Source organism: Vibrio sp. 2017_1457_13, assembly GCF_030851525.1.
In the GTDB taxonomy this organism is placed as follows: Bacteria; Pseudomonadota; Gammaproteobacteria; order Enterobacterales; family Vibrionaceae; genus Vibrio; species Vibrio metschnikovii.
Window position 1 is genome coordinate 1 of record NZ_VHTA01000002.1, and the last position, 57,671, is coordinate 57,671.

Sequence of the window (57,671 nt, forward strand, 5' to 3'; positions counted from 1 at the left end):
ACTTCAATCGAACTATCAGATAGAGAACTTTAGTTGCAGCTAAAGTCTGGGTCTCACTTTACCCTGATTCGTTAGTTATTATCCATACAAACGCTTCAAGAGGGACTTCCAACGCGTGGCATTTTTACTGTGCGTTGATTTTGGTGGTTTCAGTGTTATGCGGAAACTTGGTAGTAGCGTTGTCAGCCCCTTAAGCGGGCGTTATGTACTCAGGAGAAAAAATGTACTCATTTAAAGCTGATTCAGGCTGGAATTTTGAGACTGAACTAAGATGCTTAATCATTTATAAAACACTCGCAGAACTTGAGTTTCCGAGAGGACTACAAAGTGATTTATGTTCTGTTCTTTCTGAATCTACAGGTCTTAAATTTGAATCGGTAAAAGCAAAAGTCGGTAACTATAAGTCTGAGTTCTGTGTTACGAACCCATCAAATTCGTCTGAAGCAACTAAATATTTAGTAAAAAATTTTGGCCATATGAGTCTTCAAGAATTGGATGCATTATTGACTGGTTATCTTTTGGGTAAAGGTGAAGAACGTACATAACAAGGCGTTAAAGAGGGATTCGCAACGCGCGGCATTTTCGTTATGCATTGATTTTATTAGTTTTTAGTGCAATGCGGTGAGTTGGCAGTTGCGTTACTCACCCCTTAACGCGGCGTTATGCTTTATTGAACCTCAGCAAAATCAATATATAAATTTTAATGGGAAAATTCAGTCTAATTTAGAAGCTTTCCTATTCTAATTTATTGATATTATGAGTTTATTATTCTTTTTGGTGGCTATTGAAAGTTGAACGATGCTTGTACTTTTTCAGCCAACTCTGCTCTGATAAATTGTGTGTGCAAAAGGTTCGATTGTCGCTGAAAAGTCTCTTTCTTTGGTGTTGTTGGTTCATTGATTCCACAGGCCATTTCGCTTCAGCATGCTTGGGATCTCATCGGTTTCTTACTTGCTGACAGTGTTTGGTTAGCGCAAGTTTATCTACAGGGAAAAATCATGAACATGCCCGTATTTAAAGGGGGTGTGGTCTAGATAGCTCACGGTTTTCTTGTTCCGATGGATAACGTTATCACACAATAAACAATTAACCGATGATCAATTTGACGATCATTTTCAATGTTTTCTAATACCTCCATAGACAAATTGGAGGTCAAATAATGAGTAACCAGCACCCATTTATGCATTTCGATGTCATCCCAGATTACCGCCAACAAGGTAAAGTCGAACACAAGTTAACGGATATCATTTTGTTAACAATCTGTGCGGTACTTTCCGGTCAGGATGATTGGAAAGCCATTCATCTTTACGGCACAAGGTGGTTAGATTTTCTCAAACGCTTTGGTGATTTTAGTCATGGCGTTCCCTCTGCCATTACCATAGCTAGAGTGATGGGGATGATTAATGCGACACGCTTACAAAAGTGTTTTATCGAATGGATGAAATCATGCTGTGAACTCACTGACGGTGAAGTGATAGCGATAGACGGTAAAACCGTTCGAGGCTCTTCTGATGATTCCCGTGGTTTTGGTGCGATTCATATGGTTAATGCGTTTGCTACAGAGAATGGCGTGTGCCTCGGACAACATAAAGTATACGAGAAATCCAATGAGATAACCGCTATTCCTGAATTGCTGCAACTACTTGATATATCTGGTTGTTTAGTGACGATTGATGCGATGGGTTGCCAAAAGAAAATCGCGCAAAAAATCCTTGAAAAGAACGCAGATTACTTGTTGGCGGTGAAAGGAAACCAAGGCCGACTTGAGCAAGCTTTTAACAATTATTTTAATATGAGCATGCTGCAAAAACATGACGGTGATTCTTACAGTACTCAAGAAAAATCGCGAGGCCGACAAGAAACACGATTGGCCTTAGTGAATGAAGATTTAAGTGTTTTGGGCGATCTTGAATTTGATTGGCCAGGGCTCAAAACGATGGGAATTGTGGTATCGATTCGTCAAGAATCAGCAGCGGCTCAAGAGTCAGATGTAACGGTTCGATATTATATTAGTTCGAAAGTGCTCAGTGCTAAAGAATTGTTAAATGCTTCACGGTCGCACTGGTTAGTGGAGTCGATGCATTGGATGTTGGATACAGAATTTGGTGAAGATGCTTGCCGTAAACGAGCGGAAGAACGAGCAGAGAATTTCGCAAGGATCAGACAGATGTGCTTAAACATGCTAAAAAGTGAAACGACACTAAAAGCGAGTATTAAACACAAAAGAGCGATGTGCGCGATGGATCCAGAGTACCTTTTGAAGGTATTGGGAAGCCTTTATTTACGGGAATGTTCATGATTTTTCCGTGCACTTTACCCTGATTCGTTAGTTATTATCCATACAAACGCTTCAAGAGGGACTTCCAACGCGTGGCATTTTTATTATGCGTTGGTTTTTGTGGTTACGGTGTTATGTGGAAACTTGGTAGTCGCGTTATCAGCCCTATAAGAAAACCGTCAGAAGACGGTTTTTAATCTAACTGTCTATATTTTAAGCGCAGCACTTTTTGTACTTTTTTCCGCTTCCGCAAATACACGATTCATTACGGTTTGGTGTTTTGTCATAGGTAATAGTTTTAGGTTTGTTTAGTAGCGTATCAAGTTCAATAGTGTTCTCTGGCTGCTTTGAGTCTATAACAATATGAGCCACAATCGAGTGCTCAGAAAGTAAAGTCTCTATCTCAGCTTTACGAGCCTCGGTTGAGACGACAATATTAATTGGAGCTTCCTCAGTGCCTGTTTTTATATCACGCTTTACGTTGTAGCCTGACATAACGTGGTTTTGTCTAGCATCGATTCGACCTTTGAAAAATAGTTTGGACATTTGCAGCTCACTGATAGATTGGTGTGGTGTAGTTTGGTCGCGATTATACGGCACAATGGCAATTGATAAAGAAGTTCCTACAATAGGCGGTATATAAAGTTGGGCATTTTCATTGTGTGTAAAGTTACTAGCAGTATCGTTAGTTCAACGTTGCTATACGTTCACTTGCTTATTGCGATACATTTCTCGGTCAGCTCTATTAAGCAATTCTGAAGCGGTATTTCCATCATTAGGGAAGTTAGCTACTCCGAGGCTAGCATGAATCGATAATGTTTTTTCTTTTAAAACAAAAGGTATTTGAAAGGTATGTTCGATTTTTCGTACCACATCATTGATATGTTCGCTTGGTAAATGAGGCAATAAAATGACAAATTCATCACCCCCGATACGAGCTAAAGTATCCGATGCTCTAATACTCTCAGTCAGACGTTGTGAGATCGCCTGCAAAAGTTCATCGCCCACTTGATGTCCCCAGTAGTCATTGACAGGTTTAAATTTGTCCAAATCAATAAAGATAACGGCAAACTGAATAGGATTACGTTTAGCTTGTAAAATTAACTGTTCCATTCTTTCCATAAGTAGCCTGCGATTCGCCAGTCCAGTTAACGTATCATGATTAGCGAGATGGGTAATTTCACGTTCCGCTTGTTTTCTATCCGTAATGTCACTGATAAAGTTTAAAGAAGCGGGTTCACCATACCAGTCAACCATAACGCCACTGACTTCAATATCAATGATATGTCCATTAGCATGAATTAGCTGTGCTTGATAGCGTTGCGGCGGTGTTGCTTCTTTACTTAGCCGCTGATGATGGGCTTTTAACACAGCAGGTTGGTATTCTGGACTCACTAGGTCGAGGAATGAAGAAAGCTTAAGAAGTTGCTCAATATTGAGACCAACGATTTGCGCTAAATAGTGATTAGCGTATACAAAACGTTGATTCTGAATAACGCCAATCCCTTCATGAGCAGTATCAACCAATGAGCGATAAAAGCGTTCACTTTCTCGAAGTCGTAATTCAATGTTATCTTTTTCCACTAACGTGGTTTCTAATTGAGATTTTAGTGCTAATAAACGTCGATGAGAGCGGTACTGTAGTAACCCAGCAAATAATAATGCACAGATAATGATCATAGAAATCATGATGATTTTTACGATCATTATCCAGTCGTAACGATAACTCACAGAAATAGGTACGTGTCGATTAATAGCTTGATTGATATCTTCGACAGTCAATGTGGCAATGGCCTGATCTAATTGTTCTAGCAATAATGGGTGCTGGTGACGTACACCGATTCGTAACAAATTCTTATAGTCACCGATTTCACCTGCGATTTTAAGATTAAACCAGCCTTCGTTTCTAATAGTATACGCTGCGACTAATAATGAACGTAATGTTGCATCGGCTAGCCCTCTATCCACTAAATCGAAAGCCTCTCGTTCGGTATCAACAGGGATTAAATTGATGTTTGGATAGTCACGTTTAAGAAATTCATACACAGAGGTACCGATAGGCAGAACAATACTACTATCGGTACTGGCGAGATCGTTTAAGTTATCTACATAGTGATGCTCGTGTCGAGTAATTAAGACGTTAGGATTAACAAGATACGGCCGAGTGAAATTAAGCCATTGGCTGCGTTGTTCGGTTTTATTGAGTAACGCCAGAATATCACATTCCCCAGCTTGGGATTTGACTAAGCTTTCGTTCCAATCCACTGTTGGTATTACGACAAACTCCAACTTGGCTCGCTGAAAAATCACTCGTAATAAATCTGCTGCAATGCCAACAAACTGACCATCAGGGTTGATTTTCTCTAAAGGTTCCCAATCAGGATCGACACACATCCGTACAGCTTGCTGTGACCAATCCCGGTCAGCCCATGCGATAGCGGGAAAGGCTAATGTCATTAGGCATAGCATTTTAATAAGATATTTATTAATGACGTTAAAAACAATGGTCAATGCATCGATTCTCTATACAGTGCGGTTAAAAAATTAATCACAAGAAAACATTAGCATACTTTTATTTGATAAGTTGCGATGGGTGATAACAATTGTTACTTACTTAATGACTTTTATGCAATTTCGCCCAGCTTTTTTAGCGTTATACAAAGCTTGATCGGCTAAGGTTAATGCAGATTTTGGGGTGGGCTCTACGTGACTATCACAAATGCCGATACTAATAGTAATAGTAACGGATGTCGCTTTATGACGTTTACGTTTTTTTGAACCTTCTTGATGATTAGCGGGGCGAGTGTCTGTATCTCGAATCACTAAATCGTAATGTTCGATATCGTGACGTAACCACTCTAAATGTGGTTTTGCTTGTTCTGCCGTTTTGCCTTTAAAAAGCAAAGTAAATTCTTCACCACCATAACGATAAGCTCGTCCATTACCGGGAACGAGCCGTAAGCGACTGGCAACAAGTTTTAGCACATCGTCACCAGTTTCATGGCCATAGGTATCATTGAATGCCTTAAAGTGATCGACATCAACCATTGCAATCGTGAAGTTTTTCCCTAAACGCTGCAGGTCAAGATCCAAAGCATGTCGGGCAGGCAGTTGAGTTAATCGGTCATTGAAAGCCAATGCATGACCTGCTGCGATCAAATACAAGATCAATAAGACACCAGCGAGTGAAAAAAGAATGCTGGATATAAAGGAAACGTGGAAAAAAATAAAGGTAGTGCTGGTTAACAATAAAGCGCTGTAAATAGTGGCATCGATCATACGATTTCTGGTTAATACTAAAATCGCACAGACACCGACTAAAGCGAAAAGATAAAGTACTAGAATAAAGGGTAATCGAGAAATTTGCGGAACGCTGTAAAGTAGACCTTCATGTAAATCAATAACAGAGCCATCATAAAAGTGAGTAACACTCAACATCCCCCACAGTAACAACATCAGTAACAGCCCGATGAATTTGGCAAAACTGCGTGTAGCGAGCCCTTGATTATAAAAAGCATAGCTAATGAGACAAGCCACGGGAAGTAGCGTTGCCAAGAGAGACAATTCAAGTAATGTTGAACCATCGGATAGGGGGGATTGCAGTCGGTATTGAACAATCAGGTAACTTACCAGCAACACACTGGCGATCATGGCTATCCGACTTTGCTTAAATAAATGAGCGATAGCAATAGCGCTGACAAAAAGCACGTAAGGTAAATTTTGCGCAAAGCCAATATTGCTTTGCACGACCATAACGAGGTTATCGATTCCGATCCAGACTGTAATAAGTAACAGGATAGGGAAGGCAAAACGAAACCAAGATGAAGAAGCAAAATCTGTCGACATAGATTATTCATGCGCCATTTGAATCAATGCAGTCCCTTATTGGTGAAAAGTTTCGCAAATGGTTTAAGTCCCTTTGGTTATAAGAATACGTTGATTTCAATAATTGCCAAGTTTTTTGCTACACTGAACAGGTGTTAATCTGATGCTTTCACATTTTTACTCAGATATACCCAAACGACTTGAAGTTGTAGGTAGCCAACACCGCTGCAGTTTTAAGTAGGAAGGGTATAGCTCATTTTAGTATCATTGGTCGAAACATAGGCTTAAGGATAAGTTCGCATGATTCAGGAGAAAACGGATGCAGTTAAATGTTGATGTACATAACTATATGGAAACGTTAGTAGGACAAGTATTGATTCAGCGTCAATATAGTGAGAAATACAATCATGACCAATTAGCGGATCTGGCCTGTCTTGCATTGAGTCAAATGCGCCCGGTTTATATCCGACATGATGTCGACTTCCTTTCAGCCCTTCCTGAAGAGCGGTTGGTGATTTTAAAACAACAAGCTCTCGCTGCCATTCAAGCGGCGGAACCCATGATCATTGAAGATCGTCGTACTATGAGAGATAAAGATATTCCCGTTATTTTATCTCAAGCTCGGTTTGATCACGATAATCCGTTAGAATGGTATGAAGAGCCAATTCTTAAGAACAACAAGAAACATAAGGAGTAGTTGTGGGATTATTTGCTCGCTGGTTTGGGGGAAGAGAGAAAAAGCAACAAGAATCAATTCAGCCTGTTGAATATAAAGGTATGCTCATTTATCAAGAATCGATCGCGGAAAACGGCCAATACCGAGTCGCTGGCCGAATTACTCAAGAGATTAATGGTGAGTTACAGACCCATCGTTTTATTCGTTCTGATATTTTGTCGAATAAACAAGAGGCTGATCAGTTAATGTTAAAAAAAGCTCAGCTTTTCATTGATCAGATGAGTGGTCAGATCTTTAACTAATTTCTCCAGTCGTTGACAGAAGTCATGAATAAAAGAACGCTAAGTCGCTATGCTTAGCGTTCTTTTATTTTTTGTCCCAAAATCAAGGAAATGATATGCGAATTGGTGTGCCAAAAGAGAGGCTAGCGGGGGAAACGCGAGTTGCAGCCTCACCTTCATCAGTAGAGCAACTGATAAAACTCGGCTTTGAGGTTGTGGTTGAATCTCAAGCCGGTTCATTAGCGAGTTTTGAAGACAGTGCATTCCAAGCGGCTGGTGCGATGGTTGAACCCTCCGAGGTAGTATGGAATTGCGATATTGTCTTAAAAGTGAATGCGCCAATTTACAATGAGCAAATCGATGAAGTCTCGTTATTAAAAGAGCACGCGACATTAATCTGTTTTATTTGGCCAGCTCAACATCCTCAGTTGCTAGAAAAACTGGCAATGAAAAGCATTAATGTATTAGCGATGGATTGCGTGCCGCGCATCTCTCGAGCTCAAGCCTTAGACGCATTATCATCAATGGCGAATATCGCTGGCTATCGAGCGGTCGTAGAAGCGGCCCATCAGTTTGGCCGTTTCTTTACTGGGCAGATCACCGCTGCTGGTAAAGTCCCTCCCGCGAATGTCTTTATCGCTGGTGCCGGGGTAGCTGGCCTTGCTGCTATAGGTGCAGCAGGAAGCCTTGGCGCAATTGTTAGAGCGTTCGATGTTCGTCCTGAAGTTAAAGAGCAAGTGCAATCAATGGGCGCTGAGTTTCTGGAAATTGATCATCTGCCGACGGTTGCTTCGAGTGATGGGTACGCTCGAGAAATGTCGGATGATTTCAATCAAAAAGCAGCAGAGCTTTACGCAGAGCAAGCAAAAAAAGCCGATATTATTATCACTACCGCACTGATCCCTGGTAAACCAGCACCGACACTCATCACCAAATCGATGGTAGATAGCATGAAACCGGGGAGTGTGATTGTTGATCTGGCGGCTGCAAATGGGGGGAACTGTGAGTATACGGTCAAAGATCAACTGATCACGACTGATAATGGCGTAAAAATCATTGGCTATACCGATATGGTAGGTCGCCTTCCCACTCAAGCTTCTCAGCTTTATGCAACGAATTTGGTCAATTTATTGAAACTGCTTTGTAAAGAGAAGAACGGCGTAATTAACATCGATTTTGACGATGTTGTATTGCGTGGCGTCACTGTCATTAAGCAAGGTGAGATCACCTGGCCTGCACCGCCTATCCCAGTCTCAGTGCAGCAGCCTGCCCAAAGTAAACCGATGGTAGAGAAACCACCCAAACAACCTGCATCACCTTGGAAAAAATTGGTTGGCTTAGCGGCTGGTGTCGGTGTCTTTGCCTGGATAGCATCGGTAGCTCCAGCCGCTTTTCTCGGTCATTTTACGGTTTTTGTGTTAGCTTGTGTGGTTGGTTATTACGTAGTATGGAATGTAACTCATGCATTACATACCCCTTTAATGTCAGTAACTAACGCTATCTCTGGAATTATTATCGTCGGTGCTTTAGTACAAATCGGCCAAGGCAATGGGATAGTAACCTTTTTGGCATTTATTGCCGTTTTGATTGCAAGCATCAATATTTTTGGCGGCTTTACGGTCACGAAACGTATGCTTGACATGTTCCGTAAAGACTAAGGGAGAACAATAATGTCTGCAGGATTAGTACACGCGGCTTATATTATTGCTGCCTTATGTTTTATTTTGAGTCTAGCGGGATTATCGAAACAAGAATCAGCGCGTACCGGTAACTATTACGGTATGGCCGGTATGACGATCGCGCTGCTAGCCACCATCTTCAGTCCTGAGGCACAAGGGCTGAGCTGGATTATTTTAGCCATGATCATCGGGGCCGTCATTGGGATCCGTTTCGCCAATAAAGTAGAGATGACACAGATGCCAGAGCTCGTTGCGATGTTGCACAGCTTTGTTGGTATGGCTGCCGTATTGGTCGGTTATAATAGTTTGCTCGATGCTCCTTTGGTCGATACTCATGCGGAACATGTAATTCATTTGGTCGAAGTTTTTATCGGAGTATTCATCGGTGCCGTAACGTTTACTGGGTCGATCGTCGCGTTTGGTAAATTGAGCGGTTCAATTAGCTCTTCGCCTCTAAATTTGCCACACAAGCATAAGTTAAATCTCGCGGCGTTAGTGATATCGGTTCTGTTACTCATGCAATTTTTAAAGATGGATGGCGGCTTATTGCCGTTGATCATCATGACCATGATTGCTTTAGCCTTTGGCTACCATCTGGTTGCTTCAATCGGTGGCGCTGATATGCCGGTTGTAGTTTCAATGCTCAACTCTTATTCGGGATGGGCCGCGGCCGCCGCTGGCTTTATGCTCGCCAATGATTTGCTGATTGTGACCGGCGCTTTAGTCGGATCGTCTGGGGCGATTCTGTCTTATATTATGTGTAAGGCGATGAACCGTTCATTCATCAGTGTAATTGCTGGTGGTTTTGGTCAAGAAGTAGTGATCAGCAGTGATGAACAGCAAGGTGAATACCGAGAAATGAACGCTGAAGAGGTGGCTGAACTTCTCAAGAACTCTCGTTCTGTCGTGATTACCCCGGGGTACGGTATGGCCGTCGCGCAAGCACAGTATCCTGTTTACGAGATCACCGAGAAGTTACGAGCATTAGGCATTGATGTCCGTTTTGGGATTCATCCTGTGGCCGGTCGGTTACCGGGTCACATGAATGTGCTATTAGCAGAAGCTAAAGTACCTTACGATATTGTATTAGAAATGGATGAAATTAACGATGACCTATCCAAAACCGATACCGTCTTAGTGATTGGAGCGAATGATACGGTCAATCCAGCGGCGTTAGATGATCCTCATAGCCCAATTGCAGGCATGCCAGTATTAGAAGTATGGCACGCGAAACAAGTGATTGTGTTTAAACGTTCAATGAATACGGGTTATGCAGGAGTGCAAAATCCGTTGTTCTTCAAAGACAATACCTTCATGTTATTTGGGGATGCGAAAGAGAGTGTAGACGCCATCTCCAAAGCATTGTAATCTGATGACATCAAAGCATGAAGCCAGCAATTTGCTGGCTTCATGCTTTCTGGTATACGAACAAAGCTTAAGAGGGAAGGGAAAATGTCCCGAACCAATAAGAGCGATACTTTGGTATATTATTGACAGTGATATAACAAGCGTTGTTTCTATTTATAGATAATACATCATCACTTTATGGTTTTATGATCAAACGATTATTTACATTGACAAGAACACTCATCCGCAGCTTAGTGCTTGCCGCTTGTACTTTTACTGTTTCAGCTTTTGCCGATTCCCTACCAGAGCGGATTGAACTGTTTGTATCGCTGTTTGATGAGCAGGCAGCTATGGTCACTTATGATATTCGAACGATTCAAAAAGAGTATCCTACTCGATTATTAACACCAGACAGCATGTTGCCACAAACTGCGTCCTATCCATTAAAAGATATTCAGCTTTTGTACCAGTTAGCACAAAATTGCTCGGGTAATTTACCATTGAACCCTTTAGTAACAGAACCTTTAGTCTTTACTCGAGCGTTGTGTAAAGGAAGTCAATTACCCGTGCGTTGGTTTGCCAGAAGCTCATTGATTCATCCTGGTGGTGGTACTTATGCTGCACGCTACGCAGAAGTTTATCCTGATCAATATGCACAACTTGAACCTTTTATGCATATTCAAGAGCGAGCGCAAGCACCTAGCCAATCTTTATTGGGCCGTTTGCAGAGAATGAACGAAGAGGCGATGAATGCATTGATCGCGGGTGCGATTATGTTTGGTGATAAGGATGAACTTTGGTTAAGAAAAGGCGATGAGTACTACTTATTCGATGATAGCATTTGGCAGCTAAATGCTAGTCAAGCGGGACTGGCATTTAGTTTTGTAGAAAGTGATAGCACATGTTTTGTTCAACGAGGCAATTTATGCTGGAACGTACAAGATCATACGGATTTACTTCGTATCAGTATGTTTGTATTGGTGTTGGCAAATATTTTTTTGGTGATCAGTTGGTCAATTTATCGTTGGAACTCTAAACGACAAGAAATGAAAAGTAGGATGCTAATCTTACAAATTCTAACTCATGAATTGAGAACGCCCATCGCTAGTTTATCATTAACAGTTGAAGGGTTTCGCCGAGAATTTGAACATTTACCCGAAACTGTATACGATGAGTTTCGTCGCCTTTGTGAGGATTCTCGCCGTTTAAGACAGCTTGCCGAAGCCAGTAAAGATTATCTACAGTCGGATAATAAACCGCTCGCGACCGCTTGGGTTCCATCGGTTGAAGAATGGTTGCAATACAAAGTAGAAGAAGAGTTTACTCAACCTATAGAGTTAATTGTTGAACAAGATATAGCGGCAAAGCTCAACGTATATTGGCTTGGGACCTGTATCGATAATTTAATTCGCAATGCCGTAAAATACGGTGTTGCTCCTGTAACCTTAGAAGTCACGTCAACAATTGATTCAGTTACCATCAAGGTGACTGATCAAGGAACGCTGACCCATAAAGATTGGCGTCATTTACGTAAGCCTTTTGTAAGTAAAAGTGGCTTAGGACTTGGCTTAACGATTGTTGAATCGATGGTTGGTAGAATGGGAGGTCGTTTGACCTTAATCGGACCACCAACCACGTTTATTTTGGAGATACCTTGTGAAACAGACATTGCTTCTCGTTGAAGATGATAAAAACCTTGCTGACGGTTTACTGGTAAGTTTAGAGCAAGCGGGATATGACTGTTTACATGCAGAAACTATCGCCGCAGTGGATCAATACTGGGAAAAAGCGGATTTAGTCATTTTAGATAGACAATTACCTGATGGTGATTCAATTTCTCATCTCGCGGAGTGGAAAGCTTTAAAAGAGATCCCTGTCATCTTATTGACCGCTTTAGTGACCGTTAAAGATAAAGTGACAGGCTTAGATGCGGGAGGAAATGACTATCTCACCAAACCGTTTGCTGAAGCTGAGTTATTTGCGCGGATCAGAGCGCAGCTTCGTTCACCGGATGGTGAAGATAATGACGACAGCAAAGTGATCACACCAAACTTGGTGATCGATAAAGCCACTCGAGAAGTATTTTTTAACCAACAGTGTATTACCTTAACGCGAACTGAGTTTGATTTATTGCTTTTTCTCGCCAGCAATTTAGGGCGAGTATTTACTCGCGATGAATTATTGGATCATGTGTGGGGTTACAATCATTTTCCAACGACACGAACGGTGGATACACACGTATTGCAATTGCGTCAGAAACTACCTGGATTAGAAATAGAAACACTCCGTGGCGTTGGGTACAAGATGAAAGCCTAAATCATGCACAGTAAACTATGTCTTATTGGCACGCTAGTGTGCGTGCCTTTTTATGCACAAAGTGTTGAATGGTTTGAGAGTAGTAGTCCATTAACTCAAGTGCATCAGCATCTACTTAACAATGATCTTGATCGAATGTTTCATTCGCTGGTTGAAGTTTGGCAACTGAATCAAACGAAGAATACCAAAACACACCTAAACGATGTATTGATCCAATCGTTATCGGTAGACTGTGGTAAGGGGCTAACCAGCAAAAACTTTCCGGTATGGCTAAATAGTATCGTCATTCGTAAGATAGATATTCAAAGCCCTGGTCGTGACGCATATCAAGTCATATTAGAAGCACAAAGCGATAAGGCACTCAATAATATAACGTTAACTCAATGGGTCGAGAGGCCTATTTCTACCGACAGCAGCTTCACCCGCTCAGGTGACAGCGTCACTGAAGGCGGAGTAACCTTTCGTAAACATTATAATCTGAATTCCAAGTTATCGATGGGGTTGTACCGAATCGATATCACGGCTGAAGATCAAGATTCGTGGAGCACTTGGGTTATCTTTGGCGAACCTAAAGCGAAGCAAACGGTTCGTTGGTCGAGTAAAGATCAATGGACGGTTGATAAAAATGCATTATTGAATCGCCATTGTCCATTGCCTCGCTTAGATGTGTCGGTGTACGATTATTTTGATGGTGAGTATAAAGAAATTTGGCAACAAAGTTATGAATCAAATTATCCGACTCAGCTTGAGTTAACCGATCTAACATCGGATCGCTACATCTTAGCGGTTTCAATGACTCATAAACGCTGGCAAGGGCCAATAATCATAGAGCAAGCTCAAGTTATCAGTAAAACCTATAATGTTTCTCTAGAGGAATGATTAAAGTTGATAGACAATAAGCCGTTATAACAACAAAGTAACCAACGGTTTATTGGATATGAACAGTAAAAAACATATTTGGCTTTTAACGCTTCCCGCACTGCTGGTTGCCACAGAGACTCTTGCCGCGAATTATGCAATTGAAGCACGCGGAGATGCCATGGGCGGCGTTGGCGTGGTCTCTGCAAACTATCTTACTGCTCCATTTTATAATCCTGCTCTAGTGGCTATTTATCGTCGTAATGATGATGCTGGGATGATTTTACCTAGCGTTGGATTTACCTATAACGATCCTGATAAATTAGTAAAAAGCATCGATAACATCGCTGATCTGATTAACAGCAATGACCCAAGTAAGGCCCCTGAATTACAAGCGGCTCTTAATGATATTGATGGTAATACACTCAATGCTAATCTTGGTGGGGTTATCGCTTTTGGTATACCAAACCGCTATATATCTGCCAATATATTTGGCAAAGCGTACACTGAAGTGTATGCCGCTCCCAGCATCGCATCAGATTGCCCTGTAAGTGGTGCTAATCCTAGCAGCCCTGAATGTATTCTTGAGCAGGCACAAAATAGCGGTATTAATGCTGTGTCTATTGCCGTTACTGAAGTTGGTATCTCGTTAGCCAAATATCAAACCTTCCTCGGTCAACATATGGCTTTTGGTATCACTCCGAAATTACAACGCATTTATACTTATCTTTATCAAGCCAGCTTTAACAACTATGAATTCAAAGATTTGTTAGATAACGGTACGGGAGAAACCACATTTAACATTGATGCTGGTGCGGTATGGTTTTATGGGCCTTATCGTTTAGGAGCGGCTGCCACCAATTTGATCAGTCGAGATATTTCAACGCAAACGGTAAACTCTGTTCAGTATGATTATCAAATTCGTCCACAAATCACGCTCGGTGCTGGCATCGTTGCTGATTATGCGACCTTGAGTGTGGATTATGATTTGAATACCGATCGTCGATTTAATAACTTTGCCGATGATACGCAAATGATCCGTATTGGTGGTGAAGTGGATATCATGCGTCAATTAAAATTGAGAGTAGGGTATAACAAAAATCTTGCCTACAGTGGTCGAGACGGTACCATCACTGCTGGAATTGGATTATCACCATTGAATATCATTCAGCTCGATATCGGAGCGAGCTATACCAATGAAAATGCTATGGGTGCATATATAAACTTCCTTGCTAGTTACTGATAGTCTCTTTATAGTGAGGCTCCCCAATAGGAGCCTATTTATGTTTGACGATATACCGACTTTAACTCACAGTGAACAGCAAGCCGCTGTCGAAAAAATTCAGCAAATGATGGCAGAAGGGATCAGTACCGCACAGGCTATTCAAATTGTATCTCAAGAAATTCGTCGTCAGTATGCTGAGGATCAGCAGAATAAAGCAGAATAATTGTCTATTTAAGAGGAGCACACATGTGCTCTTTTTCTTTGATTTTCTATGTCAATAACGCCTTCATTGTACCAAACAAAAGCGTATTTTATATTCATGAATGTACAACAGAATCATTGACTACGTTGGATCTGGCAAGAGGGCTTGATGTAATAAAATATTTATCAGTTGGCTGATAATAGAGTTGAGTACCCTTTATCTTAACGCACTATAACTTACGTTGCGTTGTAACATAAACCAGAAAATGAAGTTTTAATTTTTTAACCCCCATAGAAATAATAAATATAAAATAGCTTAATAGAGAGGAGCTTCAGGATTCTTCTTCCTGATCATGGCCACAGGGATCCCATCAAGGCCATGATTCAGATATCAGAATAAGATTTACACGGTAGCTTGTAACGCTTGTTCAAGATCAGCAAGCAAATCATCAATATGCTCTATGCCTATTGATAACCTAACCATATCAGCTGAAACGCCTGCAGCTTGTAATTCTTGATCATTGAGCTGGCGATGAGTCGTCGATGCAGGAATCGCGGCGCAACTTTTTGCATCACCAATATTTACTAAACGAAGAATTAGATTTAATGCATCATAAAAACGCGCCCCAGCTTCTCGGCCACCGACAATACCGAAACTTAGGATGCCAGAGGCTTTTCCCTGCATATATTTTTGGGCAAGTGAGTGATCTTTGTGAGTGCTTAAACCCGCGTAATTTACCCAATTCACTTGTGGATGTTGGCTAAGCCATTGAGCTACAGCAAAAGTATTTTGATTAATTCGCTCAATCCGCAAAGCTAATGTCTCTAATCCTTGTAATAGATTCCAAGCCGCCTGAGCACTCAGCGCCGCTCCCATATTTCTCAAAGGGACAACACGCGCTCTAGCGATAAAAGCCGCAGCACCAATATCTTGAGCATAGTTAACTCCATGATATGAAATATCCGGCTCATTTAATAATGGAAAGCGCTGCGGATAAGCATGCCATGGGAACTTACCTGAATCGACAATCAGACCGCCAATCGTGGTTCCGTGACCGCCAATATACTTTGTAGCAGAGTGAACCACAATGTCAGCACCATGTTCAAAAGGTCGCCACAAAAAGGGCGTAGCCACCGTATTATCAACAATTAACGGTAAACCATGTTGATGGGCTAGGTTAGCTATCATTTCAATATCAACGATACTGCCGGATGGATTGCCGATACTTTCACAAAAAACCGCTCGAGTATTATCATCAATCATTTGAGCTAACTGAGTAAAATTGTCTTTATCTACAAATCGAACCTCAATACCTTGTCTAGGCAAAGTATGAGCAAATAAATTATAAGTTCCACCATATAACTCACTGATTGAAATAATGTTATCACCAGCTTGAGCAATAGTTTGAATAGCATAAGTAATCGCGGCCATCCCAGAAGCGACCGCCAGTGCGCCAATACCACCTTCAAGTGCTGAGATACGTTGCTCAAGCACATCACAGGTCGGATTCATAATTCTAGAATAAATATTACCTTGGACTTTTAAATCAAAAAGATCTGCAGCATGTTGTGCATCATTAAAACTGAATGAGGTGGTTTGATGAATGGGTACCGCAACGGAGTTTTGATTATCAGCTTGATAACCATGGTGTAAAGCGATCGTTTCACGTTTCATTACATATCCTTATAGTGATAAACGTAAGGCATGTATAGAACCATGAGCATGATATTGATGTCAATATTAATGGCACACCTTAGTGCGCATTATCTGCGCTTATGTTAAGTCTTGCATATCAACAACTTAAAAATGAAGCTTCTATATTTAGAGGCTTCATGAATGAAATACTACGAAATGACAAAAAATTATGTTTTTCGTGAATTAGAATGCGGATTAAGCATAAAAGATACTGCCGAACTTTGTTTTAAAAGTGTGAGGACTGTCAAAGAGTGGGACAAAGGAAAAGAGATACCACCGGAGTGCAAAAGACTAATGCGGATGCAAAGGAAGCACGAGCTAAGCAAATCCGAACAGTGGAAAGGGTTTAAAATCGTTAATGATCAACTTGAATTGCCAAGTGGCCAAAAACTCGAACCTCAACAAATAATCATGGGAGCAGCGCTTGTCGAAATCGCATCAAGTGACGACATTAGAACAAGATCAAGATTACTGAAATATGCCAGAGCAATTTCAAAACTGATGAAGTAAAAAAAGGGGCTTAGGCCCCTTTAATCTTGTGGCTGATTAGCTTCAGCATAAGTAATCAAGTTTTTTATTTGGTCGAGTATTTCTTGCTTATCTAATTTGTCGAGTCGTTTATAAAGTTCTTTAAGTGTGGTGAGTTCATCGGCCAAAGACTCAGGAACGCGGACGAGCTTTGTTGACTCTTCCTTTTTACGACCAGCGCCAGACCTTTTACCGCCATGCTTCTTTTCGGATGCTTTAAGCAAAACATTACACTCGTTAAAAATAGTCAAAGGGGTATAAGGCCCCTCAAGAAAGTAAAAATCAGGGTGTGAATCAAAATAAGACTTACAAAGAGCAATTGTAACATGCAGGTTGCTCTTATAATCGTAAAAATCGTCAAATAAACGGGCGTCAGAATGGAATTGTTCAAGAGCTAGCTGTAATTCAGCGCCAATTGATGCTTTACATTGAAGAGACATAATTAATTCCTGTTACAGATTTCAAGATTATGATTGATGTTACAACATTCAAAATCTTGATTAAAGTTACAATATTCAAAATCTTGATTGATGTAACAGTTTTCTAAATTTTGATTGATATTACATCATTCAAAACCTTGATTTACGTTACAGAAAACAAGGACAACGCAAGCAAAGCATAATTTTAAAGATGAGACTTTCTCCAGTATTGGCTAGAAGCCCACTAAGGCTTGGTCATACGTGGAAAGTACCCCCGTAGTACATGACGGGGGCGCTGCGCGCGGCCTCTCCTGCTAGTCCCGCGATATCACCCGCGCGCAGAGCCCGAAAAAGAAAAAAGAAAAAAGAAACTCAAAGTATCACTGGCAAATGCTGAACGTCCCTTTTTATCGTCAGGCATTTTTTAGGCTTAGCAAGGCGGAGGCATATTTATTTTGACGCTGAGAATATCAACACCAACAAACAGGAGAGAGCGCCCGAAATTAGTCGCGAACTGCATCGAGTGCTTGATGTAATGTGACTATGCCGTAGCGCTAATTCAGAGTTCGTTGAACCTAACGTTACGGCCCCCGCTTCGCTCCTCCCTGCGGGGCTTTGTTCAGAGTTAAAATTGAATTATGAGAACACAATCACATAATAAAGAGCGACCCACTAATCATAAATAAAATGTCAATACTTGACATTGTTATTATGTGAATCAAATCACAAACTAAATATACTCACTGACTGAGCAAGATTATCGACGTCTTTTGCTCTAGCGTCAGCATAGCTCGAGTCCTTGTATGACTCGTAAGGCGGGCAAGTAAGCAAGTGATTAACTTTTTCAGATATGACGTAAACAAAGCAATCATCTAACCGTATGAATTCATAGCCAAATGACTGCAAAACAGAAGAGTTCAGATAATAAGTCGAATCCGTCTTATCAATACGAAAAAGAAACTCATTGTAAACATGGCCATCGGAAAAAATACTTGTGTTAATGCCAGTCAGATAGATAGACGTAAGATCATTAAACATGGGGAAGTATTCATAGAACGGGTTTAAAACATCAATAGAATGATTTTTGATATCACTTTGAACAGAACCACGGCTATTAGCCACGCTCCCAGAACTTTGAGAACTGGCTTTAGAAGACGAAGAACCGGAGAGATGATCATCATTAGAAGAAATCGAAGATGCTTGAACAACCGGAGGTTGAGAAGCTTCCGCGAACACTGTTTGATTCTCATCCAAAGAACTATTAAATAGTAAGTCATAAATACCCCACAAAAAATAACCAGCCGAAGCAAACATAAGAAGCATTACAAGAATAAAACGAGGCGATTTGAAAATACTTATATCAGATTTGGACTCATTAAATGCGCCTGTCGCAGTAGATTTATATAGCACAAACACATCAATCGGTATTTGCTTCGATGTAACATAAAGCTCATCCTTTTTTGTCGATGGGTCTGTTTTAGTGGACTTAGGAGAGTGATTAAAAATTCTAGGCTTACGCTTCCTAAAAAAAGTATCTGTCGAACGATGTGAATAAGCTTCCTGAGCGCAACCACGCAACCAAGTAGGAATTGAGGTCCAATCGGGAGTAAGCATAATAATATCCCATTGGTATTTTCTATGACGCATAAAAGCGCCGTAGAAGTTATAAGGGTAAATAATTCGCCCATATTCATCATATTCGGTACGGCCAGTATCATCAACATCACCCTCTTTTATTTGCTCAGGTGGAGTAGGCAACCATCGAGAATTAAATACATCATTAAAATCATCGGGTAAATAATTAATAAAGTCAGATAAGGGACGATAAAGAGCTTTTTCACGCTTAAATCCAACGTCAGGAGAAAATAAATCCTGACACTCATCAATAACAACGAGAGCACCGATAGGCATCCAACAAAACCAATTTTGCCAGAGCATAACGCCTTCTTCTGAGCGAGTAAAAATCCTTATCAGTTGAGCAGTGGGAGGAAACTTTTCACCCAATAAAGATTCAATCTCTTTCAGCGGCTTTAAACCTTCTATGTTTGTAACAACAAGACGACCCTCACGCAAAGCGGGAACAACTTCGTACCAAACTGCATAAGCAGATTTATAAGAACCATTGGAACCGTGACGGAAATAGACAGCCATTATTTACCACCCCATAACACGCAGAACAAAGGCAGCGCCAAGCGCATCAATTAAAACACGAATAGCATCAACAATACCAAGCTGATAGGAAGCATAACGCAGATTATCCGGCATCATATTAAAAGCATGGTTTAATAACTCATAAACTTGATAGTCATTTAAAACTAATCGTACTGTTTTATATGCAAGCTCGACAGCTAAATTACCAATGAAAAGATATATTTTAATAATGAAGTACCAACAATAAGAAAATATATCTATCAAAAGAGTAGGGATATACATCAAAAAATCATATATATATCCAAGTACGCCAGAGAAAAAAGCAAAAGCATCATAAATATAAGTCATAGCATTACCTCGTGCGACCAGACGATAAAATAATAAATGCGGCGGCTATAAATGCCAGAAACATTATAACAGTCCGTATTAATTCAACATTAGAAGGGCCAAGAGCCTCAAATAAATCAAAGGTCACTTTATTACCCCTTAATTCGAAGTGAGTCGGGGAATAAGAACCATGATTAAACCCCATTTGGCCCAAGTGGATTGGAGGGTTAGAAAGTAAGTTTTCTAACTTAGTTTGAAGCTCAACAATATCATCCTGCAACTCACGACCCGCAGATTTAAAAAAAGTAAAGTCGGGTATTCTTGAATCTGGATTACGAAAAGTATGACCATCGCCCTTTAAGATGCCGCCTAGTTCAGATAAACCCTCATTTACAGATTCAAAACCAGAATTAACCGATGAAACCAATTTAGAATCATCGTAAACAGGTATATTAGAAATCGAGTTATTAACCGAGTTAATAGCCGAAATTATAGACGATGGGTCAAAGGGAGCTGGATTAGAACCAGAGCCGCCACCGGAACCACCGCCAGAGCCATCACCGCCATCGGGTGGATTTGGGTTAGGGTCTGGATTAGGATTAGGTTCAGGGTCTGGATTCGGCTCAGGGTCTGGATTTGGCTCAGGGTCTGGATTTGGCTCAGGGTCTGGATTTGGCTCAGGGTCTGGATTCGGCTCAGGGTCTGGATTTGGCTCAGGGTCTGGATTCGGCTCAGGGTCTGGATTTGGCTCAGGGTCTGGATTCGGCTCAGGAGCGCCAACAACACAAGTAAATGAATAATTTGATTTATCAATACAGTTATCGTAAACAGTAGTAAAAAAACCGGGATTAGCAATAGCACAAGAATTTATCTCATCAGCTAAAAGACCCATATACTCGGAGGAACCGCAAAAAGCATCCTCTTCAGGAGGAACTTCACATCTATTTGTGTCTGGATTGATTTCAGTACCAGATTCGCATTGATGAGGAGTGGTACGGTAAAAAGCGTTTCGCCACTCCCTGCGATATGAAACCCAAGCGTTAGGAGACTTACACATTAAACTGCCATTTCTGATTTCACAATTATATACCATGCCACCAGAATCATATTCAGTTCGATGAGTAGTTGACGTTATAAAATTAATTAAACTAGTAGAATCAGCAAAAACAGGATGAGGATTGAGAACTATACCACAGTTTCCACTACCACAATCAACACTCAAAAATGTTAATTTAATAGACGAAAAAGACAGTGACGAATAAAAAAGTAAAGCAAAAAATAAATAATAACGTTTCATGTGAATAACCAATAAAAAAGGGAGCCGAAGCCCCCGATTTAATCAACCGCTTATCACCCCTGTATATACACCATACAAGAATGACAGCGTCATTAATGAAGCAAGGGCAATAGTCGTTATCATAGTATTAACGACGTAGCCAAGAAACAACCATACCAAGACCGAAGCCGAGAGCAGCTAGAGCAATAACGCCGGAAGTAGTCAAAGAAACCATGTTTTGACCAGAAGTAACAGCCGCTTCAATAGCTTCGACATTGTTTGCAAATGCAGAAGATGAAGCAAGAGCAGTACCAGCAACCAAAGTTAATTTAACCGTTTTACCCTTTAAAGTCTGAGCAGTTGACTTGATTTTATTTAACATAGTATCACCTATTAATTTAAACTAACGTTTACCAAGATATTTAATAACACGGCCAAGTGTATGACCAAGTATAAAAGTGACAAGAGCTTGACCGATAACAAACTGATATAAACTCTTATCAAATTGCAGCAGAGACCAATCGAACTGACCATCTACTAATTGTGTGACGTCAGATTTAGACATGAGAATATAATCACAAACACCCGTTTGTGAAATAGTCACAACGCCATCAACCAACGCCACGCAAACCGACATGATTACCCCTTATTTACTAAAGAAGCAAAAGACGCTTCGAAATGTTTTTTAATTTCAGGGTCAACCGGAATTAGCTTTTTAATAACAGGCCCACTCAGTGGATTGTTCATATCTAAAGATAAATCAAACTCATACTCACGGCGCGGAACTAATGCACCGCATTTTTCAAGTTGCAAAGCGTAATCATAATCAATGATTAGCGGCTGGTCGTATTTAGAAACTTCACCGGACTCACCAATTGTGCGACGCTTCATTTTGAATGTATCTGTATCAATTTCAAGCTCACCAAGCGGACGGGATATATTTAATTGAGCATAGTTCCCTTTGTATTCATTCCAAATAATAGAAACGCCAAGTACAAATAATGTATCTTTCATTTTAATCACTCCAAGCTATTAATTAACTTTTGATGCATTGATGGAAATTTAAGTAATGTATCGTCACGTAATAAAGTAGTTACTACTTTTTGATGGTCATTTTCATACAAATCTAATAATGAATTAACTAAGCGACCGTATTGACGCTTAGCCCAAAACACAGTCGATAAAACATCACAGGCCGCACGTTTACGACCCTTTAAAGAGCGAGTAGGGACGGGAGCAAAAGCGGCCGATTTAGATGAAACTAAGCTCGCTGCATATTCATTAAGCGCAATGAAACCGCCTACGATATTTAATAAAATATCAACGTCCCATTTTTTTAATTCAACTTCGGAACGTGTCCACGTAAAATTATCAGCAACAATTTTACGTTCGAGTTTTTTATCATAAACGCGCCAATAAACGTTAGATTGACGAGAACCGAAAGTACGCTCCTTGCGGCTGTAAACTTTTTTACCATCGGAATTAATTTCATACTCATCATTTAAGCCGATTTTAGGAGCAAAGCCGCGCGAACGTTTAAATGCACCTTTCCATGCCGCTTTTTCAGCAGCTTCACAAGTATGCAAATCGTCATAACAGTCATACGCTAAATCAACACGAGATAACGACTTGCAACACAAAACTGTTGAAATCCAATGATGAAGAAAAGCACAAGTGCGTTGGCTAAATAAATGCTTGCAGCCATGGCCCGTGATTTGAAAATGTATTGTGTCGTTATTACCGCCAAAGCCAACTTGACCGCAGTAGTCATCACCATATTCTGAAGTCAAAACAAAAGAGTCATTGTAAAACTGAAAGCCTTTACCGCGCGGTGCACCGTAATTAAAGCCGAGAACGTATTGAATAAAACGTCTCACACATTCTTGTAAATAATCGGTGTAAGACTCTTTGAAGAACCTTTGATAAGCCTCTAAATCAGAAAACTTTTTAGCGATAAAGTTATCGTATTGAGGTTCATCCGGAAAATGAAAGCCAGAGTAGGGCGACTCTTTTTTGCAATGACGAAAATCAGAGATTTTCACGGTAAAACAAAGGTAATCAACCGTGATTTCCGATTGCTCATAGTCTTCTAAATCCGTGTAAAACTCAGGACCATATTGAACAAAATCAAAATCTAGGCCGGACTTTTTAGGGCGTGATAAGTAGTTAGACGGCACTTTATGAGTCGATGATTTCTTTTTGAAAACCTCAACCGTATTCATTTTGAGTTGATTCAAAATGCCAGAACCACACTCAGGACAAACGCAAGTAACGGGAGATTCGTAATTAGTACCGCAATCCATGCATGCCATTTTCATGAGTCAATCCCCATGATTTTCATACGTTCGTCATACGTTGTATCTGTGATATCAACCAGCTTGTAATAAACACCCTCAGAATTCAGGTAGCTGATTAAACCATTGTAAGAGCTGAAAAAATCCCATTCGCCGAACATGTAAACGGATACGGAGTTATCAGGCATTAAGTCATAGTAAATTTTTTCAGCAGCCATGATTAAAGACCTCGCTTTGTTTTTTGAAGCTCAAAGACTTCAAGGCGCAATTTATTGCGACGAACAAGCAAGCGCTTGTACTCATAAGGAAAAATCAAACGCTCAAGAGCATTGAGAAGAAAAAGGATAAAGCGTGATGATATGAAGCCAGCGCAAGCAACGAAAAAACCAAGAACCACAAAGCTAGACACTATGGTTTCTATGTTTTCTGGTGTAAGAGCGATAATTTCAGTAGTCATGATTAAGCCTCAGCCAACACAAAACCGACAACACAACCAGAACCGGAATGCTCAAGCCGATTGCACTTATAAACAGGGCTAAAATCAAAACCGTCAGTAAACTGGATTTGCTGACCGAGTTCAGGGGATTGTGATATGTGAAGAATTTTCGTATTTAGCTTGCGAGCGCAAATCAAATCAAAATATTTATCTGATACTTGGATTGTGAGAATGTTCATGTAACCCCCTAAAGCTACTTTTTTGAAGAGGCCGCCCCAGAAGCTAGGGAGCGACCAGAACGGCCAATACAGTGATTTCTGAACTAGTAAACACATAATTTTATGTATCGTCAATAAAGCATTTTATGTGTTAAAAGACTAAAATGACTTTAGACAGACAAATGAGGAAGCAGCGAAATGTACACAAACAAGCTGATAGACGCCTATAAAGAGCAAATGAACTATGTTCAATACAAACAAGTAGCTCACGACCTAGGCGTAAGCCCGCAAATGATTACAGAGGTCAGAAAAGGAAGAACATACCTTAATGAAAATCAGGTACTTATGATGGCGGAAGCCGTTGGTGAGGACAAAGAAAAAGCAATAATAGGCTTAGCGATGGATAAGGCGAAAAGCTACGAAGCGCGACAGGCTTGGGCGAACATTGCAAAAAAGTTTAACGGGTTAGGATTAACAACAATAACAATGGCTTACGTGGGATTTGCAGTGACTTTTTTAGATGTTAATGAGTGCGCATTATCATTGTTATGTTAAATGCAATTCGGCGAAGGTAAAGGTGGTTTTATCTAGTTTATGTGGGCTATAAAAAAGAGAGCTTGTGATAGACCTTACTCTACTTCGACTTTGAATAGCTCAGTGATTAAACATAAGGTCTATTTACCATAAAATAGCTAATAACTACTCTTGTTATCGATATACAAGTGTCGTTATTAGCTTCCAGCAAGCTTTACCGTGTAACCTTTTTTTTCAAGCAATTGCTTAATTTTATCTCGCATTTCACCTTGAATTTCAATATGACCATCTTTGATCGAGCCACCGCAGCCACAGGACTTTTTTAGCTCAGCAGCCAGCAGCTTGAGAGGCGCATCATCAAGGTCTAAACCCTTAATAATTGACACACCTTTGCCTTTGCGACCTTTCGTTTCTTTGTGAATTCTGACAATCCCATCACCTTTCGGACGTTCGATGCTTGGGGCTTCAGGCTTAATACGGCCCGTTTCCGTTGAATATACAAGAGTCATAATATACTTCGTTCTTTGTTACTTTTTTAATTGAGTTTGTTGAGCTTCCGCTTTCTGTTTTGCAATCAGATAAGCTTCGATATGTTTTTGAATAGCAACTTTTGCTCCTTTGATCAAGCGGCCATTGAAAAAGCAATACCATCCATTGGGTTCCCCTGTATCATTTTTTAACATAAAACCGTTGAATTGCTCTTGAATCGTTTGTGAACCACCTTCTCGTTTTTTGCCAATCGATTCAAATTCACTTGGGTCAATCAGCGATGCCGTATCACAAAACCAATCAATACTTTTTTTTACTGCAGCGAGGTTTCCAGTTAAAACGTTTTTTTTGATCTGCACTTGCCAGATGTCTGGTGAGTTATCTGCAGATTTTAGAGTAAATCCTCGGTATGTAGTGATTGCCATGATGACCTACTTATTTTTGTCATTGATAGTTAAATAATAATTGTATCTTCTCGGTACGCAAGTATATTTAGTAACTAATTAGAAAGTTATAGTGCATTAACATGAAAAGACCTCTTGTACAATTGACCGAAGCAAAACAGATCAAAGCTAAATTATTGGAATTTAAGCATCCTATCACACCACAGCAGCTTGCTCTATTGACCCAAGGACACTATCAAAAAAATTCATTACTCGCCTTTAGTAAAGATTGGAATATTTTCACTGAATTTTGCCAAAGAAAATCAGTAAACCCTTTACCGGCGTCCGTTACCGCCGTTAGATTATTTCTTGAAAGTGAAGCCAAGGTAAGAAAGTTTAGTACCATTAGACGTTACTCTGTCACTATCGGTATGATTCATTACTTACTGAATCAAAAAGATCCGACGTTGAATGTTCAAGTTCGTCAACTTCTTCAACGCTTAAGGGCAGAAAAATACGGCGATGAGAAACAAGCTGAATGTTTTACTCGTCAACACTTGGCATCACTTTATCAATTGATGGTTGAAAGTAATGAAAGCCTCGCGATACGTGATTTAGCTATCTATCACGTGATGTTTGAATGTGCCATGAAACGAGGAGAGCTTAAAAAGCTAAGCTTCACGGATATTACAGAAGATCATAGTCAACTTAGGATCGGCAATGAAATCTATCAATTATCCCCTTCCGCCCAGCAAATATTAGCTCGTTGGACAGCATTAATCTCTCAGCAAGACGGCGCAGTTTTTCGCTCAATGGATAGGCATGGCAATATCAATAATCGACCTTTAGATGATTCATCCATCTATCGTATATTAAGGCGTGCTGGTGATTTATTAGCGCTACCACATTTAAAGTTTTCAGGTCAATCGACCCGAATTGGTGCAGTAAAAGAGCTAGCTGAACAAGGCTATCATACTAAAGATATTCAAAGTTTTGGCCGTTGGTTAAGCCCTGCGATGCCTAACCAATACTTAGGTAAGTTACACACCGCAGCAGTCGCTAAAATAAAATTTACTCGAATTAAACCTTGGACATAAGTGAACGTTGGACACAATCAGCTAAAAACACGGAGAATGAGTGGCCGTGGTGTTCCAGCATTTTCGGGAACATTGAAATGGGCGTCATACCCGGGAAAGTATTCACTTCATTAAGATAAATTTCACCTTGTGAGGTAAGGAAAAAGTCAATTCGAGCAAGATGTCTTAATTTCATATGCACAAAAACTTTCTCTGCATAGCGCTTAATGAGGTCTCTTTGCTCTGCGGTGATATTATCCGCAGTCACTTTAGTCATTGAGTGGCTATTTGCGCTGTATTTCTCTTCATAGCTATAAAAAGCATCATCAGGAGCAATAATCTCGCCAGGCTGAGTAATATGGAGTTTGCCACCGAGCTCATAAGCGGCGACTTCTAATTCTCGTGGTTTGACGGCTTGTTCAACCAGCACTTGATCAGAAAAGGTAAAGGCATCATCAATTGCCTTGGCAATTTGCTGCTTATCGGTGACCTTGTAACAGCCAACCGATGAACCTTGTCGAGCCGCCTTAATAAACACTGCACCCCATTTATCAAAGGCTTGCTGAGCTTTACACAAAGCTTCATCGTTATTTTCTGTTAAAAATAAGTAGGGTGTATTAGGAATACCGAGTGCGTCATACCATAGTTTCGACGTGATTTTATTGAAACTATTACTACTGGCTTCTGGTCCACATCCTAAATATGGGATGCCGGCCAGCTCTAGCATCGATTGGATGTCGCCCGTTTCTCCCGGATAACCGTGGATGCAAGGCACAACAAAGTCAATGCGACGAGATCCATGCTCACTGTTTAGTGAGGCAGAGTTCGTATCAAGATAAACCATATCGCCAGAATCAGTAAACCAGCCAGCAGGTTTCATCTCTACTCGAATCACGTCGAACGATGGCGTTAACGTCAGTTGTTGCTGCAAATAATCAGCGGAAACTAGCGAGATCTCATGTTCTGATGAGCCCCCACCACATAAAAGTAAAATTGTTGTTTTTTTCATTACACTGTTCCGTTACACCAAAATTCGGTTGCAGGCCACGAGGCCAAGTGATGCAGTAACTACATTCATTTTATCGGCTATGATAGACAATTCAGCACAGAGGTACACCATAGAAGAGGATTTATTACCTAATCTTAGTTTAATTGTGTAGAGAATAAACAGTACAGGGGCAAAGGCCCCTGTTGTAAACGTTCATTAGTTGAGTTTATTTAGTGTGGGGAAATCTGAGTTTTTAATACTATCAATGCTCTTAACGAATGGTTTCAAGTCACGGAATTCTTCTGGCAATCTTTGCAAGGCGTTCAACGCTTCCTGACGAGTGGCGTAATCACCATACAAGACTGTGTACCATTTCGTACCATTAACGACTTTATAGTTTTCCCAGATCGGTTGTTCATCTTTAGGTAACTGATTCGCAAATTGATCAACCTTAGTTTGCGCCCCAACGGCAACAACTTGAATGGTGAAGCCATAACGTGGATTCATTGCTAATTGCTGTTCGGTTGGTGGTGCAATAGTGACTTTAGGTTTGGCTGGCGGCGTTGCTTTGACGATTTGTTTCTCTTCAGCCGGAGCCATTTTGATCACTTGAGCTTGAACATTACGCTCGGAGACACCGTCAGCGTTACCTCTTTCTGAGACAATAGGTTTAGGAATATCAGCCACGGCAAACTCTTCCGTGTGGCTTTGAGTTGTTACATCCGTGATATAATTTTCTGAGGCACAGGCGGCCAGCAGCGCGCACAAGCCAACAATCGCAATTCTTTTCATAAACCAATAACACCTTAGATAGAAAGTAATGTAAATCATGCCGATAGCGCGTCTTATAATCAAGTATAGGATGTGATTATCTCTGATTATCCTGTGATTTGTGGCACAAAGTGAAAGAGAGATGATGTCATGAAGATCACATCCAGACTAAATACATCAACACCATTAGATAATTTTAACTACAGTGTTGTTGATATGGCTGTATTGACCTTTGGTGAAGACTTCATGCTAAAGGCAAAACTTAGTTATTGGCTCGTTACCTTTTAGGTCTTTTGCATCATGAATTCTATTAACCCGCTACTTAATCCAAGATCTGTGGCTGTGATCGGCGCTTCAACGCGATCTTTTCGTGCCGGTAATATCGTCATGAAAAACCTACTTCAGGGCGGTTTCGATGGTGCAATTATGCCAGTAACGCCTCATTATCCTTCTGTGTGTGGGGTCTTGGCTTATAAGACCGTGCTTGATTTACCTCTCGTTCCTGATATTGCTATTCTTTGTACCCATGCTTCTCGTAATCTTGAACTTTTCCGTCAATTGGCAGAGAAAGGCGTTTCATGTGTTATCGTGTTATCTGCCGATATGTACAGTGAAGATGCCCAGCAGCATGAAATTCAGCAACAGTGCCTAACGATAGCCAAACAAGCGGGTATACGTGTGCTTGGCCCTAATAGCCTCGGTATTATTCTGCCTTGGATACACTTCAATGGCTCATTCTCTCCAGTCAATGCCTTAAAGGGCCATATTGCTTTTATTTCTCAGTCAGCAGCCGTCTGTACTACGATTCTTGACTGGGCCAATGATAAACAAATTGGCTTTTCGGCTTTTGTCTCCCTAGGCAACGCCTGCGATATCGACTTCGCTGATTTACTCGATTCGCTCAGTATCGACAAGCACACTCACGCGATTTTGTTGTATGTTGATACTATTAAAGATGCACGCCGCTTTTTATCCGCGGCACGTGCCGCGTCTCGTAATCGACGAATACTTGTTTTAAAAGGTGGTAGAACGGCTGCAGGGAGAAAAGCGGCTAAAATACACACTGGCGGCGAAGATACCCTAGATATTATTTATGACTCTGCCATTCGCAGAACCGGTATGCTGAGGGTTAATAATACGCATGAGCTGTTTGCGGCCGTTGAAACGTTAACTCATGCCGTACCACTCCAAGGCGAGCGGCTAGCGATCATCACTAATGGTGGTGGGCCTGCTATTATGGCTGTCGATACGTTACTCGAACGCGGAGGCAAATTAGCACAATTAAGCCATACCGTTTACCAACAACTGGATCAATGCCTTCCGCGTAGTTGGTCGCAAAATAACCCGATTGATATTGTTGGGGATGCTGACCACACTCGTTATATTAATGCGTTAAAAGCGGTACTCGACAGTGATGATATCGATGCCATTCTGATTATGCACTCTCCTTCCGCCATCGCGCACTCAGAACAAACAGCAATGGCTATTGTTGAGGTGATTAAAAACCATCCTCGGGCGAGGCGTTTTAATATTCTGACTAATTGGTCTGGGGAACTTACCGCTCGCCCTGCTCGGCACATTTTTACTCAAGCCGGTATCCCGACCTACCGCACGCCAGAAAGTGCCGTCGTCGCTTTCATGCATTTGGTTGAATTTAGGCGTAACCAAAAACAGTTGATGGAAACCCCGACGACCACTGAGTTGGTGACCGCTTCAGAAATCAATAGCGCCAAAGCGTGGATCGCCGAGCATTTAAGTGAACAAGAAAGTGTACACATTGATACTCATCAAATAGGCAGTTTTCTCAAATGCTTTCATTTTAATGTGTTACCGACTTGGATTGCTTCGGACAGCAGTGAGGCGGTACACATAGCAGAAACGATTGGCTATCCGGTTGCGGTAAAATTGCGTTCACCAGATATTGCTCATAAATCCGATGTACAAGGCGTTATGCTTAACCTACGCAACCGTAACGAAGTCGCCAATGCCGCGCAATCGATCCTTGATAGAACTCAACTCTCCTACCCTGCAGCTAGGGTGTATGGCTTGTTGGTGCAAGCGATGGCCAAGTTGGGCGGAGGAGAAGAGTTACGTATTAAAGTCAAACACGATGCTATTTTTGGTCCGGTGATTTTACTGGGGCAAGGCGGTTCTGAATGGGAAGAGTCTCTGGATGCAGTCGCTGCATTACCACCATTAAATAGTACATTAGCAAGATATTTAATTGTTCGGGCGCTACGCAGCGGTAAAATTCGTCTACAAAAACAACCAGTACCAATAAACATTGACGGTTTATCCGAGTTTTTAGTCCGAATTTCCCAACTGATTATTGAGTGTCCACAAGTACATGAATTGGATATCCACCCTTTACTGGTCAATGGTGATCAATTTACGATTCTAGATGCCGATTTGATATTACAGCGTTTCGAAGGGGATGCGCAAAGTCGGTTAGCTATCCGTCCCTATCCTTCTGAATTGGTGGAAAATGTCATCGCTAAAGATGGGGAGCCGTTAACTCTTAGGCCGATTCTCCCCGAAGATGAGCCACAACATGCCGCTTTCATTCATCGAGTCTCAAAAGAAGATCTGTACAAACGCTTTTTTTCGGATGTCGGTGAATTTAATCACGAAGCGCTAGCCAACTTTACCCAAATTGATTACGACCGAGAGATGGCTTTTGTTGCTGTCAGCCATAAAACCTCACCAGCAGAGATCATTGGCGTCTCACGAGCATTGATCAACCATGATAATAGTGATGCTGAATTTGCCATTTTGATCCGCTCCGATCTTAAAGGTAAAGGGCTCGGATCATTACTAATGAAAAAGATCATTGATTACTGCCAAGCGAAAGGCACTGCCCGCATCTCAGGTATGACCATGCCTAGCAATAAAGGGATGCTCAGTTTAGCCCAAAAACTGGGCTTTAGTATCGAGATCCATTTTGAAGATGGAACGGCAGATATGGTCTTAACCCTGACCAAACCGTAAACCAATACTCTAGTAGATCAGACGAGATTCCAATGTTTTTTCAAATATTGAATACACCACGATTTGGCTTCACCCGTCGTATTTCTACGCCACGCCATAACAATATCAATATGTTTATCCATGCTGCCCGATATCTTTTGCAACTGCCCACTGGCAATCAACGGCTGGGCGATTTGTATCGGTAAGGTACCAATACCTAATCCCTCCACCAGCGCTTGGCATTTGGCATTAAAATTACTCACCGTCAAACGCGGCTGTTTTTCTAAGATATTAATACTCATCGCTGGCTGTTCCCGCGCTGTATCGGCAATCGCAATCACTCGATACTTCTGTCGAGCCTGCTCATCAAACTCACCACGACGGCGATGAACATAATGATCGCTCGCAGCAACCCAAATCAGTGACATTGAGCCTAATCGCTCTGATTTTACTTCTTGCGGTAAACTGTCTATTTTGGGGCAAATCAGTAAATCGGCTCTTCCTGTAGCGAGAGACTCCCAACTTCCGGCTAAAATCTCTTCTTGTAGACGAATCCGAGTTTTACTGACATTACCTAACGCATCCACCAAAGGAAAAAAATTCGCGACCGGAATGATGCCATCAAAAGCCAATGTAATATCCAATTCCCAACCGTTAGCAAGTAACGTCGCATCGTTAACTAGCTTCTCGGCGGCCGACAAAATGGTTCGCCCACGCTCAAGGATCAACCGTCCGGCATCAGTAAAACTGGCTTTGTGACCAGAGCGATCAAAAATCATCATATCCAAATCTTGTTCAAGCTTTTGAATTTGATAACTCAATGAGCTTGGTGCGCGGTTCAGTTCATTGGCCGCGGCAGCAAAACTGCCACGGCGATCAATCGCATCAAGGATATGTAGCGCTTCTAAAGTAATCGGGCTTTGCATCTCTTCTTTCCTCATACAAGATCGGTGATTAGACGATCGTTTTACTCTGGCTTTACCCATACTTGGCTAAAATCAAACCAGCCTAAGGCATTGCACTTTGCATTTTGTAACGCACCACATTGATCTTTATTCACCCCTAACCAGCAATGAAACATTGGAATGATCTGTTTACTGGCGACTAAGGACTTACCGAGCTCTTGAGCGGGAAAAGGGGTTGATTCATCGCTCGCACGCCATTGATCAATCAATCCAGACCAACGATAAAAATCCTCAGCTTGACTCATTGGTTCAATATCAGAGTAATCCAATAACCAGCCAGCCAGTGCATCATCCCTATGGTTAGCGATGCCCATTGCTTTGATCCAAATGTCTACCTGATCGACATCATCGACGGTTAATTCATATTTAATGAAAGTTACCTCAATGCCATCTTCTTTAAGTAGGCGTTCAATACACTTCGCTAAAGTAGGAAACATAGGATGCTGGGCATGATAAGCAACTGTAACGGTATTACCGATTGGCGGTTCAACGGCTGACATTGGTCCATTTTGATGATACCAACCCGGCTTTAATCCATAAGCAGGCAATACGCCCAGTTCAACCACTTTTTCTTCTGGTAACAAACGAAATAAATTCAGCGCACTGAGTTTAGTTTGTAGATAATTGGCCCAAACCTCATTAGACGCAATCCCATTACGACGATTGAGTAATAAATAAGTGCAACCGGGATCGAGTTCAACATCTTCACTAAATGAACCGCGTTGACTTTTCATCGGATGCGTTAAGCTCGGAAATACCATTGAGGAGTGCACTTCATCAATAACCCATACTTCGACACGGTCCAGCAATGGACGAAAACCAAAATAGCCATCAAATGCTTGTAGCACTAGCCTTTTCTCATCATTAACGAATACCTTATAAGGACCACTGCCCACCGGTTTTTGATCAAAGTCATCCGCTCTTAATGACTCTGGCAATAAAATTTTTGCACAAGATTCTGCCAGCAATAACGGTAAGCGAGTATCGGGTTTGGCTAGATGAATATCGACGACCCAATTATCCGGAGTCGTAATGGCGTCAATGTGCGCAAACAAATTCACCAAACGTAATTGCCATAGACTCTGTACCACTATCTCAGTGGTCATTAATTCACCGTTATGAAAACGTACTCCAGGGCGTAAATAAAACCGCCAGTGTGTTGGACTTAACGCTTGCCAGTGATGCGCAAGATCCGCTTGTAGCTGTTCCTCTTCATCTAAACGAGTCAAACCAGAATAAATTTGCCGCGCAATATGCAGCTCTGAACGGCGCATCGGCTTCGTGGGATTAAGCATAGAAAGTGGTCGATAATACGGCAAACGCACCACTTGCAAGCCCTCTTGGTGTTGTACACCTAGGTAACTTTGGATAACTTGGGTTAACTTAGCGGCATCTTGATCCAATACCGCCAGCGCTTGACCTATCTTGCCTTCTTGCAGATAACGGCGAGCAAGGTTTTCACTGACATCTGCCCGACTACGTTTAAAAATAAGCTGTGAGAGTTTGCCGCGTCCTGGAGCGGGATGCCATTCAATCCACCCCTCATCTTCTAATTTGTTGAGAACAATGCGCGCATTACGTCGAGTGCAAAATAAAATGTCGGTAATATCGTCTAATTGCGTCTCTGCATCTTGACCATGAAAATGAGCAAATAAGGTTTCAAATTGGACACGTAAGCGAGGGCTACTCATAAAGGAGGAAACTCTATATCTTAAAAACTTACTACAGTTTCCTCTATTTAGGTCCTTCAGTGCAAGAGCAGGCCACCAGTTTAGGAGATATCGCAACCTAAAGATTGAGCAAGCTCAGATAATTGCTCACTGTTATCGAGCTTAACCGACCATTTTACACCACCACTGTTGGCTAACAGTACATTCGCGCCTCTGCCAAGCAAAGTGACATTGTCACTTGATGATTGTAGGCTAATTGAATGTTCACCCAGTAAACGCACCACCACTTCATGTGCGGTGGCAATAATTTTCCCACCGGAAAATTCCATCATCATTCGCTTGCCTCGCTATCTTGGCTTACTTTATTACGCTGCTGTTTGACCGCTAACGTTAAACGGCTGACACAGACCAAGCGGCCTTGTTCATCGGTAATATCTATCTGCCAAACTTGAGTGGAAATCCCAATATGGATAGGTTTCGCCGTGCCAATTACCTGACCTTGTCGCATAGCCCGCAAGTGATTAGCATTAATGTCTAATCCTACACAATAGCGAGTCTTATCGACGGCAAAATTACCGGCAATGGAGCCTAAGGTTTCAGCTAAAACCACCGATGCTCCACCATGCAACATTCCCAATGGTTGATGTGTATACGAACAGACTGGCATGGTTGCCGAGATAGTGTTTTCCGTGATCTCGGTATAAATAATATTCAAATGCTCCATCATGGTATTTTTTGACGTGGCATTTAATCGCTCTAAACTGATTGGCTTTTTCCAAATGTTCATGTTCACCCTTAATAAAATACATCAATAGCCGTCAACAACGCGCATCCAGCAATATTGCATATCCAACAAACTTGGGTATATTGTACAACCACTTGGCTATCTATCCTACCGAGTCATTATAGGGATGATTATGATTAAGGATGTGTTATGCGTTTAAGAATAAAAATCTTAAGCTTAATGATAACGTTGATGGGTTTAACCGCTTGCAGCGCTTCGCCAACTGGGCGCAACCAGCTATTGCTGTTCTCGAATACCCAAATGAGCACGCTCGGCGTGCAATCTTTTAGTCAAATGAAAAGTGAGTTGCCGATCAGTCAAGATGCGGCCTTGACTCGCTACGTACAATGCGTCACCGATGCCCTTCTTCAGTACGTCCCAGCGCAGCCTAGCGTCGAGCAATGGGAAGTTGTCCTGTTTGATAGTCCACAAGTGAATGCTTTTGCCCTACCTGGCGGCAAAATCGGAGTTTATACCGGATTACTAAGCGTTGCCGTCAATCAAGATCAACTGGCAACGGTGATTGGTCATGAAATTGCTCATGTACTTGCCAATCATAGTAATGAACGCCTCTCTCAAGCCCAACTGGCCAATGTCGGATTACAAGTCACCGATGTTGCTTTAGGAGCTTCAGAATATGCACAATATCGTGATTTGACGATGGCGGCTTTAGGTGTCGGTGTTCAATATGGCGTGATTATGCCTTATGGCCGCCGCCAAGAATCAGAAGCGGATCGCTTAGGATTAACCTTAATGGCCCAAGCTGGGTTTGATCCGACACAAAGTATCGAACTATGGCGAAATATGGCAAGAGCTTCGATGGGACAGCAACCACCTGAGCTACTATCGACCCATCCTTCCCACAGCACACGCATTAATGATCTGGCTGCGAAGATCTCAACATTGCCAGATACCACGCGACAAGCGCCCAATTGTGGACCATAAACTAACATCCTGTTCAAAACGACTTTAATTGTCTTCACTACCCCGAGAGTTGCAGAATATTCTCGGGGTTTAACCCTTCCAATCGTAGGCATAAAGTGGATAATACCCGCGAACTTAATCTTATAGAGGTGGGAATCAATGTCTACTGAAGCAACTTTACTCGAACGCTGTGACTCAAAATGTGAACTGTGCGCAGCACAGAGCTCGCTGTCTCCTTATGTGGTTGCTCCGCATACACAGATCACCGTCGATCACGCTATCATGCTTTGCGCCACCTGCAGCTCACAAATCGAACAACCTGAAACGATGGACGCGAATCACTGGCGCTGTCTAAATGACAGTATGTGGAGCCAAGTGGCGCCCGTTCAGGTAATGGCATGGCGTCAACTCAAGCGCTTATCAGCAACAGAAAGCTGGGCGCAAGATTTGCTGGATATGATGTATATGGAAGAAGATCTTCAAAAATGGGCCGAAATTGGTATGAACGATGATGAAGATAAACCCCGTGACGTGAATGGTGTCGAGCTCAAAAAAGGCGATGACATCACGGTGATCAAAGATCTTCCAGTGAAAGGCTCAAGCATGGTCATCAAACAAGGAACGGCGGTACGTGGTATTAACTTAACCGATGATCCAAAGCACATTCAGGGTAAAGTTAATGGTCAAACTATGTACATTATCGCTGAGTATTGCCGCAAGAAATAAGCAACTTTGTGCTTATCTTTGCTAAGCGCTAAATGTATATAGCAAAAAGCCGACGTTTTCGTCGGCTTTTGTCTTTTAACAACTTATCTTTTTGCTTAACGTGTTAATCCAATATCACGTTGAATATGGCTAGATAATTCTGCAGTGTGGTAATACGTTGTTTGTTTCGTTTCCACAAAAAGAATATCCACCAAATGAGCTATCAATCCTTTGAAGTTAACCGCATAGGTTTTTTTATCCATAGAGGTGGGTGCTGTTAAAGTACCTAAACGCATTGCTTGTGCCATGTGAGCCTCTCTTAATTCGGTAACTTATTTGCGCGCATTTTAAGCAAGCTATTGCTACAAAAGAAGTGACAAAATTTGTCATTTCGAATTAAAAAAACTAATGAAACAACCCCATAACAACTGCGGAATATATATTCAAAACAAACGCATTTAAAGCTACTATTTAACCATAAAATGCATAAGGACAATCGCTCTACGATTTTTCAGGCTTTTCATTAACAAATATTTTACTCTCGCGTAAAGTCACTATTTTCTAACTTAATAACAGAAGCTTGAGATCGAGCCTGCCCTTTAACAAGTGATGCGATGATCGCAAATAGCATGGTGGTTAATAGCACCGACAATGATATCCAAGTCGGGATTTCCCAGCGGGATCCAACCAGTAACATTTTTACGCCAATAAACATCATAATGAAAGCTAACGCCGGTTTTAAATAGATAAACTTATCCAGCAAGCCTTGTAAAACAAAAAATAATGAACGCAAGCCAAGCAAAGCGAAAACGTTAGCAGCGAGCACGAGAAAAGGCTCTCTGGTCACCGCAAAGATGGCTGGAATAGAATCCAGTGCAAACATCACGTCCATACAGGCGATCACACCAACAACGATCAACATCGGAGTAACCCACCAGCGTTTGCCAACACGTACCCAAAGTGCATGTCCTTGGTATTGATTCGTCACTCGACAGCAACGTCGGATGATTCTTTCTGCTAATGGATTAGCGTGACTCGCTGGCTTTTCTCGTAATAACTGCACCCCCGTCCACATTAAGAACAGGGCAAACACATACAATAAGCCATGATATTGTTCGAGTAATTGAGCACCAACGATAATCATCACCGCACGCAACACAAGCGCGCCAATCACTCCGAACAAAAGCGCTCTTGGACGAAGCGACTCCGGCACAGCGTATTGATGAAAAATAATCGCAAAGACAAACAAATTATCAATACTAAGCGATTTCTCGAGTAGATAACCGGTTAGAAAAGCTAATGTTGCTTGCGAGGCGCTATAAGGGCTATGAACAGCATAATCATCCCAAAATAGATAAAGGACTGCCGCAAACAAAAACGCGAGTAAAATCCAGACCACGCTCCAGCTTAGCGCGCGTTGCAGGGTTATTCGGTTACCACGAGTTTGCCAAATATCCATAGCAACCAGAGCAAACGTTAATAACGCAAACGAAATGTAGATGATCGGGGTCATGCTTCCTCCACAGGCGGAAGGAAAACGGATTCTCGATAGGAAAACGACACCTTCCGCATACCAGTTAGTTCACTGCCTAAATAAGCAGTATGGAATGCGTTGGTCTCGTCGAAATAGAAGTGATAAACAAACTATTTATATTTGCCGGATAAGCGATGCTTAACGTGATGACGACAAATAAACAAATGGCGACTACTCCCCAAACGTCGCCATTTTATGCTGAGTCGCTACTTTCGTCTAGAGTTGATAGCAATTAAATTCCTGCGAAGGGCAAAGCATACACTAAACCTGCCCATAAACTAATCCAAACGACGACCACTAAAGCATCTAACCAGTCTTTGCTCCACATTGGCTTCTCCCCTGTTTGAGTCACAGCGCATAATGCTTTGCAAAGAACACGCCATATTAACGTGTGTATTGTCCCGTTTCTTGTCGTTCAGCGTCATTACTGAGTATCGAGGGGTTATCGGTTAAAAACTCAATAAAGGCATCGGCCATCGAAATCGTAGTGATTTTCCCTTCTCCTTTCATTTCTGTCAGTCCTTGATAGCCTTCTTTCCCTTTCATGGTATAAGCCGAAGACGTTCCCCAATATTCCTGTTCCGCTTGTACGGGATACCACTGTCCCTTTTGCCAGATCTGTAAATTGGCGATCCGTTCTCCGAGCGGTCGTTCGGGCAGATACTCAAAGGAAAGATGGTGAGTATAAGGATAACTTCCCGCTCCCGTGCCCTCGACACCATTATTTAAAGCGTTATTAATTGCCCCTTCAAGGGCTTTAGCCAGGCTTTTACCTTTTAAACGATAAACGCCAATCGGCACGGCAAACGGAAGTAATTTTCCGGCAATATCGGCAACAGAAACAGCACCGGCAGATAAGGAGGTCCTCACACCGCCCGCATTATGAATCGCAAACTGAACCGGGTAGCCACGTTTACGCATCACATGCATAAAGGATCTCGCCACTAAAGGAGCCAATTCACTGGGTCCTTCTTGATCGGGAATACGCACATGACGTAGTGCTTGAGTAGCATGACCAATGATTTGTTGCTGCAACTCTCGCACACGAGGAATGTATTTATTGCGCAAAATAGCATGCACTTGCGGATCTTTTTTACACACCACGACATTAGGGTGGTTATTTACAAAATCACAGGCATCGAGATAAGCAGAATCACTGCCTGCTTCACTCATGCTCGCATCAAGAAATAATCGTCGACCAAGCAGTAATTCGTTACGCCCTGAGAAATTCACTACGTTACCTTGTTCATCAAAGTCTATCTGGCAGTGGCCTAACGCCAATGCATACAGCCCAGCTTGAACAACGTAAGTTTGGTTAATTTTTTGTCCATAGGATTCCTCACTACTTAACCCAAGTGAGCTAAAATCACCTTGCAATACGTGAGTATGACCACCGACGATTAAACTTATCCCATCGACCTTAGCCGCTAACTCTTTGTCAGCTTCATAGCCTAAGTGGCTGACGAGAATAATTTTATTAATCCCAGCATTGTGGATCTGTTGAATAGTATTTTTAGCTGTTTCTAACGCGTTGATAAATGGTGTATCAGCATCTGGGTTGGCTATCTCATCCATTTTATCCAAAGATAAACCGAAGAGAGCGATATCACTTCCCTGCGCAGATTTAACAATCCACCGAGCGCACTGTTTATCTACATCAAAGGCATGTACGAGCGGATTCATCGCTAAACGATGAGGTTTATCTTCATGCTCTTGCGATAAATCCCAGTTACCGGCAAGTAAAGGGAACTGGATACGCTCAGCAAATTGCGCCACCGGATCATTACCCATATCCAGCTCGTGATTCCCTAAAGTCATAGCATCAAGGCCCAGTGAATTGAGCATTTCTGCGTTCGCTAATCCTTTGAATAACGAAAAATAGAGCGTGCCTTGGAAACAATCGCCAGCGTGAACCAAGATAAACTCTCGCTGCATCCGCTTCGCATCGGCTCTTAACTGCTCAACACGAGTGGCGATACGTGCAAAACCGCCTGCACTGACAAAAGGCGTCATCGTTTGCCCGTCAATATTTAAGGTCAGTTGTAATGATGTTGGCTCAAAATAAGAATGGGTATCATTGATATGAGCCAGAGTGATTGATGTAATATTTTTTATTTTTTTCATAACTTTCTCTCTCTTTCGCGCTCATCCTAGCGGAAAAATCATGACAGAATCGTGACTTTTATGAAATAGGTTTGCAAAAAAAGTGTTCGACTGTCCTATCGTTTATTACGTAATACGAGATAAAAGGGATGAATTTGTGAGATGAGGACAAGTTTCAAGCCTTAACGGTCTGCTTTTTCAGACTTTTTCCTTTATGCTAAAAGAAAAGCTCAGCGTAAGCAGGCACGCGTTGAGAAAAAGGACATTGCCAATGCATCTAGAACGTATTGAAATATCAGGATTTCGTGGCATTCGCCGTTTATCGCTCGCTTTTGATGAGTTAACCACCCTCATTGGTGAGAATACGTGGGGTAAATCCTCATTATTGGATGCGCTCTCCATCATGCTACCTGCCGATGGTCGGCCTTACCAGTTCGAATTGCAAGATTTCCACGTCGACTATTCTGTCTCTCACCCCCAAACCCAAGATATTCAAATCATTTTGAGTTTTGTCACTACTGAACCTCGCGAACACCGCGCAGGACGCTATCGCAAGCTGAAACCGGTGTGGCGACAAGACGAACAGGGCAATCAACGAATCATTTATCGTGTCAGCGGAACACGGGTACAGTACGATATCTCAACCGATTATGCTTTCTTAGATTTAGACGGTAATCCTATTTTAGTTCATGACAGCGCACAAATCGCTCAAACTCTGATGAATTTACATCCGGTGATCCGACTGCGAGACTCTCGACAATTTGAACGCCCCTTTGTCGAAGGTAACGGTAAAAACACTCGCGTTGAGAAACGCATTAATAATACATGTCGCCGCTTAATGGCGATTCCCGGCCATGTCAATAAAGGTGAAATGCGCAGTAGCCTGAGTGCTATGCAAGCCTTAGTCGAGCATTATTTTTCTTTCAAAGATCAAAAACGTAAAAACCCACGTCGTGAACGTGAAAGCTTAGTCTACGCTTCACCAAGCAACGATAAAAGCTTAACGCAAATTGTCGATGAAACCAAAAATCGCCAAACGCGTTTGTTACTGCTCGGGCTACTTAATGCTTATCTTCAAGCGAAAGGACCCAATGATCTTCGCCGTTATGCGCGACCGATTTTAATCGTTGAAGATCCGGAAGGGCGTTTACACCCCACTCACTTAGCCAGAGCCTGGAGTCTTTTAGAGTTGTTACCGATGCAAAAGATCTTAACTACTAATAGTGGCGATCTCCTCGGCTCAGTTCCCCTGCACTCGATCCGTCGTTTAGTTCGACAATCAGATAAAACGATCGCCACCAGCATGCCGATCCATGGCGTTAGCCGAGATGAGTTAAGAAGAATTGGTTTTCATATTCGTTTTCATCGTTCTGGTGCGCTTTTCGCTCGCTGTTGGCTATTGGTAGAAGGCGAAACTGAAGTTTGGTTATTTAGTGAGTTAGCAAGACAATGTGGTTATAACTTAGCTGCAGAAGGCGTACAAATTATCGAGTTTGCCCAATCAGGATTAAAGTCGTTGATCAAAGTGGCTAAAGCTTTTTCTATTGAATGGCATGTGGTTACTGACGGCGATCCTGCAGGTAAGAAATACGCGGCAACAGTGATCGGCATGTTGGGCAATGATCAACCTCGACATCGATTAACCGAACTCCCTGATCGTGATATCGAGCATTTTCTCTATTCTCACGGCTTTGAAGACTTTTTTAAAGACATGGTCAAGATCCCTCATGATCATCCTATTCCAGCTAAAAAAGTGGTTAGCCGCGTACTCAAAAAACACGCAAAACCTGACTTAGCTTTGGCGATTGTTTCTCACTGCGATAAAAATGGTCTTGAATCTATCCCGGTCCTACTACGCTGGACACTGAAACGCGTGATTACGATGGCAAACGGTCATGGCTAGAGATCACCGAACGTTCGATCAATAAACAAAGAAAAAGCACAGCCAGTTAACTTTAGGCTGTGCTTAGTATCAAAGGAGCAAAACAGTCACATTTAGGGGAAATATGAATGTCGATATCAGAAAAGATGATATGAGGTCATTGATACAAAAATAAGCAATGCAATCCAACCATCGTATTTTGAAGAATGGATCCGTTATCAAGTAAACGATTTAACTGACCCGATTGATGGATTTTAAGCGTTTAGTTTGAGAAGCATTTTGTGCGCGTTGATGAAGCCACACTCCGCTCGTTTTCATCAAATAACCAAAAACTCCCCCAAGCAGTAATGAAGGGATCACCAAAGGCCATTGCTCTGCTGCGGCAAATGTTGCGCAAGATCCAATAAAGGTACCGGGAATATAAGCAAGCCAACTTTTACTCGCTTGAATACACATCATAAAGGCAACCATTGCAGTAATGATATAACCTAATACATCAACCCCCATCCACGAAGAGCTGTAGATAATCACTAACGCCCAGAAAACCCCGCTGATGTTACACAGTAAACTTTGCAGTAATCCTCTGATCCCTTCATTGGGCGTAGCAAAAAAACTGGTGCAACCTAAAAAACCAGCCCAAGAGAGAAGCCCTAACGAGACAGCAATCCATCCCCAAAGACCCGATAAGATCCCTGTTGTCAGTGAAATGGCGAATAGTATATTCATGATCTTCTCCGCAGTGACTCGCTTGCAAACAACCTTATCAATGAGCGGCATAGTAAAGGGGAACAAACACAATAACCAGTGATCGGGAACACATATTTAAAGTAACAATTGAAGTTTAATACATAAAATTGTGACGCAAACGGTAAATCAACAGATTTAGGAACTAAAGAACATAGGGCTTACCCTTCATCATCCGTAATCCTTCACGCCGAATACATTCTGCTAACGGGTTTTCAGCCATATCTGCTCGCCAAATAAAAGTTAATGTTCTCTCCATACTCAGCTGGGGAACATTCAGCGCTACTAACTGACCATTTTGAATAAATCGTTCGACATCCAAATAAGGCAAACAGGTTAAATAGGGGCCATTTTCTACCAAACTACGCAACACGGGAACATGCTCATATTCACGCCATACATCCAAATCCGGGATAAGCTTATGCACTGCACTCTCAAAAATACCACGCGTCCCTGAGCCCTGTTCACGTAATACCCATTTCGCTTGTTCTAATTGGGCTAAACTCACCACATCGCGTTTCGCAAACGGATGATGAGCGGAAGTAACAATACATAAGTGATCACGACACCAAACTTCTTGGAGAATTCGGCTATCATCACAACGACCTTCGATGATCCCTAAATCATAGCGATAATCTAAAATACCGTCGATCACGCTCTGGGTACTTCTGACGCCCAGCTCAATGCGGATCTCTGGAAAATCACTATCAATAATACTGATAAGATCGGGGACAAGATGTTCCGCAGGAGTTTGACTCGCACCAAGACGAATCTCTCCACTCAATAAATGCTGATCATAAAAGCCCATTTCAATTTGTTGAGCATCTTGCAGTAAGCGTTTCGCTTTCGGACGCAACCACATCCCCCAATGGGTCAGTGCCATCTGCTTGCCTTGACGTTCAAATAGTGGACGCCCTAACATTTTTTCTAGCTGTGCGAGCGACATACTGGTGGCTGACTGAGTTAAGGCGAGTTTATCTGCCGCGACACTGACACTACCGGAATCTGCTACCGCATCAAAAACGGCCAACTGTTTTAATGAATATCGCACTCTACATCCTTTTTATAACCATCATTACCCTGCCCATAATGAGCAATTCGTTTCATTTTACTGGCTCACCCAACTATATCAATAAAATTGATAGGGTAACCAAGAATTATCCATTTTACCGCCCTGCTCGTCTACCCTAGTCTGGTTTGGTAACAACCCATACGGCGTTGTTTAATTTGTCAGGAGGTAATTATGAATGTGAGTCTGGAGAGCGCGTATGTCGACAGCCAACGCTGAAAATCAACACTATTTTTCACCCTATGAAATGATGGCTGAAGCGGAAAAGTTTGCTTTAAGTAAAGCGCAAAAAACCAGTGGACTGACGCTAAGTCTAGCGATAATGGCCGGTGCGTTTATTGGTTTGGCTTTTTTGTTTTACATTACTGTGACCACAGGGAGTGAGAGTGCTGGCTGGGGATTGAGTCGTCTCGCTGGTGGCCTTGCTTTTAGTATGGGGCTAATACTGATTGTCATTTGTGGTGGTGAGTTATTCACCAGCTCAGTGCTATCAAGCATTTCATGGGCCAATAAACAGATAAGCTTTAGCAAAATGCTCGCTATCTGGGGCAAAGTATACGTGGGCAATTTTATTGGTGCGATGTTCCTACTTTTGTTGGTCGCTGCTGCGGGCTTGTATCAATTAGATAACGGTCAATGGGGGCTTAATGCGCTAAATATCGCTCAACATAAACTGCACCATACGGCCGTTCAAGCTTTCGCCTTAGGGGTGCTTTGTAACCTTTTGGTGTGTTTAGCCATCTGGTTAACTTTTAGTTCAGCCAATGCGATGACTAAAGCCGCGATGACAATATTGCCAGTAGCGATGTTTGTCTCCAGTGGCTTTGAGCACTGTGTTGCCAATATGTTCATGATCCCTCTTGGTATTGTGATTCATACCTTTGCTCCAGAAAGTTTCTGGATACAGGTCGGTAGCACTCCGGCTCAGTACGCCGACCTCAATATCTCTGCTTTTATTACGGCCAATCTTATCCCTGTCACTTTAGGAAATATTGTCGGCGGTGCCGTTCTGGTTGGCTTAGCAAATTGGTCAATTTATCGTCGCCCACACTTAAAAGCCGCTCATGTGAGCACAATAACAAAAACTACCCCTCTTCAGTCGGTTAAGGAAACTACTATGAAAAACGCAATTATCGTTCAAGATATGATGGATAAAAAAGCCATTACTCTCAGTGCAGAGACACCTGTACCCTTCGCTATCGATACTCTGTTGGATAATTATCTTACCGCCGCCCCTGTCGTTGATCGCCAAGGTCGTTTGATCGGTATGTTCTCAGCTCACGATGTGATGGTCGAGCTATGGTGCCAAGACTATTTACCGAATGCAGAACAAAAAGTTGTTGATTTAATGACTCGTGATGTCATTGCTATTAATGCGAGTGATAGTTTAGTTGATGTGGCGGAGTTCTTTTGCATCGATAAAGAGCAACTTTTCCCAACGACCAGTATGGGTATTGCCACTCGATTTAATGCGTTGTCAGTTGAAGAGCGGGCAAAAAGTATGAAAGTCAGTAAACCCCATGTGCTGCCAGTTTTGGACAAAGGGCAATTTGTCGGTGTTCTGAATCGCAATCATGTGTTGGCCGAGCTACGTGCGATTTATGGTGAACGAGTGACGGCGGTTAAAACAGAAAAAGAGTTAGCAAGAGCCTAAACAGCGACTCATCATTATCGGCCGATACACACGATAAATAATAGGCAAAAAAATTCCCTGATAATTCAGGGAATTTTCTATTTAATCAATCGAACAGAATGACATCGACCAACTATTTCTTGATGCCTTCAACATGCAGTTCCATGTCAACGTAACTTGATGGGCCAACCACTTTAATCGCGAAGTCTTTTAATTCTAGACGAGTCGTACCCATGAATCCGGCACGCTGTCCACCCCAAGGATCCGTACCTGCACCAATAAACTGAGCATCGATAGTAATTGGTTTAGTATGACCATGCAGAGTAAGATCACCAGTAATCGCTAAGTTACCATCGCCTTTATCCACCACCTGAGTACTAGTAAATGTCGCGGTAGAAAATTGCGAGGCATTGATAAAATCTGCACTGCGGATATGGCGATCTCGCTCTGCATGATTAGAATCGAGACTGCGTGTATCAACATTTACCGTAACTTTTGAAGCTGCAATATTCTCAGGATCATAAGAAAACTCACCATTAAAGGTATTAAAGCGACCTTTAATATAACTAAAACCTAAATGGTTTACTTTAAAGTTGATAGAAGCATGAGCTCCTTGAGTATCAATTACATAGTCAGCAGCGTTAGCACTAAAAGGTAATGCCAAAGCGAACGCTAATCCAAGTAAGCTCTTTTTCATTTTTTTGCTCCTGTCATTTTACGTAAGGTATTGTCTTTATCGATAAAGTGATGTTTCAATGCCGCGAGTGCATGAATCGAGACCATGATGATCAGAAACCAAGCGGCATAAAAATGAACATCACCAGAGATATCCGTCTGTCTTGGAAACAAACTACCAAGGCTAGGTACAGTGAACCAATCGAACACCGAAATGCCTCGTCCATCGGCGGTAGAAATTAAGTAACCAGAAATAAAGATCACGGCTAAATTCACATAGATAAGCTTATGAACAATGTTGGCAGCGATACGCTCAAGTGGTTTACCTTCCACGGAGGGTGACGGCGTCACTAACTTCCAAATAAAACGAAATAAGGTTAACCCTGCCAGTAATATACCTATCGATTTGTGCCAATACGGGACCGTGTGATACCACTGGCTGTAGTAGGATAAATCGACCATCCATAGACCCGCTGCAAACATACCAATAACGACAATAGCGGATAGCCAATGAATAATTTGCAGCGGTCGATTGTAATGTGTCACTTGGGTCTTCATAGGATTTCTCTTTGTAAAAGTGCCGAGTTGATACATCTTGATAACAGAGTATTTACCATTTGTACCGCTCTGGATAGACAAGGCAATTGATGATGTTGTTCAATTTATTTGAAGAAACTTTTCTATGCCATGTTTCACATGGTGTGACTGACACCGAAAAACTAATTATTGTTTAATTTCAAATAGTTAATTAAATTGACAGATATGCACTTCAACTTAAGTGGTAACATTATGAAACATATTGCCTTGATATGTTCTCGCTTGACTCAGAAAAATGAAAAGAAAAATGTATGCTATAGCACACTCTACACTGCTTTCAGTTGCCAAGCTCATCGCGATTGATTCATCATGTCACTAGCGATGGTGCTCTTTTAGTCAAAGCCAACTGATTGAACATCCACCATTATTTATTGGGTGGTATATGTGTGAAGGTTAACTTTTTCGAGAGTAATGGGATTTGAATTTTAGGAAGCGATTAAAGTGGGATCGTTTAAATAAATTTTGCTAAGGAGTACATCGCCTTGCTGTTGGATATAGTGACGCAAAGTGTCAATGAGTTTCAAGCCGATTGTCTAAAGCTATGTGAAAAGCACTACCCTACTATTCATAATCAAGGAATGAGTCAACATCACCTCAGCCAAGCTTTTGCCCGGCGACTAGCGCGCACGTTAACTGAATTTGGTCATACCTGTGAATACATGCCGTTAGACTTTATGCCCAACAATGAACTTCCTTATCATTTTAGAGTGAGTAGTGATGTAGGGACGGTGTGGATATTAACGCAACATATGGTGAGTGCGGGGAAAACGTGCCGCGCAAAATTATTGCGCGATATTTGTGCTTGGAAACAAGAATACGCTTATGCCATTCAACCCAATGATCTATTACTCTTGCTCACCGATCATTGGATAAGTCGCAGCCAAAAAAGTCGTGAGTTGTTGCATTGGTGGACAGGACGATTGCCCGATGAACTGGCAGACTATCATGCACAAGGCATCACCCTCTATGAAAGTGAATCACAACTGCTACAAACGTTAGAGTCCACTTTTACCATGACCCCCTGCTATATTAAGTATGGTCACCCTCTTAAGCGCTCTAAAAACCAACAGCTCGTACGTAAATATATTCAGCTTTATGCCGTATTACAGGGAGCTTAACGCCATAGATACTACGGCCTAGGTGTCCACCTAAGCCGTACTCAAAGCTGGAGCCTGTCATATATTAATCGATGCGCGCCAGTAAGGCATCCATAATATCATCCATCGACACAAACCCGAGCAGTTGATTATCATTTAAAACCAGTAGACGTTTAATATGTTGTTGAGTCATCAGCGTCGCTACATGTTTTAACGCGAGATTTTCACCAACCGAGATCGCCGGTTTAGCGCATACGTCATAGACATTCAATAAATCAATATCACCACCTTCCGCGATCACTGTTTTGACAATATCAGTATAAGTGATTAAACCAAACGCATCATTGGCATTTTGCTGTTCAACGACCAGAGATTTTAAATGATGTTTTTTCATCAACATCATGGCTTCACGTAACTTGGCAAACGGCGATATAGTGACAACGTCACGAATCATAACGTCTTTTACTAACATAGGGTTTTATCCTTATAAAGTGTCTTTTAACTGCTGTTGGAACAGCTGCTGTTCAAACTTATCCAGTTGATTGAGGTCAATCCCTGCTAAATGTTCTAATCCAATCGTAAAAGCAATGCCTCTTGAATCTTCCTCACTTGGACGTAACAGTACTTGCAATGATTTCAGTACTTGTAAAGAGAGAGACTTCTCGAGCACCATGAGCAAAACGGATTGACTGCCATCGTAGGTTAAGCCAAAAAACGTCTTTCTGGTCTCATTGCTGATACCTCGACCTGCTAATACGGTAATACCACCTGCGCCTTGCTCACGAGCGGTATCAATCGCTTCTTGCTCGAATTCTTCGGGGACGATGGCAACTAATACGGAAAACTTCATGATTTCACCTTTGAAAATTGAAAATACCATTGTGTGAAAATGGCGTAGAGCATAACTGTAACAATAGGAAAAATAGAGGCGAAGGCAATCAAGCCAAAACCATCAATCAATACGTTTCGGCCTTCGATATGAGTCGCTAAGCCAATACCAAGAGCGGTAATGAGAGGAACGGTCATATCAGATGTAGTCACTCCTCCTAAATCATACGCGAGCGCAACAATATATTTTGGAGTTATCATCGTTAATATAATAACTAATGCATAACCACCAACAATAAACTCATAAAGCGATGCCCCATTTATTACTCGATAAGCCCCGATAGTAATACCTAAAGCTAAACCTAAAGCTGCAAAAATTCTAATCAATGAGCCATTTATTTTACCATGAGCACATTCTTCAGCTTGCTTACCGACAGCGATTAACGCTGGTTCAGCCATCGTTGCAGAAAAACCGATCATGAAAGCAAATAAATATATGTACCATATATTACCATTCATAATAAGCTGTTCTGCCATAGAATTACCTATTGGGAAAAGCCCCATTTTTAAACCTAAAACAAAAATATGCAAACCAATAATTACTAAAACAAAACCAAAAATAATACTCTTAGGATTATTTAACCTTCTTCTTAATACTAGATATTGAAAAAATAAAATGGTTAGCATTATGGGTAACACATCTCTCACCGTTCCTAGAAGCTCTATAAAGGAGACATACCAAATCAAATGATCATCTGTAGGTAGAGCACTAATAAAATAAGAAACATGAGATGTATCAAAAGAATAGACGTAGATACCATAAAGTTGAACCGTTAGTCTTGGTGCCATCGCAGCCATCGCAGCTAAGCCAAAGCCATCAATCAATGGATTTCGCCCACGAATCGAGCTTGCTAAGCCAACACCAATCGCGGTAATTAATGGTACGGTTACAATATTAGTCGTAACTCCCCCCGAATCATACGCAATTCCAATAATCTCTTCCGGAGCAAAATACGTAATTGCAATCGCTAATAAGTACCCGATAATCATAAACCAACGTAAGGGATATCCCATGATGGTACGAAAGACACCCAGCGCAATGACGAAACCAACCGACGTTGCAACCAATAAGCGTAAGGTAAGACCATCAATGCGTCCTTCACTAATGGTTTGCGCCTGTTCTGCTACCGCAATCAGTGCCGGTTCAGCAACCACGGCAGAAAAGCCGATAGCAAAACCAAAACTGAGTAAAATAGGGATCGAGCCGCGCCACGCAAATTGGTTAGCCAAGCTTTTTCCGACAGGGAAGATACTTAACTCTAACCCTTGTAGAAATAGAGCAACACCAACTGCTACTACCAACAAACCAAATGTCATCGTCCACACATCGTCCGGAACTTGACGTAAGATCACGAGCTGAAAGAAAAGCACGACAGCAACAATCGGTAATAAATTTTTTAATGCATGCAAAAGCGCATGATAAAAATCCTTGATAAATAACATCATTATTCCTGTTTTACGTGAAGAGAGTCCATTGTGCTGTCAAAACGGACAATAATTAGCCGCTGTTATTTGAAAAATACATATTAAACAATACACTACATCGGCAAGAAGTAGACAATTAATTATATAAAACGATGAGAAAAAACATAATGTTATTCAAAAATAGCGTTGATTTTTTGTTAACTCACGCAAAAATAATGCTCAACAAACAGAGAAAAATGGCCTTAGTAAAACATGGTTACTCTATTTCACATTTTGTAACGAGCGTAGCCATTCAAGCAGGAAGAAGACAGCTAACAAGAAAAGAAAAAGCTAGGTCTTTTACACCTAGCTTTTGTGATATTAAGCCTACTGACATTGTTAGATATTAATTTGCAGACGAAATCATAACCACCACTAATCAATTGTACAACCGCTATTTACCTCAAGATTACTAGGAAAGTGCATCATCAGTAAGTTTTGCCATCAAACGGCTCACTTGCTCCGGGGTGGCCGCAGACCACGATTTAGCGATGCCAGAAACACCATGATTGGCAAAAGCATTAATACGTAGTTGAAAAGCCGCCCCCTGAGCTGACTGTAACTGTTGTAACTGATTTAAATATTGCGCTAATAACTCGCTATATAGGTCATAGTCTGTTTTTTCAGGTATGAGTAATAAACGCACTTCGCTTAATTTGCCATGCTCAGCCAGAAAGTGTAACGACCGTTTAACGGGCACATTGCTATGCCCAGTTAATTGATAATGACACCTTTCATGCCATGCTTTTAAATCGATCATTGCCCCGTCCATCCAAGGCAACAAGCTTTGCCAGTGCTTGAGCGAAAGACTGCCATTACTATCGAGTAAGCAAGTTAATGACGATAGCTCTGGGGTGGTTTTCACCGCTTTGAATAGCTCGCGAACAAATTTGATTTGTAAACTCGCCTCACCACCACTGAGAGTAATACCAGTAATGAAGTGTCGCCGCTGCCTGATCTGCTCAACAGCGTCAAACACAGCCATCGCTTGAGAATCTTCACTACAGCGGGCAATCGTTTGCGGATTATGGCAAGCAGGGCAGCGATAATTACAGCCTTGGAGAAAAAACACCAAGCGGTTGCCGGGCCCATCGACCACAGAATAAGGCAGCAATCGAGCAACTTGCCCCGTTATTGAGCGTTGGATCGTTATCTCATCATTATCCGAAATCACTGTGGTCGGCATTACTCACCTGCAATAAATTCATGACTCACCACTCTTGGTGCTCGTTGAGTGACTTTTGTTTCGGTGCACGCTTCAGCGCCAAGCGCCGTTGTATTCGTGCGAGAACCTTGTTGATAATACGCTTCTAAGTCCGATTTTTTTACCATATAGCCAGTAATTCTCACTAAATCATTTCCGTGAGTATTAGCCGTGAACTCCCTCATTCCATGAGCGAAAGCGCCTAAGCAGAGATCGGTTAACGCCTGAGGATTGGCTTTAATGGTTTCGTCTAGAGTTAAAATCTCACTGACTCCAGAAGGATAGTAAGCGTGCTGCGGTGCTAAGGCTAATAAATGGCTAACCGGATCTGGCTCTTGACCATAACGAATTCGAATTCCTGGTGTGGTCTGCGTATCAATGGATAGCCCACCTTGCGAATGCAGTAAAGCTCGATTGGCTAAGCCATAAGTGACTGGCGTTTTAGTGACAATGTCACTTAAAGTTTGGCTGATCGTTAATGCGAGTTGGTTAGAAGCAAGGTCGCGCCCATATTCTGCCTTACCCAATAATAAATGATTGACCGCTTCAGCCATGCCATAAACACCAAACATTGGCGCAAAGCGAGCTTCTTCAATCAGCCCTTCTGTGACTAAAAAGCCTTGAAAAAAGTTGGATTGTTGATGTAAAAAACGACAACGCTGCTCAATCAACTCATACATCAAGTGGCAATAATAAGGCAGCGTATGATTTAAGAACGTATCGATATTTTGTGCTTGTTCAGCAACGGCTTTAAGATTCAAGCGTACCAAGGTATTTGCACCGCCACGAACAGGCAAGGCGTTATAACAACTGACAATGCCGAAACTAGGTTGCACATTTTGCTCAACAAAGAAGGCTTGATGTAAAGGCCAATTCGCAATATGTGGTTTACTGCAATGGATAATATTATCCGTTGCTTGACGAAGTAAGCTGTTTGGCGTGCGCTCTGGGTCGTACATGAGTGTTAAATTAGGAGCAACTTGTTGTAATTCAGCATCGATTTTTAACACCATGCGACAAACACGATTATCCTCTGGGCCAATATTCGCATGCATAAAGGCATCGGGAAGCGTTCTATCTAATTGAATCCAAAAACGTTTTAAGGAACGGTAAAGATGCCCGTCAGTCACATCATCGCAATAAGGTAGCAACAGTTGATCAAGGTAGCCCAAGAATACCGGCATATTGGTCACTGAGGGTACATGATGATACAACACCATTAATTTCATTAATGCATCATCAAAATCTTCTGCAGGGGTTAACTCTAAATAGCGCGAACCTTGAGTTAGAAAGCGTTGATAATCAGGTAAGACATAACGAGGTTTAAACGGTGCATGGCCCTCATACATATCACAAATAATGCCTTGCTCCATCGCCTCAATTAATTCTGGGCTGCGAGAGACATAAGGTAAACTGGCTTCTGCTTGAGCCGCTAAGGCAAACGTTTTTTGTTTCGGGTTTAAGATTGGATTGGTCACAATAGAGAAAAGATCATCGGTCATCATCGTATCCACATCGTTTACTCATCAATAACCTTATGCTACCAATGGTTTTATTAGTGGGAAAGCGGAATCAAGACATAGACCATTACGATGGCTCAAAGTATGAACTGCAGCACGTATTAACTATTTTTAAAACAAAAACTTATACGATAGAGATGGTTTACTTCCCCCCCTTTCAGAAACCCATTCCCCGATTAGCTATCTTTATATAACCAAAATCAAACATTCTGTTTTTATCTTAAAGCCAGTATTTTTAATTGAAAATCACCTTGAGAAAGGTACAGCGTTCTTCCCAAGCAAAAACAAACAACATTTTATACAACATTATTAGCAAGATCACGGTCAATGAAACCACAAAAGACTAACAAACCATACAAACTTGCTACATAATAACCAAAAGTTGACCGTTATCTCTGATGTAGAGAGACGAATTTCGAGTACATAGGATGTTGTATGAAAACCGCTCAGGCCTCAATAGACTTAATCGCACTTCGCCATAACTATTTACGTTTAAAGTCACTCTCTGGACAGCAAAAACTGATTGCTGTTATCAAAGGGGATGCCTATGGTCATGGTGCCGTCCAGTTGGCAAAAGCACTCCCAATGGCAGATTGGTTTGCCGTAGCACGAGTCGAAGAAGCAGAAGAGCTTATCGTTAATGGGATTGATCAACCAGTCCTGCTACTGGAAGGCTGTTTCTGTGCTGACGATTTACAACGTGCCGCCGACCTCAAGCTCGCAACTGTCATTCATTGTGAAGAGCAATTACGAGATTTAGAACAAAGTAACTTGGCTAACCCTATCAGCATTTGGTTGAAAATTGATACTGGAATGCATCGGCTTGGAGTTCAGCCAGAACAAGTGACAGAATATGTACAGCGCATTGAACGAAGCGGAAAACTTAAAGGTCAACTCGGTTTTATGAGCCATTTTAGCTGTGCCGACGATCTTTCTCATCCTGCAACACTGAAACAAATCGAGTGTTTTTCACAAGCGGCGTTTCCGTATTCCGGCCCGAAAAGTTTGGCTAACTCGGCAGGTATTTTATTTTGGCCAGAATCACAGTTCAATGTCGCCAGAGCAGGGATAGCTTTGTACGGCATTTCCCCTAGCCTTTATCATTCGGGAATAGATCACCAATTACTGCCAGTAATGACCGTCACCACACGTTTGATTGCTGTTCGTCAACATACCGCGAATCAACCTGTCGGCTATGGTGAAACTTGGTATGCAAAACGAGATACGAAAATCGGCGTTATCGCGATGGGCTATGGTGATGGTTATCCACGCTCTGCCCCAGCAGGTACGCCAGTATTTATTAATGGCCGCCAAGTGCCAATTGTCGGGCGAGTATCCATGGACATGATAACCGTAGATCTTGGGCCTGATGCGATGGATAAAGTGGGTGATAGCGTAGAAATGTGGGGAAAAAACTTACCAGTAGAAACGGTAGCCAAGCATATTGGTACCATCCCTTATGAATTAACGATTAAATTAACCAATCGCGTAGCTCGTCATTATATGGATAAAGTTCCGAATTTTTGTATTGCATAACATGATGTCAATAATGATAGCATATGCAGTGACGGCAGCTAGAATCCACTGCCGTCAGCTATTTTGGATATAAAACACCTAAAACAACTTACTGACTTTCAAGCCCTACTGTTTAGTAGAATAATAAAAAATGTTATCGTTCGAAGCCCGAAGATTCGAATTGATAGAATTACTTACCCTATATTAATCAAAATATACCCATGTAGATTTATTATCCGCTGACTCCACACATTTTTCACAGAATTTCACGCCACTGATTCCAGCCTCAATTCCAGGATACCAGATGGCTTGGGCCGCTTGCTTATCATCACAATCAATGGCATTCATCACTAAAGCAAAGCGATGATAAAGATTTGACCATGATTCAAAATAGCCTTCGGCATGCCCACTCCCTATTCGATTAGCAGCCACTCCTGCCACATCTTTATATAAGTAGTCCATATCTCTGTCTAAAATCCGAATTGGTTCTCCCTGAACTTCATAACGTAATTGATTTGGATGCTCATCCCACCACTCTATCGAGGCTTTTTCTCCGACAATTCGAATTCTTTGTTGATGCATCGAACCTGAATTAACCGCTGAAGCCCAAAGTGTGCCGACCGCCCCACCATCAAACTCCATCATTACATGCGCATTATCTTCTAAAGGTGCACGTGATTGAATGAAACTTTGACGCATGCAAGAGAGACGTTTCACTTTAAGTCCTGTGATCATTTCACATAAATAAAATGCATGAGTACCAATATCTCCAATCACATACGTTGGCCCAGAGACTTCTGGACTCACTCGCCATTTCAAACTGGGATTATCTTTTTCATGTTCAACATTATGAAAGCCGTGCGCAAACTGCATAGTAACCACCCGTATTTCACCAAGGTCTCCCCTTTCAACCATTTCACGCGCCTGATGAACCATCGGAAAACCGGTATAACCATACATCACACCGAGCACGCGATCTTTAGTCTTTGCAATAGACTTCAGTTCTTCCGCCTCTTTGCTAGTAAAGGTAATGGGCTTTTCACACACGACATGCAATCCTGCTTGTAGTGCCGCTTTGCAAATTTCATAGTGTGTTGCATTCGGTGTCGCAATCGATACGGCTTGAATGCCATCTTCTCTCTTTGCTTCCTGTTCAAATAATACGGGATAAGAGGAGTAACAACGTTCAGGATCTAGACCGATGTTCTTTCCAAAATCTTGACAACGTTGAACGTCTAAATCAAAAGCGCCTGCCACTAAAGTAAACAGACCATCTCGCACAGCTGCATTACGATGGGAATATCCGATTTGACTGCCACGACCTCCTCCAACCATACCCCAACGAATAGGATGTTTGAATCGCTGTTCTTCATTAAACATGTGTTGTTTCTCCTAGTTATTGGGGGTTATCCCAACAGATAGTTTGATATGCTCTGTGGTCGAATAATTGAGTTAATGAAATGTACATTCCTAAATTTGTAATCGAGTAACCCTTCATTCGGTTCATTTTCCCTATTTGAACTCAACGTTCATTACACCACGCCAAACGTCGCAAATATCAGCACCACTCCCGTAGCAACAATGGGAATCGCTAATGTACAAACAAAAATATCTTTATAAGAATCTCGATGTGTCATGCCACAAATGCTAAGTAATGTAATGACCGCGCCATTATGAGGTAATGAGTCCAACCCGCCGCAGGCAATCGAAGCAATCCGATGTAACGCGTCTAGGCTGATCCCTAAATTTGACGCTTGTTGAATATAAATATCACCGAGTGCATCCAAAGCAATGCTTAGCCCACCAGAAGCAGAACCGGTAATTCCAGCCAGTAAACTGGTGGATATGGCAAATGACAGTAGCGGGGAGCCTGGAATGGACAAAATCATCTCTTTAATCGAATCAAATGAAGATAATGATTTGATCACATTACCAAAACCCACCGCAGCTGCCGTATTCATAATGGGCATAATGGCACTCTCTCCACCGTCATTAATCGCCTCTCGTGCATGAGCAATCTGTTTTCGAAAAAGAATCAGAGCGACGACAATCGCGGTCGTTAACGCGATGATCAGGCTCCACATCCCTTTCACTTTTTGGAGCGTTGAACCGTAATCAGACAGGTAATGGGCTTCAATATTGGGGTAATAAAACGTGACCAACAAAAAATTAAGCATCAGTACAATAACGATTGGGATAAATGCCCGTCGTGGAGAAGGTAAAGTGTCTGGTTCCTCACTATCGTCAACGTCGATACCAAGGTGATGTCCATAGCCTTCACCATTCGCACGGGCAACCGCTTCTCTTCTTTTCAGCCACAACATGCCTAATCCAAACATCGTGCTCGCGCCAATTAAACCGAGCATGGGAGCGGCATAGGCCGTCGTACCAAAAAATGGCATAGCAATCGTATTTTGAATCTGTGGTGAGCCTGGTAATGCTGTCATCGTAAAGGTAAACGATCCTAAAGCGATGGTTCCTGGAATTAACCGCTTGGGAACATTACTATCCCGAAAAATTTGCGCCGCAATAGGATAGACCGCAAACACCACCACAAACATGGAGACGCCCCCATACGTCAACACCGACACGGCAAGCACCACCGCTAAAATGGCATTATTTGCTCCAACCCTTGATGTGATCACCTGCGCAATCGTTTTTGCTGCACCAGAAACATCCATAATTTTGCCAAAGACGGCTCCCAATAAAAAAGCTGGAAAATAGAGCTTTACGTACTGGGCAGCACTCAACATAAAAACTTCAGTATAACTGGCCATCAAAGGGGTTCCCGACGAAAAAATTGCAGCGAATAAGGCAAGAATCGGAGCTAGCCATATCACAGACATACCTCGATAGGCTAAGTACATTAGCATCACTAACGACAGAATAATTCCAACCATTCCAAGCTCCACGAGAGACTTCTCCTTGCTATCCAGATTTGGTGACTGGCAAAATTTAACTTTTCAAAACCAACCCAAATTGAAGCATTCATTTCATGATTTTGGAAGATTGATTTATGTAACAATGCTCACATTTTACTAAAAATCTCGACATAAAAGATAAAAAACAATTACTTATTAGTAAGATAAGGATTTCCCATTTCCAGTTTTATGGTCAGCGACTGTTTAGAATATATTTTTCAATTAATTTATTTAAGAAATAAAATTTTCAATGATAGTATGATTTGGTTACTATTTTTCAACTTTGAAAAACTGAGGAATCAATCATGAGCACAAGTATCGTATTACCCAGAATCATGCATATAGGGAAAGGGGCGTCCATGAAGGTGGCGGAGGTGATGAAAACTCTCCATGTTCATTCCCCTCTCATCGTGACAGATAAAATGATGGTTAAGCTAGGTTATGCCGAGCGAGTACAACAAAGGTTACGCTGTGACGGTATCGAAAGTACGGTTTACTCAGATACTGTGCCAGAGCCAACGGTTAGCTCTATTCAAGC

Annotated in this window: 59 protein-coding genes and 1 pseudogene (1 of these 60 running past the window's edge); 22 read left to right on the plus strand and 38 right to left on the minus strand. The window is 41.8% G+C overall.

Annotated features, from left to right (window positions below; all coding sequences use genetic code 11):
- Positions 1–221: 221 nt before the first annotated feature.
- Positions 222–545, plus strand: a complete 324-nt coding sequence (locus FKN88_RS02550; protein ID WP_154171048.1) for a hypothetical protein — start codon at positions 222–224, stop codon at positions 543–545.
- Positions 546–1,159: 614 nt separating this feature from the next.
- Positions 1,160–2,299, plus strand: a complete 1,140-nt coding sequence (locus FKN88_RS02555) for an ISAs1 family transposase (RefSeq protein WP_306687184.1) — start codon at positions 1,160–1,162, stop codon at positions 2,297–2,299.
- Between the two features lie 192 nt (positions 2,300–2,491).
- Here FKN88_RS02555 and FKN88_RS02560 read toward each other — a convergent pair whose 3' ends face one another.
- The 3 genes from FKN88_RS02560 to FKN88_RS02570 all read right to left on the minus strand — a co-directional run bounded on the left by FKN88_RS02560 (position 2,492) and on the right by FKN88_RS02570 (position 6,124).
- A complete protein-coding gene (locus FKN88_RS02560) occupies positions 2,492–2,824 on the minus strand; it encodes a PBPRA1643 family SWIM/SEC-C metal-binding motif protein (protein WP_040905003.1) in 333 nt (110 codons plus the stop codon).
- A 153-nt stretch (positions 2,825–2,977) separates the two neighbouring features.
- A complete protein-coding gene (locus tag FKN88_RS02565; RefSeq protein ID WP_306687185.1) occupies positions 2,978–4,735 on the minus strand; it encodes a diguanylate cyclase domain-containing protein in 1,758 nt (585 codons plus the stop codon).
- Between the two features lie 153 nt (positions 4,736–4,888).
- A complete protein-coding gene (locus FKN88_RS02570) occupies positions 4,889–6,124 on the minus strand; it encodes a GGDEF domain-containing protein (RefSeq protein WP_154171050.1) in 1,236 nt (411 codons plus the stop codon).
- A 298-nt stretch (positions 6,125–6,422) separates the two neighbouring features.
- On the opposite strand from FKN88_RS02570, the gene FKN88_RS02575 reads away from it, so the two are divergent.
- From FKN88_RS02575 to FKN88_RS02615, 9 genes are all read left to right on the plus strand, one after another.
- The gene (locus FKN88_RS02575; protein ID WP_004396309.1) at positions 6,423–6,800 is read left to right on the plus strand and encodes a late competence development ComFB family protein; all 378 of its coding nucleotides are present in this window, start codon (positions 6,423–6,425) and stop codon (positions 6,798–6,800) included.
- Between the two features lie 2 nt (positions 6,801–6,802).
- The gene (locus FKN88_RS02580) at positions 6,803–7,081 is read left to right on the plus strand and encodes an HlyU family transcriptional regulator (RefSeq protein ID WP_154171051.1); all 279 of its coding nucleotides are present in this window, start codon (positions 6,803–6,805) and stop codon (positions 7,079–7,081) included.
- A 95-nt stretch (positions 7,082–7,176) separates the two neighbouring features.
- A complete protein-coding gene (locus tag FKN88_RS02585; protein WP_154171052.1) occupies positions 7,177–8,718 on the plus strand; it encodes a Re/Si-specific NAD(P)(+) transhydrogenase subunit alpha in 1,542 nt (513 codons plus the stop codon).
- A gap of 12 nt (positions 8,719–8,730) precedes the next feature.
- Positions 8,731–10,107 carry a Re/Si-specific NAD(P)(+) transhydrogenase subunit beta gene (pntB, locus tag FKN88_RS02590; protein WP_154171053.1) on the plus strand — a complete coding sequence of 459 codons (1,377 nt, stop codon included), beginning with the start codon at positions 8,731–8,733 and terminating at the stop codon, positions 10,105–10,107.
- A 185-nt stretch (positions 10,108–10,292) separates the two neighbouring features.
- Positions 10,293–11,768: a sensor histidine kinase VxrA gene (gene vxrA / locus FKN88_RS02595; protein ID WP_154171054.1), complete on the plus strand. Its 1,476-nt coding sequence runs from the start codon at positions 10,293–10,295 to the stop codon at positions 11,766–11,768.
- Entirely contained in the window at positions 11,743–12,402 is a 660-nt protein-coding gene (gene vxrB / locus FKN88_RS02600; RefSeq protein WP_154171055.1) for a response regulator transcription factor VxrB, read from the plus strand. Before vxrA ends, vxrB begins: the two co-directional genes overlap by 26 nt.
- A 3-nt stretch (positions 12,403–12,405) precedes the next feature.
- Positions 12,406–13,281: a DUF2861 family protein gene (locus tag FKN88_RS02605; RefSeq protein ID WP_154171056.1), complete on the plus strand. Its 876-nt coding sequence runs from the start codon at positions 12,406–12,408 to the stop codon at positions 13,279–13,281.
- A gap of 58 nt (positions 13,282–13,339) precedes the next feature.
- Positions 13,340–14,503 (plus strand): conjugal transfer protein TraF, encoded by a 1,164-nt coding sequence (locus tag FKN88_RS02610; RefSeq protein WP_154171057.1) that lies wholly within the window; start codon positions 13,340–13,342, stop codon positions 14,501–14,503.
- Between the two features lie 40 nt (positions 14,504–14,543).
- A complete protein-coding gene (locus tag FKN88_RS02615) occupies positions 14,544–14,708 on the plus strand; it encodes a YoaH family protein (RefSeq protein WP_004396324.1) in 165 nt (54 codons plus the stop codon).
- A 381-nt stretch (positions 14,709–15,089) separates the two neighbouring features.
- Here the strand turns inward: FKN88_RS02615 and FKN88_RS02620 are convergent, their stop codons facing one another.
- Positions 15,090–16,361 carry an O-acetylhomoserine aminocarboxypropyltransferase/cysteine synthase family protein gene (locus tag FKN88_RS02620; RefSeq protein WP_154171058.1) on the minus strand — a complete coding sequence of 424 codons (1,272 nt, stop codon included), beginning with the start codon at positions 16,359–16,361 and terminating at the stop codon, positions 15,090–15,092.
- A 162-nt stretch (positions 16,362–16,523) separates the two neighbouring features.
- On the opposite strand from FKN88_RS02620, the gene FKN88_RS02625 reads away from it, so the two are divergent.
- On the plus strand, positions 16,524–16,892 hold the full coding sequence (locus FKN88_RS02625; RefSeq protein WP_306687186.1) for a regulator: 369 nt from the start codon (positions 16,524–16,526) through the stop codon (positions 16,890–16,892).
- Positions 16,893–16,912: 20 nt separating this feature from the next.
- On the opposite strand, the gene FKN88_RS02630 is transcribed toward FKN88_RS02625, so the two are convergent.
- The 11 genes from FKN88_RS02630 to FKN88_RS02680 form a co-directional block, all read right to left on the minus strand.
- Positions 16,913–17,350: a hypothetical protein gene (locus FKN88_RS02630; protein WP_306687187.1), complete on the minus strand. Its 438-nt coding sequence runs from the start codon at positions 17,348–17,350 to the stop codon at positions 16,913–16,915.
- 702 nt (positions 17,351–18,052) lie between these two features.
- Positions 18,053–19,480: a zonular occludens toxin domain-containing protein gene (locus FKN88_RS02635; RefSeq protein WP_306687188.1), complete on the minus strand. Its 1,428-nt coding sequence runs from the start codon at positions 19,478–19,480 to the stop codon at positions 18,053–18,055.
- A gap of 3 nt (positions 19,481–19,483) precedes the next feature.
- Positions 19,484–19,828, minus strand: coding sequence for a hypothetical protein (locus tag FKN88_RS02640; RefSeq protein ID WP_306687189.1), 345 nt, complete (start codon positions 19,826–19,828; stop codon positions 19,484–19,486).
- Between the two features lie 4 nt (positions 19,829–19,832).
- Complete coding sequence (locus FKN88_RS02645; RefSeq protein ID WP_306687190.1) at positions 19,833–21,104, minus strand: hypothetical protein; 1,272 nt, start codon at positions 21,102–21,104, stop codon at positions 19,833–19,835.
- 127 nt (positions 21,105–21,231) lie between these two features.
- Positions 21,232–21,465, minus strand: coding sequence for a hypothetical protein (locus FKN88_RS02650; protein WP_306687191.1), 234 nt, complete (start codon positions 21,463–21,465; stop codon positions 21,232–21,234).
- Positions 21,466–21,486: 21 nt separating this feature from the next.
- On the minus strand, positions 21,487–21,720 hold the full coding sequence (locus FKN88_RS02655; protein ID WP_306687192.1) for a transcriptional regulator: 234 nt from the start codon (positions 21,718–21,720) through the stop codon (positions 21,487–21,489).
- Between the two features lie 2 nt (positions 21,721–21,722).
- Positions 21,723–22,097 carry a DUF1293 family protein gene (locus tag FKN88_RS02660; protein ID WP_306687193.1) on the minus strand — a complete coding sequence of 125 codons (375 nt, stop codon included), beginning with the start codon at positions 22,095–22,097 and terminating at the stop codon, positions 21,723–21,725.
- 5 nt (positions 22,098–22,102) lie between these two features.
- Positions 22,103–23,320 (minus strand): replication initiation factor domain-containing protein, encoded by a 1,218-nt coding sequence (locus FKN88_RS02665; RefSeq protein WP_306687194.1) that lies wholly within the window; start codon positions 23,318–23,320, stop codon positions 22,103–22,105.
- A 77-nt stretch (positions 23,321–23,397) separates the two neighbouring features.
- Positions 23,398–23,595, minus strand: coding sequence for a hypothetical protein (locus FKN88_RS02670; protein ID WP_306687195.1), 198 nt, complete (start codon positions 23,593–23,595; stop codon positions 23,398–23,400).
- A 2-nt stretch (positions 23,596–23,597) separates the two neighbouring features.
- The gene (locus FKN88_RS02675; RefSeq protein WP_306687196.1) at positions 23,598–23,834 is read right to left on the minus strand and encodes a hypothetical protein; all 237 of its coding nucleotides are present in this window, start codon (positions 23,832–23,834) and stop codon (positions 23,598–23,600) included.
- Positions 23,835–23,836: 2 nt separating this feature from the next.
- A complete protein-coding gene (locus FKN88_RS02680; protein ID WP_306687197.1) occupies positions 23,837–24,052 on the minus strand; it encodes a hypothetical protein in 216 nt (71 codons plus the stop codon).
- A 177-nt stretch (positions 24,053–24,229) separates the two neighbouring features.
- Between FKN88_RS02680 and FKN88_RS02685 the strand changes: the two genes are divergently transcribed.
- Positions 24,230–24,586, plus strand: a complete 357-nt coding sequence (locus tag FKN88_RS02685; RefSeq protein ID WP_306687198.1) for a DUF3693 domain-containing protein — start codon at positions 24,230–24,232, stop codon at positions 24,584–24,586.
- Between the two features lie 176 nt (positions 24,587–24,762).
- On the opposite strand, the gene yciH is transcribed toward FKN88_RS02685, so the two are convergent.
- Together yciH and FKN88_RS02695 are read right to left on the minus strand one after the other, a co-directional pair.
- Positions 24,763–25,074 (minus strand): stress response translation initiation inhibitor YciH, encoded by a 312-nt coding sequence (gene yciH / locus FKN88_RS02690; protein WP_004396328.1) that lies wholly within the window; start codon positions 25,072–25,074, stop codon positions 24,763–24,765.
- Between the two features lie 18 nt (positions 25,075–25,092).
- Positions 25,093–25,479: a DUF3319 domain-containing protein gene (locus FKN88_RS02695; protein ID WP_154171059.1), complete on the minus strand. Its 387-nt coding sequence runs from the start codon at positions 25,477–25,479 to the stop codon at positions 25,093–25,095.
- Between the two features lie 101 nt (positions 25,480–25,580).
- Here FKN88_RS02695 and FKN88_RS02700 point away from each other — a divergent pair, with 101 nt between their 5' ends.
- Positions 25,581–26,534, plus strand: a complete 954-nt coding sequence (locus FKN88_RS02700) for a tyrosine-type recombinase/integrase (RefSeq protein ID WP_154171060.1) — start codon at positions 25,581–25,583, stop codon at positions 26,532–26,534.
- Here FKN88_RS02700 and FKN88_RS02705 read toward each other — a convergent pair.
- Both FKN88_RS02705 and FKN88_RS02710 read right to left on the minus strand, forming a co-directional pair.
- Positions 26,518–27,522 carry a D-alanine--D-alanine ligase gene (locus FKN88_RS02705; protein ID WP_154171061.1) on the minus strand — a complete coding sequence of 335 codons (1,005 nt, stop codon included), beginning with the start codon at positions 27,520–27,522 and terminating at the stop codon, positions 26,518–26,520. The two genes, FKN88_RS02700 and FKN88_RS02705, sit on opposite strands and share 17 nt — an antisense overlap.
- Before the next feature lie 195 nt (positions 27,523–27,717).
- Complete coding sequence (locus FKN88_RS02710; protein ID WP_040905007.1) at positions 27,718–28,293, minus strand: SPOR domain-containing protein; 576 nt, start codon at positions 28,291–28,293, stop codon at positions 27,718–27,720.
- Between the two features lie 279 nt (positions 28,294–28,572).
- Between FKN88_RS02710 and FKN88_RS02715 the strand changes: the two genes are divergently transcribed.
- Positions 28,573–31,260 carry a bifunctional acetate--CoA ligase family protein/GNAT family N-acetyltransferase gene (locus FKN88_RS02715; RefSeq protein WP_154171062.1) on the plus strand — a complete coding sequence of 896 codons (2,688 nt, stop codon included), beginning with the start codon at positions 28,573–28,575 and terminating at the stop codon, positions 31,258–31,260.
- Between the two features lie 17 nt (positions 31,261–31,277).
- Here the strand turns inward: FKN88_RS02715 and FKN88_RS02720 are convergent, their stop codons facing one another.
- From FKN88_RS02720 to FKN88_RS02735, 4 genes are all read right to left on the minus strand, one after another.
- Positions 31,278–32,165: a LysR family transcriptional regulator gene (locus FKN88_RS02720; protein WP_154171063.1), complete on the minus strand. Its 888-nt coding sequence runs from the start codon at positions 32,163–32,165 to the stop codon at positions 31,278–31,280.
- Between the two features lie 41 nt (positions 32,166–32,206).
- Complete coding sequence (locus FKN88_RS02725; RefSeq protein ID WP_154171064.1) at positions 32,207–33,895, minus strand: SgrR family transcriptional regulator; 1,689 nt, start codon at positions 33,893–33,895, stop codon at positions 32,207–32,209.
- 80 nt (positions 33,896–33,975) lie between these two features.
- The gene (locus tag FKN88_RS02730; protein ID WP_154171065.1) at positions 33,976–34,209 is read right to left on the minus strand and encodes a DUF3389 domain-containing protein; all 234 of its coding nucleotides are present in this window, start codon (positions 34,207–34,209) and stop codon (positions 33,976–33,978) included.
- Positions 34,206–34,661: a hotdog fold thioesterase gene (locus tag FKN88_RS02735; protein ID WP_154171066.1), complete on the minus strand. Its 456-nt coding sequence runs from the start codon at positions 34,659–34,661 to the stop codon at positions 34,206–34,208. The genes FKN88_RS02730 and FKN88_RS02735 overlap by 4 nt, the downstream gene beginning before the upstream one ends.
- Positions 34,662–34,808: 147 nt before the next feature.
- Between FKN88_RS02735 and FKN88_RS02740 the strand changes: the two genes are divergently transcribed.
- Both FKN88_RS02740 and FKN88_RS02745 read left to right on the plus strand, forming a co-directional pair.
- On the plus strand, positions 34,809–35,603 hold the full coding sequence (locus FKN88_RS02740; protein WP_154171067.1) for a M48 family metallopeptidase: 795 nt from the start codon (positions 34,809–34,811) through the stop codon (positions 35,601–35,603).
- 138 nt (positions 35,604–35,741) lie between these two features.
- Entirely contained in the window at positions 35,742–36,308 is a 567-nt protein-coding gene (locus FKN88_RS02745) for a PhnA domain-containing protein (protein ID WP_154171068.1), read from the plus strand.
- A gap of 95 nt (positions 36,309–36,403) precedes the next feature.
- On the opposite strand, the gene FKN88_RS02750 is transcribed toward FKN88_RS02745, so the two are convergent.
- The 3 genes from FKN88_RS02750 to FKN88_RS02760 all read right to left on the minus strand — a co-directional run bounded on the left by FKN88_RS02750 (position 36,404) and on the right by FKN88_RS02760 (position 39,945).
- The gene (locus FKN88_RS02750) at positions 36,404–36,595 is read right to left on the minus strand and encodes a hypothetical protein (protein ID WP_004396347.1); all 192 of its coding nucleotides are present in this window, start codon (positions 36,593–36,595) and stop codon (positions 36,404–36,406) included.
- A gap of 227 nt (positions 36,596–36,822) precedes the next feature.
- Positions 36,823–37,800 (minus strand): TerC/Alx family metal homeostasis membrane protein, encoded by a 978-nt coding sequence (locus FKN88_RS02755; RefSeq protein ID WP_154171069.1) that lies wholly within the window; start codon positions 37,798–37,800, stop codon positions 36,823–36,825.
- A 405-nt stretch (positions 37,801–38,205) separates the two neighbouring features.
- Positions 38,206–39,945 (minus strand): bifunctional UDP-sugar hydrolase/5'-nucleotidase, encoded by a 1,740-nt coding sequence (locus tag FKN88_RS02760; protein ID WP_306687199.1) that lies wholly within the window; start codon positions 39,943–39,945, stop codon positions 38,206–38,208.
- A gap of 250 nt (positions 39,946–40,195) precedes the next feature.
- Here FKN88_RS02760 and FKN88_RS02765 point away from each other — a divergent pair, with 250 nt between their 5' ends.
- Positions 40,196–41,827, plus strand: coding sequence for an ATP-dependent endonuclease (locus tag FKN88_RS02765; RefSeq protein WP_004396350.1), 1,632 nt, complete (start codon positions 40,196–40,198; stop codon positions 41,825–41,827).
- Positions 41,828–42,037: 210 nt separating this feature from the next.
- On the opposite strand, the gene FKN88_RS02770 is transcribed toward FKN88_RS02765, so the two are convergent.
- Positions 42,038–42,532 (minus strand): DUF1097 domain-containing protein, encoded by a 495-nt coding sequence (locus FKN88_RS02770; RefSeq protein WP_040905013.1) that lies wholly within the window; start codon positions 42,530–42,532, stop codon positions 42,038–42,040.
- A gap of 163 nt (positions 42,533–42,695) precedes the next feature.
- Positions 42,696–43,601 carry a LysR substrate-binding domain-containing protein gene (locus FKN88_RS02775; RefSeq protein WP_004396351.1) on the minus strand — a complete coding sequence of 302 codons (906 nt, stop codon included), beginning with the start codon at positions 43,599–43,601 and terminating at the stop codon, positions 42,696–42,698.
- Positions 43,602–43,818: 217 nt separating this feature from the next.
- Here FKN88_RS02775 and focA point away from each other — a divergent pair, with 217 nt between their 5' ends.
- The gene (gene focA / locus FKN88_RS02780; protein ID WP_154171070.1) at positions 43,819–45,273 is read left to right on the plus strand and encodes a formate transporter FocA; all 1,455 of its coding nucleotides are present in this window, start codon (positions 43,819–43,821) and stop codon (positions 45,271–45,273) included.
- Between the two features lie 112 nt (positions 45,274–45,385).
- Here focA and FKN88_RS02785 read toward each other — a convergent pair whose 3' ends face one another.
- On the minus strand, positions 45,386–45,949 hold the full coding sequence (locus FKN88_RS02785; protein WP_004396355.1) for a YceI family protein: 564 nt from the start codon (positions 45,947–45,949) through the stop codon (positions 45,386–45,388).
- Positions 45,946–46,485, minus strand: a complete 540-nt coding sequence (locus tag FKN88_RS02790; protein ID WP_004396356.1) for a cytochrome b — start codon at positions 46,483–46,485, stop codon at positions 45,946–45,948. Before FKN88_RS02790 ends, FKN88_RS02785 begins: the two co-directional genes overlap by 4 nt.
- 521 nt (positions 46,486–47,006) lie before the next feature.
- Here FKN88_RS02790 and FKN88_RS02795 point away from each other — a divergent pair.
- Complete coding sequence (locus tag FKN88_RS02795; RefSeq protein WP_154171071.1) at positions 47,007–47,642, plus strand: hypothetical protein; 636 nt, start codon at positions 47,007–47,009, stop codon at positions 47,640–47,642.
- A gap of 64 nt (positions 47,643–47,706) precedes the next feature.
- Here FKN88_RS02795 and FKN88_RS02800 read toward each other — a convergent pair whose 3' ends face one another.
- From FKN88_RS02800 to FKN88_RS02825, 6 genes and pseudogenes are all read right to left on the minus strand, one after another.
- Positions 47,707–48,093, minus strand: a complete 387-nt coding sequence (locus tag FKN88_RS02800; RefSeq protein ID WP_004396362.1) for a CBS domain-containing protein — start codon at positions 48,091–48,093, stop codon at positions 47,707–47,709.
- Between the two features lie 12 nt (positions 48,094–48,105).
- On the minus strand, positions 48,106–48,471 hold the full coding sequence (locus tag FKN88_RS02805; protein ID WP_154171072.1) for a transcriptional regulator: 366 nt from the start codon (positions 48,469–48,471) through the stop codon (positions 48,106–48,108).
- Positions 48,468–49,196 carry a DUF1538 domain-containing protein gene (locus FKN88_RS02810; RefSeq protein ID WP_373567168.1) on the minus strand — a complete coding sequence of 243 codons (729 nt, stop codon included), beginning with the start codon at positions 49,194–49,196 and terminating at the stop codon, positions 48,468–48,470. Before FKN88_RS02810 ends, FKN88_RS02805 begins: the two co-directional genes overlap by 4 nt.
- Before the next feature lie 75 nt (positions 49,197–49,271).
- Positions 49,272–49,955, minus strand: a pseudogene (locus tag FKN88_RS02815) (DUF1538 domain-containing protein); the annotation flags it as partial.
- 430 nt (positions 49,956–50,385) lie between these two features.
- Positions 50,386–51,159 carry a 4Fe-4S cluster-binding domain-containing protein gene (locus tag FKN88_RS02820; RefSeq protein WP_154171073.1) on the minus strand — a complete coding sequence of 258 codons (774 nt, stop codon included), beginning with the start codon at positions 51,157–51,159 and terminating at the stop codon, positions 50,386–50,388.
- Entirely contained in the window at positions 51,159–52,682 is a 1,524-nt protein-coding gene (locus FKN88_RS02825; protein ID WP_306687268.1) for a YjjI family glycine radical enzyme, read from the minus strand. The genes FKN88_RS02820 and FKN88_RS02825 overlap by 1 nt, the downstream gene beginning before the upstream one ends.
- A 450-nt stretch (positions 52,683–53,132) precedes the next feature.
- On the opposite strand from FKN88_RS02825, the gene alr reads away from it, so the two are divergent.
- Positions 53,133–54,233 carry an alanine racemase gene (gene alr, locus FKN88_RS02830; protein ID WP_154171074.1) on the plus strand — a complete coding sequence of 367 codons (1,101 nt, stop codon included), beginning with the start codon at positions 53,133–53,135 and terminating at the stop codon, positions 54,231–54,233.
- Between the two features lie 183 nt (positions 54,234–54,416).
- Here the strand turns inward: alr and FKN88_RS02835 are convergent, their stop codons facing one another.
- Both FKN88_RS02835 and FKN88_RS02840 read right to left on the minus strand, forming a co-directional pair.
- Positions 54,417–55,592, minus strand: coding sequence for a Gfo/Idh/MocA family protein (locus tag FKN88_RS02835; RefSeq protein WP_154171075.1), 1,176 nt, complete (start codon positions 55,590–55,592; stop codon positions 54,417–54,419).
- 152 nt (positions 55,593–55,744) lie between these two features.
- Positions 55,745–57,112: a GntP family permease gene (locus tag FKN88_RS02840; RefSeq protein ID WP_238925701.1), complete on the minus strand. Its 1,368-nt coding sequence runs from the start codon at positions 57,110–57,112 to the stop codon at positions 55,745–55,747.
- Positions 57,113–57,438: 326 nt separating this feature from the next.
- Here FKN88_RS02840 and FKN88_RS02845 point away from each other — a divergent pair, with 326 nt between their 5' ends.
- On the plus strand, positions 57,439–57,671 hold the start of the coding sequence (locus FKN88_RS02845) for an iron-containing alcohol dehydrogenase (protein ID WP_154171077.1). 940 nt of this gene lie beyond the right edge of the window; only the first 233 of its 1,173 coding nucleotides appear in the window; the start codon lies at positions 57,439–57,441; the stop codon falls past the right edge of the window.

Coding starts and splice junctions, on each gene's coding strand:
- FKN88_RS02670 (WP_306687195.1), bottom strand. CDS start 23,595: ATGGCTGCTGAAAAAATTTACTATGACTTAATGCCTGATAACTCCGTA.
- FKN88_RS02725 (WP_154171064.1), bottom strand. CDS start 33,895: ATGAGTAGCCCTCGCTTACGTGTCCAATTTGAAACCTTATTTGCTCAT.
- FKN88_RS02680 (WP_306687197.1), bottom strand. CDS start 24,052: ATGAACATTCTCACAATCCAAGTATCAGATAAATATTTTGATTTGATT.
- FKN88_RS02745 (WP_154171068.1), top strand. CDS start 35,742: ATGTCTACTGAAGCAACTTTACTCGAACGCTGTGACTCAAAATGTGAA.
- FKN88_RS02615 (WP_004396324.1), top strand. CDS start 14,544: ATGTTTGACGATATACCGACTTTAACTCACAGTGAACAGCAAGCCGCT.
- FKN88_RS02575 (WP_004396309.1), top strand. CDS start 6,423: ATGCAGTTAAATGTTGATGTACATAACTATATGGAAACGTTAGTAGGA.
- vxrA (WP_154171054.1), top strand. CDS start 10,293: ATGATCAAACGATTATTTACATTGACAAGAACACTCATCCGCAGCTTA.
- FKN88_RS02640 (WP_306687189.1), bottom strand. CDS start 19,828: ATGACTTATATTTATGATGCTTTTGCTTTTTTCTCTGGCGTACTTGGA.
- FKN88_RS02650 (WP_306687191.1), bottom strand. CDS start 21,465: ATGTTAAATAAAATCAAGTCAACTGCTCAGACTTTAAAGGGTAAAACG.
- FKN88_RS02555 (WP_306687184.1), top strand. CDS start 1,160: ATGAGTAACCAGCACCCATTTATGCATTTCGATGTCATCCCAGATTAC.
- FKN88_RS02585 (WP_154171052.1), top strand. CDS start 7,177: ATGCGAATTGGTGTGCCAAAAGAGAGGCTAGCGGGGGAAACGCGAGTT.
- FKN88_RS02625 (WP_306687186.1), top strand. CDS start 16,524: ATGAAATACTACGAAATGACAAAAAATTATGTTTTTCGTGAATTAGAA.
- FKN88_RS02630 (WP_306687187.1), bottom strand. CDS start 17,350: ATGTCTCTTCAATGTAAAGCATCAATTGGCGCTGAATTACAGCTAGCT.
- FKN88_RS02705 (WP_154171061.1), bottom strand. CDS start 27,522: ATGAAAAAAACAACAATTTTACTTTTATGTGGTGGGGGCTCATCAGAA.
- FKN88_RS02660 (WP_306687193.1), bottom strand. CDS start 22,097: ATGAAAGATACATTATTTGTACTTGGCGTTTCTATTATTTGGAATGAA.
- FKN88_RS02605 (WP_154171056.1), top strand. CDS start 12,406: ATGCACAGTAAACTATGTCTTATTGGCACGCTAGTGTGCGTGCCTTTT.
- FKN88_RS02765 (WP_004396350.1), top strand. CDS start 40,196: ATGCATCTAGAACGTATTGAAATATCAGGATTTCGTGGCATTCGCCGT.
- FKN88_RS02820 (WP_154171073.1), bottom strand. CDS start 51,159: ATGCCGACCACAGTGATTTCGGATAATGATGAGATAACGATCCAACGC.
- FKN88_RS02805 (WP_154171072.1), bottom strand. CDS start 48,471: ATGAAGTTTTCCGTATTAGTTGCCATCGTCCCCGAAGAATTCGAGCAA.
- FKN88_RS02750 (WP_004396347.1), bottom strand. CDS start 36,595: ATGGCACAAGCAATGCGTTTAGGTACTTTAACAGCACCCACCTCTATG.
- FKN88_RS02560 (WP_040905003.1), bottom strand. CDS start 2,824: ATGTCCAAACTATTTTTCAAAGGTCGAATCGATGCTAGACAAAACCAC.
- FKN88_RS02655 (WP_306687192.1), bottom strand. CDS start 21,720: ATGTCGGTTTGCGTGGCGTTGGTTGATGGCGTTGTGACTATTTCACAA.
- alr (WP_154171074.1), top strand. CDS start 53,133: ATGAAAACCGCTCAGGCCTCAATAGACTTAATCGCACTTCGCCATAAC.
- FKN88_RS02645 (WP_306687190.1), bottom strand. CDS start 21,104: ATGAAACGTTATTATTTATTTTTTGCTTTACTTTTTTATTCGTCACTG.
- FKN88_RS02570 (WP_154171050.1), bottom strand. CDS start 6,124: ATGTCGACAGATTTTGCTTCTTCATCTTGGTTTCGTTTTGCCTTCCCT.
- FKN88_RS02770 (WP_040905013.1), bottom strand. CDS start 42,532: ATGAATATACTATTCGCCATTTCACTGACAACAGGGATCTTATCGGGT.
- FKN88_RS02685 (WP_306687198.1), top strand. CDS start 24,230: ATGTACACAAACAAGCTGATAGACGCCTATAAAGAGCAAATGAACTAT.
- FKN88_RS02610 (WP_154171057.1), top strand. CDS start 13,340: ATGAACAGTAAAAAACATATTTGGCTTTTAACGCTTCCCGCACTGCTG.
- FKN88_RS02695 (WP_154171059.1), bottom strand. CDS start 25,479: ATGGCAATCACTACATACCGAGGATTTACTCTAAAATCTGCAGATAAC.
- FKN88_RS02735 (WP_154171066.1), bottom strand. CDS start 34,661: ATGAACATTTGGAAAAAGCCAATCAGTTTAGAGCGATTAAATGCCACG.
- FKN88_RS02700 (WP_154171060.1), top strand. CDS start 25,581: ATGAAAAGACCTCTTGTACAATTGACCGAAGCAAAACAGATCAAAGCT.
- FKN88_RS02635 (WP_306687188.1), bottom strand. CDS start 19,480: ATGGCTGTCTATTTCCGTCACGGTTCCAATGGTTCTTATAAATCTGCT.
- FKN88_RS02675 (WP_306687196.1), bottom strand. CDS start 23,834: ATGACTACTGAAATTATCGCTCTTACACCAGAAAACATAGAAACCATA.
- FKN88_RS02550 (WP_154171048.1), top strand. CDS start 222: ATGTACTCATTTAAAGCTGATTCAGGCTGGAATTTTGAGACTGAACTA.
- FKN88_RS02840 (WP_238925701.1), bottom strand. CDS start 57,112: ATGGTTGGAATTATTCTGTCGTTAGTGATGCTAATGTACTTAGCCTAT.
- FKN88_RS02790 (WP_004396356.1), bottom strand. CDS start 46,485: ATGAAGACCCAAGTGACACATTACAATCGACCGCTGCAAATTATTCAT.
- FKN88_RS02825 (WP_306687268.1), bottom strand. CDS start 52,682: ATGATGACCGATGATCTTTTCTCTATTGTGACCAATCCAATCTTAAAC.
- FKN88_RS02755 (WP_154171069.1), bottom strand. CDS start 37,800: ATGACCCCGATCATCTACATTTCGTTTGCGTTATTAACGTTTGCTCTG.
- FKN88_RS02760 (WP_306687199.1), bottom strand. CDS start 39,945: ATGAAAAAAATAAAAAATATTACATCAATCACTCTGGCTCATATCAAT.
- FKN88_RS02710 (WP_040905007.1), bottom strand. CDS start 28,293: ATGAAAAGAATTGCGATTGTTGGCTTGTGCGCGCTGCTGGCCGCCTGT.
- yciH (WP_004396328.1), bottom strand. CDS start 25,074: ATGACTCTTGTATATTCAACGGAAACGGGCCGTATTAAGCCTGAAGCC.
- FKN88_RS02620 (WP_154171058.1), bottom strand. CDS start 16,361: ATGAAACGTGAAACGATCGCTTTACACCATGGTTATCAAGCTGATAAT.
- focA (WP_154171070.1), top strand. CDS start 43,819: ATGTCGACAGCCAACGCTGAAAATCAACACTATTTTTCACCCTATGAA.
- FKN88_RS02730 (WP_154171065.1), bottom strand. CDS start 34,209: ATGATGATGGAATTTTCCGGTGGGAAAATTATTGCCACCGCACATGAA.
- FKN88_RS02715 (WP_154171062.1), top strand. CDS start 28,573: ATGAATTCTATTAACCCGCTACTTAATCCAAGATCTGTGGCTGTGATC.
- FKN88_RS02835 (WP_154171075.1), bottom strand. CDS start 55,592: ATGTTTAATGAAGAACAGCGATTCAAACATCCTATTCGTTGGGGTATG.
- pntB (WP_154171053.1), top strand. CDS start 8,731: ATGTCTGCAGGATTAGTACACGCGGCTTATATTATTGCTGCCTTATGT.
- FKN88_RS02720 (WP_154171063.1), bottom strand. CDS start 32,165: ATGCAAAGCCCGATTACTTTAGAAGCGCTACATATCCTTGATGCGATT.
- FKN88_RS02740 (WP_154171067.1), top strand. CDS start 34,809: ATGCGTTTAAGAATAAAAATCTTAAGCTTAATGATAACGTTGATGGGT.
- FKN88_RS02800 (WP_004396362.1), bottom strand. CDS start 48,093: ATGTTAGTAAAAGACGTTATGATTCGTGACGTTGTCACTATATCGCCG.
- FKN88_RS02565 (WP_306687185.1), bottom strand. CDS start 4,735: ATGACATTAGCCTTTCCCGCTATCGCATGGGCTGACCGGGATTGGTCA.
- FKN88_RS02785 (WP_004396355.1), bottom strand. CDS start 45,949: ATGAAAAAGAGCTTACTTGGATTAGCGTTCGCTTTGGCATTACCTTTT.